General features: G+C 72.2%; 52 protein-coding genes, 1 tRNA gene, 2 pseudogenes and 1 riboswitch (1 of these 56 only partly in view). Of the genes and pseudogenes, 40 read left to right on the top strand and 15 right to left on the bottom strand.

The features are described from left to right. The 4 genes from idi to galE form a co-directional block, all read right to left on the bottom strand. Positions 1–351, bottom strand: the 5' portion of a protein-coding gene (gene idi, locus ACFU5F_RS27055) for an isopentenyl-diphosphate Delta-isomerase (RefSeq protein WP_383892296.1). 243 nt of this gene lie to the left of the window's left edge; the window shows 351 of its 594 coding nt (coding positions 1–351); its start codon is at positions 349–351; the stop codon falls past the left edge of the window. A 125-nt stretch (positions 352–476) separates the two neighbouring features. Continuing rightward, positions 477–1,004 (bottom strand): GNAT family N-acetyltransferase, encoded by a 528-nt coding sequence (locus ACFU5F_RS27050; RefSeq protein ID WP_383892293.1) that lies wholly within the window; start codon positions 1,002–1,004, stop codon positions 477–479. Further along, positions 995–1,933, bottom strand: coding sequence for a cation diffusion facilitator family transporter (locus ACFU5F_RS27045; RefSeq protein WP_383892290.1), 939 nt, complete (start codon positions 1,931–1,933; stop codon positions 995–997). The genes ACFU5F_RS27050 and ACFU5F_RS27045 overlap by 10 nt, the downstream gene beginning before the upstream one ends. Before the next feature lie 168 nt (positions 1,934–2,101). Then, positions 2,102–3,070, bottom strand: a complete 969-nt coding sequence (galE, locus tag ACFU5F_RS27040; protein ID WP_383892287.1) for a UDP-glucose 4-epimerase GalE — start codon at positions 3,068–3,070, stop codon at positions 2,102–2,104. Between the two features lie 388 nt (positions 3,071–3,458). Here galE and ACFU5F_RS27035 point away from each other — a divergent pair, with 388 nt between their 5' ends. The 20 genes from ACFU5F_RS27035 (at position 3,459) to ACFU5F_RS26940 (ending at position 24,719) form a co-directional block, all read left to right on the top strand. Next, positions 3,459–5,264, top strand: a complete 1,806-nt coding sequence (locus tag ACFU5F_RS27035; protein ID WP_383892324.1) for a DUF5941 domain-containing protein — start codon at positions 3,459–3,461, stop codon at positions 5,262–5,264. Beyond that, on the top strand, positions 5,261–6,013 hold the full coding sequence (locus ACFU5F_RS27030; protein ID WP_012999194.1) for a sugar phosphate nucleotidyltransferase: 753 nt from the start codon (positions 5,261–5,263) through the stop codon (positions 6,011–6,013). Before ACFU5F_RS27035 ends, ACFU5F_RS27030 begins: the two co-directional genes overlap by 4 nt. After that, positions 6,001–7,065, top strand: coding sequence for an iron-containing alcohol dehydrogenase family protein (locus ACFU5F_RS27025; protein ID WP_383892284.1), 1,065 nt, complete (start codon positions 6,001–6,003; stop codon positions 7,063–7,065). Before ACFU5F_RS27030 ends, ACFU5F_RS27025 begins: the two co-directional genes overlap by 13 nt. A gap of 28 nt (positions 7,066–7,093) precedes the next feature. Next, positions 7,094–7,822, top strand: a complete 729-nt coding sequence (locus ACFU5F_RS27020) for a CDP-alcohol phosphatidyltransferase family protein (RefSeq protein ID WP_383892282.1) — start codon at positions 7,094–7,096, stop codon at positions 7,820–7,822. Between the two features lie 8 nt (positions 7,823–7,830). Then, complete coding sequence (locus ACFU5F_RS27015) at positions 7,831–8,703, top strand: glycosyltransferase family 2 protein (RefSeq protein ID WP_383892320.1); 873 nt, start codon at positions 7,831–7,833, stop codon at positions 8,701–8,703. Positions 8,704–8,798: 95 nt separating this feature from the next. Then, a complete protein-coding gene (locus tag ACFU5F_RS27010) occupies positions 8,799–9,728 on the top strand; it encodes an ABC transporter permease (protein WP_383892279.1) in 930 nt (309 codons plus the stop codon). After that, a complete protein-coding gene (locus ACFU5F_RS27005) occupies positions 9,721–10,497 on the top strand; it encodes an ABC transporter ATP-binding protein (protein WP_383892276.1) in 777 nt (258 codons plus the stop codon). The genes ACFU5F_RS27010 and ACFU5F_RS27005 overlap by 8 nt, the downstream gene beginning before the upstream one ends. Before the next feature lie 417 nt (positions 10,498–10,914). Continuing rightward, a complete protein-coding gene (gene hpnC, locus ACFU5F_RS27000; protein ID WP_383892273.1) occupies positions 10,915–11,817 on the top strand; it encodes a squalene synthase HpnC in 903 nt (300 codons plus the stop codon). After that, on the top strand, positions 11,814–12,764 hold the full coding sequence (gene hpnD / locus ACFU5F_RS26995; protein ID WP_383892271.1) for a presqualene diphosphate synthase HpnD: 951 nt from the start codon (positions 11,814–11,816) through the stop codon (positions 12,762–12,764). The genes hpnC and hpnD overlap by 4 nt, the downstream gene beginning before the upstream one ends. Beyond that, positions 12,764–12,904 carry a DUF6380 family protein gene (locus ACFU5F_RS26990; protein WP_383892268.1) on the top strand — a complete coding sequence of 47 codons (141 nt, stop codon included), beginning with the start codon at positions 12,764–12,766 and terminating at the stop codon, positions 12,902–12,904. Before hpnD ends, ACFU5F_RS26990 begins: the two co-directional genes overlap by 1 nt. Further along, the gene (gene hpnE, locus ACFU5F_RS26985) at positions 12,901–14,328 is read left to right on the top strand and encodes a hydroxysqualene dehydroxylase HpnE (protein ID WP_383892265.1); all 1,428 of its coding nucleotides are present in this window, start codon (positions 12,901–12,903) and stop codon (positions 14,326–14,328) included. The genes ACFU5F_RS26990 and hpnE overlap by 4 nt, the downstream gene beginning before the upstream one ends. 68 nt (positions 14,329–14,396) lie before the next feature. Beyond that, positions 14,397–15,470: a polyprenyl synthetase family protein gene (locus tag ACFU5F_RS26980; RefSeq protein ID WP_383892263.1), complete on the top strand. Its 1,074-nt coding sequence runs from the start codon at positions 14,397–14,399 to the stop codon at positions 15,468–15,470. A 137-nt stretch (positions 15,471–15,607) separates the two neighbouring features. Beyond that, positions 15,608–17,602: a squalene--hopene cyclase gene (gene shc / locus ACFU5F_RS26975; RefSeq protein ID WP_383892260.1), complete on the top strand. Its 1,995-nt coding sequence runs from the start codon at positions 15,608–15,610 to the stop codon at positions 17,600–17,602. Further along, positions 17,602–18,246 carry a 1-hydroxy-2-methyl-2-butenyl 4-diphosphate reductase gene (locus ACFU5F_RS26970; RefSeq protein WP_383892257.1) on the top strand — a complete coding sequence of 215 codons (645 nt, stop codon included), beginning with the start codon at positions 17,602–17,604 and terminating at the stop codon, positions 18,244–18,246. Before shc ends, ACFU5F_RS26970 begins: the two co-directional genes overlap by 1 nt. A 5-nt stretch (positions 18,247–18,251) precedes the next feature. After that, positions 18,252–19,283 (top strand): adenosyl-hopene transferase HpnH, encoded by a 1,032-nt coding sequence (gene hpnH / locus ACFU5F_RS26965; RefSeq protein ID WP_383892255.1) that lies wholly within the window; start codon positions 18,252–18,254, stop codon positions 19,281–19,283. Between the two features lie 4 nt (positions 19,284–19,287). Beyond that, complete coding sequence (gene ispG, locus ACFU5F_RS26960; RefSeq protein WP_383892252.1) at positions 19,288–20,445, top strand: flavodoxin-dependent (E)-4-hydroxy-3-methylbut-2-enyl-diphosphate synthase; 1,158 nt, start codon at positions 19,288–19,290, stop codon at positions 20,443–20,445. 41 nt (positions 20,446–20,486) lie between these two features. Beyond that, complete coding sequence (gene dxs / locus ACFU5F_RS26955) at positions 20,487–22,466, top strand: 1-deoxy-D-xylulose-5-phosphate synthase (RefSeq protein ID WP_383892249.1); 1,980 nt, start codon at positions 20,487–20,489, stop codon at positions 22,464–22,466. Further along, positions 22,463–23,869 (top strand): aspartate aminotransferase family protein, encoded by a 1,407-nt coding sequence (locus ACFU5F_RS26950; protein ID WP_383892246.1) that lies wholly within the window; start codon positions 22,463–22,465, stop codon positions 23,867–23,869. The genes dxs and ACFU5F_RS26950 overlap by 4 nt, the downstream gene beginning before the upstream one ends. A 98-nt stretch (positions 23,870–23,967) precedes the next feature. Next, positions 23,968–24,600, top strand: a complete 633-nt coding sequence (locus ACFU5F_RS26945; RefSeq protein WP_383892243.1) for a helix-turn-helix domain-containing protein — start codon at positions 23,968–23,970, stop codon at positions 24,598–24,600. After that, positions 24,597–24,719, top strand: a complete 123-nt coding sequence (locus ACFU5F_RS26940) for a DUF6126 family protein (RefSeq protein ID WP_059080090.1) — start codon at positions 24,597–24,599, stop codon at positions 24,717–24,719. Before ACFU5F_RS26945 ends, ACFU5F_RS26940 begins: the two co-directional genes overlap by 4 nt. Before the next feature lie 18 nt (positions 24,720–24,737). Here the strand turns inward: ACFU5F_RS26940 and ACFU5F_RS26935 are convergent, their stop codons facing one another. Continuing rightward, positions 24,738–25,535: a tyrosine-protein phosphatase gene (locus tag ACFU5F_RS26935; protein ID WP_383892240.1), complete on the bottom strand. Its 798-nt coding sequence runs from the start codon at positions 25,533–25,535 to the stop codon at positions 24,738–24,740. Between the two features lie 222 nt (positions 25,536–25,757). Here ACFU5F_RS26935 and ACFU5F_RS26930 point away from each other — a divergent pair, with 222 nt between their 5' ends. From ACFU5F_RS26930 to ACFU5F_RS26915, 4 genes are all read left to right on the top strand, one after another. Beyond that, entirely contained in the window at positions 25,758–27,833 is a 2,076-nt protein-coding gene (locus tag ACFU5F_RS26930) for an alpha-galactosidase (RefSeq protein ID WP_383892237.1), read from the top strand. Between the two features lie 302 nt (positions 27,834–28,135). Beyond that, positions 28,136–28,294: riboswitch (cyclic di-AMP (ydaO/yuaA leader) on the top strand. 4 nt (positions 28,295–28,298) lie between these two features. Beyond that, a complete protein-coding gene (locus ACFU5F_RS26925) occupies positions 28,299–29,306 on the top strand; it encodes a peptidoglycan DD-metalloendopeptidase family protein (protein ID WP_383892234.1) in 1,008 nt (335 codons plus the stop codon). 246 nt (positions 29,307–29,552) lie between these two features. Further along, positions 29,553–30,263 (top strand): DUF6250 domain-containing protein, encoded by a 711-nt coding sequence (locus tag ACFU5F_RS26920; RefSeq protein ID WP_383892232.1) that lies wholly within the window; start codon positions 29,553–29,555, stop codon positions 30,261–30,263. A 190-nt stretch (positions 30,264–30,453) separates the two neighbouring features. After that, positions 30,454–31,239, top strand: coding sequence for an SGNH/GDSL hydrolase family protein (locus ACFU5F_RS26915; RefSeq protein WP_383892229.1), 786 nt, complete (start codon positions 30,454–30,456; stop codon positions 31,237–31,239). Between the two features lie 222 nt (positions 31,240–31,461). Here the strand turns inward: ACFU5F_RS26915 and ACFU5F_RS26910 are convergent, their stop codons facing one another. Continuing rightward, the gene (locus ACFU5F_RS26910) at positions 31,462–32,082 is read right to left on the bottom strand and encodes a TetR/AcrR family transcriptional regulator (protein ID WP_383892226.1); all 621 of its coding nucleotides are present in this window, start codon (positions 32,080–32,082) and stop codon (positions 31,462–31,464) included. Between the two features lie 41 nt (positions 32,083–32,123). Further along, positions 32,124–33,305: a Glu/Leu/Phe/Val dehydrogenase dimerization domain-containing protein gene (locus tag ACFU5F_RS26905; protein WP_383892223.1), complete on the bottom strand. Its 1,182-nt coding sequence runs from the start codon at positions 33,303–33,305 to the stop codon at positions 32,124–32,126. A gap of 180 nt (positions 33,306–33,485) precedes the next feature. Between ACFU5F_RS26905 and ACFU5F_RS26900 the strand changes: the two genes are divergently transcribed. The 12 genes from ACFU5F_RS26900 (at position 33,486) to ACFU5F_RS26845 (ending at position 45,363) form a co-directional block, all read left to right on the top strand. Then, entirely contained in the window at positions 33,486–34,664 is a 1,179-nt protein-coding gene (locus tag ACFU5F_RS26900; RefSeq protein ID WP_383892221.1) for an MBL fold metallo-hydrolase, read from the top strand. A gap of 399 nt (positions 34,665–35,063) precedes the next feature. After that, the gene (locus ACFU5F_RS26895) at positions 35,064–37,313 is read left to right on the top strand and encodes an ATP-binding protein (protein ID WP_383892217.1); all 2,250 of its coding nucleotides are present in this window, start codon (positions 35,064–35,066) and stop codon (positions 37,311–37,313) included. Between the two features lie 71 nt (positions 37,314–37,384). Continuing rightward, positions 37,385–37,816 carry a roadblock/LC7 domain-containing protein gene (locus ACFU5F_RS26890; RefSeq protein WP_275455118.1) on the top strand — a complete coding sequence of 144 codons (432 nt, stop codon included), beginning with the start codon at positions 37,385–37,387 and terminating at the stop codon, positions 37,814–37,816. Between the two features lie 2 nt (positions 37,817–37,818). Then, a complete protein-coding gene (locus ACFU5F_RS26885) occupies positions 37,819–38,190 on the top strand; it encodes a DUF742 domain-containing protein (RefSeq protein WP_012999161.1) in 372 nt (123 codons plus the stop codon). Continuing rightward, positions 38,168–38,767, top strand: coding sequence for an ATP/GTP-binding protein (locus ACFU5F_RS26880; protein WP_037725418.1), 600 nt, complete (start codon positions 38,168–38,170; stop codon positions 38,765–38,767). The genes ACFU5F_RS26885 and ACFU5F_RS26880 overlap by 23 nt, the downstream gene beginning before the upstream one ends. Further along, the gene (locus ACFU5F_RS26875; protein ID WP_383892212.1) at positions 38,764–39,321 is read left to right on the top strand and encodes a GAF domain-containing protein; all 558 of its coding nucleotides are present in this window, start codon (positions 38,764–38,766) and stop codon (positions 39,319–39,321) included. Before ACFU5F_RS26880 ends, ACFU5F_RS26875 begins: the two co-directional genes overlap by 4 nt. Positions 39,322–39,519: 198 nt before the next feature. Beyond that, a complete protein-coding gene (gene tdh / locus ACFU5F_RS26870) occupies positions 39,520–40,548 on the top strand; it encodes an L-threonine 3-dehydrogenase (RefSeq protein ID WP_383892209.1) in 1,029 nt (342 codons plus the stop codon). A gap of 29 nt (positions 40,549–40,577) precedes the next feature. Continuing rightward, entirely contained in the window at positions 40,578–41,777 is a 1,200-nt protein-coding gene (locus ACFU5F_RS26865) for a glycine C-acetyltransferase (protein WP_383892206.1), read from the top strand. Between the two features lie 72 nt (positions 41,778–41,849). After that, positions 41,850–42,749, top strand: a complete 900-nt coding sequence (locus tag ACFU5F_RS26860) for a LysR family transcriptional regulator (protein ID WP_383892203.1) — start codon at positions 41,850–41,852, stop codon at positions 42,747–42,749. A 121-nt stretch (positions 42,750–42,870) separates the two neighbouring features. Further along, positions 42,871–43,230, top strand: a complete 360-nt coding sequence (locus tag ACFU5F_RS26855) for an MmcQ/YjbR family DNA-binding protein (RefSeq protein WP_383892200.1) — start codon at positions 42,871–42,873, stop codon at positions 43,228–43,230. A 174-nt stretch (positions 43,231–43,404) separates the two neighbouring features. Then, positions 43,405–43,478, top strand: a tRNA-Pro gene (locus ACFU5F_RS26850). Positions 43,479–43,902: 424 nt separating this feature from the next. Then, positions 43,903–45,363, top strand: coding sequence for a tetratricopeptide repeat protein (locus tag ACFU5F_RS26845; RefSeq protein ID WP_383892198.1), 1,461 nt, complete (start codon positions 43,903–43,905; stop codon positions 45,361–45,363). A gap of 13 nt (positions 45,364–45,376) precedes the next feature. Here the strand turns inward: ACFU5F_RS26845 and ACFU5F_RS26840 are convergent, their stop codons facing one another. From ACFU5F_RS26840 to ACFU5F_RS26805, 8 genes are all read right to left on the bottom strand, one after another. Further along, a complete protein-coding gene (locus tag ACFU5F_RS26840) occupies positions 45,377–45,904 on the bottom strand; it encodes an NUDIX hydrolase family protein (RefSeq protein WP_041668920.1) in 528 nt (175 codons plus the stop codon). Positions 45,905–46,013: 109 nt separating this feature from the next. Continuing rightward, positions 46,014–46,718, bottom strand: coding sequence for a GntR family transcriptional regulator (locus ACFU5F_RS26835; protein ID WP_383892316.1), 705 nt, complete (start codon positions 46,716–46,718; stop codon positions 46,014–46,016). Positions 46,719–46,761: 43 nt separating this feature from the next. Beyond that, positions 46,762–47,763: a proline racemase family protein gene (locus ACFU5F_RS26830; RefSeq protein WP_383892195.1), complete on the bottom strand. Its 1,002-nt coding sequence runs from the start codon at positions 47,761–47,763 to the stop codon at positions 46,762–46,764. 24 nt (positions 47,764–47,787) lie between these two features. Continuing rightward, the gene (locus tag ACFU5F_RS26825; protein ID WP_383892192.1) at positions 47,788–48,684 is read right to left on the bottom strand and encodes a dihydrodipicolinate synthase family protein; all 897 of its coding nucleotides are present in this window, start codon (positions 48,682–48,684) and stop codon (positions 47,788–47,790) included. A gap of 49 nt (positions 48,685–48,733) precedes the next feature. Then, on the bottom strand, positions 48,734–50,182 hold the full coding sequence (locus ACFU5F_RS26820; protein WP_383892189.1) for an FAD-dependent oxidoreductase: 1,449 nt from the start codon (positions 50,180–50,182) through the stop codon (positions 48,734–48,736). Then, complete coding sequence (locus tag ACFU5F_RS26815) at positions 50,172–50,471, bottom strand: (2Fe-2S)-binding protein (protein ID WP_383892186.1); 300 nt, start codon at positions 50,469–50,471, stop codon at positions 50,172–50,174. Before ACFU5F_RS26815 ends, ACFU5F_RS26820 begins: the two co-directional genes overlap by 11 nt. Continuing rightward, the gene (locus ACFU5F_RS26810) at positions 50,468–51,634 is read right to left on the bottom strand and encodes an NAD(P)/FAD-dependent oxidoreductase (RefSeq protein ID WP_383892183.1); all 1,167 of its coding nucleotides are present in this window, start codon (positions 51,632–51,634) and stop codon (positions 50,468–50,470) included. The genes ACFU5F_RS26815 and ACFU5F_RS26810 overlap by 4 nt, the downstream gene beginning before the upstream one ends. Positions 51,635–51,719: 85 nt before the next feature. After that, the gene (locus ACFU5F_RS26805) at positions 51,720–52,055 is read right to left on the bottom strand and encodes a hypothetical protein (protein WP_383892180.1); all 336 of its coding nucleotides are present in this window, start codon (positions 52,053–52,055) and stop codon (positions 51,720–51,722) included. A 342-nt stretch (positions 52,056–52,397) separates the two neighbouring features. On the opposite strand from ACFU5F_RS26805, the gene ACFU5F_RS26800 reads away from it, so the two are divergent. From ACFU5F_RS26800 to ACFU5F_RS26785, 4 genes and pseudogenes are all read left to right on the top strand, one after another. After that, positions 52,398–54,266 (top strand): glycoside hydrolase family 15 protein, encoded by a 1,869-nt coding sequence (locus tag ACFU5F_RS26800; protein ID WP_383892178.1) that lies wholly within the window; start codon positions 52,398–52,400, stop codon positions 54,264–54,266. 2 nt (positions 54,267–54,268) lie between these two features. Then, positions 54,269–54,469 (top strand): annotated as a pseudogene (locus tag ACFU5F_RS26795) (voltage-gated potassium channel); the annotation flags it as partial. Then, positions 54,469–55,017: pseudogene (locus ACFU5F_RS26790) on the top strand (F420-dependent methylene-tetrahydromethanopterin reductase); the annotation flags it as partial. The pseudogenes ACFU5F_RS26795 and ACFU5F_RS26790, both read left to right, overlap by 1 nt. A gap of 170 nt (positions 55,018–55,187) precedes the next feature. Continuing rightward, entirely contained in the window at positions 55,188–56,549 is a 1,362-nt protein-coding gene (locus ACFU5F_RS26785) for an amidohydrolase family protein (RefSeq protein ID WP_383892176.1), read from the top strand. Positions 56,550–56,601 lie beyond the last annotated feature (52 nt).

The following is a 56,601-nucleotide window of genomic DNA, read 5'->3' as shown; positions in this document are numbered from 1 at the left end:
GACCGTGCCCGCCTCGCCGAGCAGCGCCGGGGAGACCCCCAGCTCCTCGTGCGTCCGCCGCGCGGCCGCCGCGAAGGGGGACTCGCCCGGGTAGGGGTGCCCGCAGCAGGTGTTCGACCAGACGCCGGGGGAGTGGTACTTGCCGAGGGCCCGCTGCTGGAGCAGCAGCCGTCCGCGCTCGTCGAAGAGGAACACGGAGAAGGCCCGGTGCAGCTGACCGGGCGGTTGATGAGCGGCCAGCTTCTCCGCGGTGCCGATCGTGGTGCCGTCCTCGTCGACCAGCTCCAGCAGGATCGCTTCCGTGGTCCCGTACTGCGAACTCTGCACCGCGGTGGCAGGTGTGATCGGCATGCCCATCCTTAGCCTCGTTCTTCGAGCCTCAAGTCTGCCGCACGAAACCGTTCCTCCCGGCACTTCGCGCGAACCCGCATGTCCTACCCGCCCGTCCCGCCCCGCAGACACCCGCGCCCCGCGCGTCAGACCCCGAAGGCGGCCGGATACCGGATGACGCCGGGTGACACCGGCGCGGAACCGTCCAGCACCAGGGCCATCATCGCGTCGTCCGGCACCTCGAAACCCGGCCGGATGCCGTACTCGGACGCCCGTACGAAGCCGAAGCGCGGGTAGTACTCCGGATGCCCCAGGACGAGGACCAGCCCCTCCCGGCGCGCGCGTGCCGCCTCCAGCACCGCGCGGACGACGGCCGCACCCGCGCCCCGCCGCTGCACGTCAGGCAGCACGGCGACCGGGGCCAGCGCCAGCGCGGGGGCCTCGTCCACATGACACCGCGTGATCAGCGCGTACGCCGCGATCGTGCCGTCCGGCGCCTCGGCGACGTACGACAGCTCCGGCAGCCACGCCCCGGGGTCCTCGCGGAGCGCGTCGACGAGCCTGGCCTCCGCGTCGGTCCCGAAGGCGGCGGCGTTGACGGCGTACACCCCCTCCCGGTCGGTGGACCGCTCCGGTCGCGTCGTCCAGTGGGCGGGCCCGGTGGTCAGTGACACAGCTTCGCCTCGTGTTCCGCGTGGCCGCCCGGCTCCAGCTGGAAGGTGCAGTGCTCGACATCGAAGTGGTCGCCGATGCAGCCCTGGAGTTCGTGCAGCATCTTCTCGTGGCCGATGGAGTCCAGCGTGTCGGAACCGACCACCACATGGGCGGAGAGCACCGGCATACCGGACGTGATCGTCCAGGCGTGCAGGTCGTGGACGTCCTCCACGCCGGGCAGTGCCAGTATGTGGGCGCGTACCTCGGCCATGTCGACGTTTTTCGGCGCCGCCTCCAGCAGCACGTCGAGGGTCTCGCGCAGCAGCTTCACCGTCCGCGGGACGATCATCAGACCGATGACCAGCGAGGCGATCGGGTCGGCGGCCTGCCATCCGGTGAGCAGGACGACCGTCGCGGAGATGATGACCGCCACCGACCCGAGCGCGTCCGCGGCCACCTCAAGGAAGGCACCCCGTACGTTCAGGCTCTCCTTCTGGCCGCGCATCAGCAGGGTCAGCGAGATCATGTTGGCGACCAGGCCGACCGCGCCGAACACGACGGTCAGTCCGCCCTCGGTACCGACCGGCGTGATGAACCGCTGGACCGCCTCGTACAGGACGTAACCGCCGACACCGAGCAGCAGGAGGCAGTTGGCGAGCGCCGCGAGTATCTCGGCGCGGGCGTAGCCGAAGGTGCGGTTGCCGCTCGGCGGGCGGTTGGCGAAGTGGATCGCGAGGAGCGCCATCCCGAGACCGACCGCGTCCGTCGCCATGTGGGCCGCGTCCGCGATGAGCGCGAGCGAATCGGCGAGCACACCGCCGACGATCTCGACCACCATGACGGTGAGCGTGATCGACAGCGCGATCCGCAGCCGTCCGCGGTACGCCGCTGCCGCCGTACCGGTGGTCGGCGCGTGGTGCGCGTGTCCGTGATCGTGCCCAGCCCCCATCGGGTGCCCGCCTCTCGCATGCGTCCGTGTGTTCGGCTCCGGATCACAGTGAACTACGGGTGGGGGGTATCCGGCAACGCGGCACTGAACACCGTTGTCATGTGCTCTGACCTGCGGAAACGATGCGCAGGTCAGAGCGTTGCCATGATCGCTGCGGGTCTTCGACGGTCAGAGGCCGCGGTGCAGCCGCCAGCCCTCCCAGGCCGACTCGACCATCTCGCGCACGTCCCGCCGGGCCGTCCAGCCGAGTTCCCGTTCGGCCCGCGCGGCCGAGGCCACCGCGCGCGGCGCGTCGCCGGGCCGGCGCGCCTCGACGAGCGCGGGTCGCCGGTCGCCGGTCACCTCACCCACGAGATCGATGAGTTCGCGGACCGAAACGCCCTGGCCGCGGCCGATGTTCACGGTCAGGTCGCCCGTGGCGCCCCCGGTCAGGCGCCGGGCCGCCGCGAGGTGCGCGTCGGCGAGATCGGCGACGTGGATGTAGTCCCGGACGCAGGTGCCGTCCGGCGTCGGGTAGTCGTCGCCGAAGATCCGCGGGGCCTCGGCGCGGGTGAGGCGGTCGAAGACCATCGGGATGACGTTGAAGACGCCCGTGTCGGCCAGGGCCGGCTCGGCGGCCCCGGCCACGTTGAAGTAGCGCAGGCAGACGGTCGCCATGCCGTGCGCCCGGCCCGCCGCCCGGACCAGCCACTCACCGGCGAGCTTGGTCTCGCCGTAGGGGCTCATCGGGGCGCACGGGGTGTCCTCGGTGATGAGGTCCACGTCCGGGTTGCCGTAGACGGCAGCGGAGGAGGAGAAGACGAAGCGCTCGACCCCGGCCCCGGCGGCCGCCTCCAGCAGGCCGGCGAGACCGCCGACGTTCTCCTGGTAGTAACGGGTGGGCTGCGCGACGGACTCGCCGACCTGTTTGCGGGCGGCGAGGTGGACCACGCCGGTCACGGAGTGCTCGGCCAGCACGCGCTTGAGCAGGTCGCCGTCGAGGGCGGAGCCGTGGACCAGCGGGATGTGCCCGGGGAGGCGGCCGCGGACCCCCGCCGACAGGTCGTCCAGGGCGACGACCCGTTCGCCGGCCTCGGTCATGACCTTCGCCACGTGTGCGCCGATGTATCCCGCTCCGCCTGTGATCAGCCATGTCATGGGGTCACCTTATGCGGGGGGCGTGTTGTGTCCGTTCGTCGTGGAAGGTGTGCAGGATCGGCGGGCGGGTCGTCGTCGGTGGCGGCCCGTGCCGCCCGAAGGGCGCGGGACGAGGCCTCTCTCACGCGACGACGCCGCCCCTTTGTTCCTTATCTGCCGGTATCCGCACCGGAGTTTGTGGCGCACCCCCCACATCCCCGATGATGATCGCGGCGGAGGGGCGACGGCCTGAGCAGGCGCGATCGATCGGGCCGTGAACGGGCGGTGAACGCCCGCCTCTCTTCATCCGATAGCCTCTGCCGACACGCTGCCGGCCCCCAGGGCCTGGGCGCCTTCCACCTCGTACATGTCCGGCGCGGTCGCGTCGGCACCCAGGGAGTGAGTTCCTCTGTCGACCGCCATCCTCACCGGTCAGCCGGTGCCCGGATCGTCGCTGGAGGGCGATCTGCGGTCGCTCGGCTTCGACGTACGGGTCGCCTCGGACGCCGGTGACGCCGCGAGGCTCCTGGCGACGGTGCCCGCGGACCAGCGGGTCGCGATCGTCGACGCCCGGTTCGTCGGCCACACCCACGCCCTGCGCCTCGGACTCACCGACCCCCGCTTCGACGCCGCCGCCCTCCCCGGTGCCGTGACCGTGCGGCCCGCAGCCCGACAGGCACTGACCCGGGTGCTGACCGACGAGAGTCCCAGCGCGAGCGGCGGAACCGCCGTCGCCGTCGACAGCGTCGCCGACCGGATCGTCACCGGCCTCGACGCGGACGGCGTCAGCCTCCACCGCCCCGAGCTGGGCACCCTGGTCGCCGTCGTCCCCGACGGTCCGCAGGCCCGTGACGAGGCCCGGCGGGCCGTCGACGCCGTCGACGACGAGGCCGTACGGCTGCGCACGGCGGTGAAGTCCCGCGACGGTTTCTTCACCACGTACTGCATCAGCCCGTACTCCCGCTACCTCGCCCGCTGGTGCGCCCGCCGGGGCCTGACCCCGAACCAGGTCACCACGGCCTCGCTGATCACCGCCCTGATCGCGGCCGGCTGCGCGGCCACCGGCACCCGCGGCGGCTATGTCGCCGCCGGCCTGCTGCTGATCCTCTCCTTCGTCCTCGACTGCACCGACGGCCAGCTGGCCCGCTACTCCCTGCAGTACTCCACGCTCGGCGCCTGGCTCGACGCCACCTTCGACCGCGCCAAGGAGTACGCCTACTACGCGGGCCTCGCCCTCGGCGCCGCCCGGGGCGGCGACGACGTCTGGGCCCTCGCCCTCGCCGCGATGGTCCTGCAGACCTGCCGGCACGTCGTCGACTTCTCCTTCAACGAGGCGAACCACGACGCCACCGGCAACACCAGCCCCACCGCCGCCCTCTCCGGCAAGCTCGACAGCGTCGGCTGGACGGTCTGGGTCCGCCGCATGATCGTCCTGCCGATCGGTGAGCGCTGGGCGATGATCGCCGTCCTCACGGCCCTCACCACGCCCCGCATCACCTTCTACGCGCTGCTCGTCGGCTGCGCCTTCGCCGCGACGTACACCACGGCGGGCCGCGTCCTGCGCTCGCTGACGCGCAAGGCACAGCGGACGGACCGTGCCGCACGGGCGCTGGCCGACCTCGCGGACAGCGGACCCCTGGCCGAGCTGCTCGGGCGGGTCCTGCCCGGCGGACCACGCGCCCTGGCACCCGTGTTCGCCTTCGCCGGCGCCGTCGTCGTGGTGCTCGCGGCCTGGATCGACGGACCCGGCCGGTCGGTCGTCATCTGCGCCGCCGTCTACGTCCTGGTGTCCTCCGAGGCCGTCGCGCGCCCCCTCAAGGGCCCCCTCGACTGGCTGATCCCCCCGCTCTTCCGCGCCGCCGAATACGGCACCGTCCTGATCCTCGCGGCCAAAGCCGAGGTGAACGGCGCCCTTCCCGCGGCTTTCGGGCTCGTGGCGGCCGTCGCCTACCATCACTACGACACGGTGTACCGCATCCGCGGTGACGCCGGCGCGCCGCCCCGGTGGCTGGTGCGGGCGATCGGCGGTCACGACGGCAGGACCCTGCTGGTCGCCGTCCTCGCCGCGCTGCTCGCGCCCACAGAGTTCAAGGCCGCGCTCACGGCTCTCGCCGTGGCCGTGGCGCTGCTGGTGCTCATCGAGAGCATCCGCTTCTGGGTGACCGCCCATAAGACAGGCGCACCCGCCGTACACGATGAAGGAGAACCCGCATGATCGGCCTCGTGCTGGCGGCCGGCGCCGGACGGCGTCTTCGCCCCTACACCGACACCCTTCCCAAGGCTCTGGTGCCGGTGGGCCCCGAGGGCGCCGAGGACAGCCTGACCGTTCTCGACCTCACCCTCGGCAACTTCGCCGAGATCGGCCTGACCGAGGTCGCGATCATCGTCGGGTACCGCAAGGAGGCCGTCTACGAGCGCCGCGAGGCGCTGGAGCAGAAGTACGGCGTCAAGATCACCCTGATCGACAACGACAAGGCCGAGGAGTGGAACAACGCCTACTCCCTGTGGTGCGGCCGTGACGCCATCAAGCACTCGGTGATCCTCGCCAACGGCGACACCGTGCACCCGGTCTCCGTCGAGAAGACCCTGCTCGCCGCCCGCGGCGACGGCAAGAAGATCATCCTCGCCCTCGACACGGTGAAGTCCCTCGCCGACGAGGAGATGAAGGTCGTCGTGGGCCCCGAGGGCGGCATGACCAAGATCACCAAGCTGATGGACCCCGCCGAGGCGACCGGTGAGTACATCGGCGTCACCCTCATCGAGGGCGAGGCCGCCGACGAGCTGGCCGACGCCCTGAAGACGGTCTTCGAGACGGACCCGCAGCAGTTCTACGAGCACGGCTACCAGGAGCTCGTGAACCGCGGCTTCCGGATCGACGTCGCGCCCATCGGTGACGTCAAGTGGGTCGAGATCGACAACCACGACGACCTCGCCAAGGGACGTGAGATCGCGTGCCAGTACTGACGAGGCTCATCCCCTCGCCGATCGTCGTGGACATCCGTCCCGGCGCGCTCGATGACCTGGCGACGATCCTGTCGGACCAGCGCATCGCGCCGTCGGGCCGGCTGGCCTTCGCGATCAGCTCGCGCTCCGGCGCGGCCCTGCGCGACCGGTTCGCCCCGGCGCTGCCGGAGGCCGACTGGTTCAGCGACGCCGACGGCACCATCGACGGAGCGGTACGGCTCGCCGACTCGATCAAGAAGGGCGGTCACTACGACGCCGTGGTCGGGCTCGGCGGCGGCAAGGTCATCGACTGCGCCAAGTACGCGGCCGCCCGGGTGGGCCTGCCGTTGGTCGCGGTCGCCACCAACCTCGCCAACGACGGCCTCTGCTCCCCGGTCGCCACCCTCGACAACGACGCGGGCCGCGGCTCCTACGGTGTGCCGAACCCGATCGGCATCGTCATCGACCTCGACGTCATCCGTGAGGCCCCGGTGCGCTTCGTGCGGGCCGGTATCGGCGACGTGATCTGCAAGATCTCCGCCGTGGCCGACTGGGAGCTGTCCAGCCGGGAGACCGGCGAGAAGGTCGACGGACTGGCCGCCGCCATGGCCCGCCAGGCCGCCGAGGCCGTGCTGCGCCACCCCGGCGGGGTCGGCGACGACGACTTCCTGACCACGCTCTCCGAGTCCCTCGTGCTCTGCGGGATCTCCATGTCCGTGGCCGGTGACAGCCGTCCCGCCTCGGGTGCCTGCCACGAGATCAGCCACGCGTTCGACCTCAGCTTCCCCAAGCGCAACGCCCTGCACGGCGAACAGTGCGGTCTCGGCGGCGCGTTCGCCACGTTCCTGCGGGGCAACCACGAGGTCGCCGGCCAGATGGTCGAGGTCCTGCGCCACCACGGGCTGCCCGTCCTCCCGGACGAGATCGGCTTCACCGTGGACGAGTTCGTCCAGGTCGTGGAGTTCGCCCCGCAGACCCGGCCGGGCCGCTACACCATCCTGGAACACCTCGAACTGAGCACCGAACAGATCAAGGACGCCTACGCCGACTATGCCAAAGCCATCAGTAGCTGAGCTGCGCCCGGTCGTTCACCCCCCGGGTGTGAAGGACCGGCGCAGCGGTGAGCACTGGGCCGGCCGGCTCTACATGCGCGAGATCTCGCTGCGCATCGACCGGCACCTGGTGAACACCCGGGTCACGCCCAACCAGCTGACCTACCTGATGACCGTCTTCGGCGTCCTCGCCGCCCCGGCCCTGCTGGTGCCGGGCATCCCGGGCGCCGTCCTCGGTGTGCTGATGGTCCAGCTGTACCTGCTGTTCGACTGCGTCGACGGAGAGATCGCCCGCTGGCGCAAGCAGTACTCGATGACCGGCGTCTACGTCGACCGGGTCGGCGCCTACCTGTGCGACGCGGCCGTGCTGGTCGGCTTCGGTCTGCGCGCGGCCGACCTGTGGGGCACCGGCCGGATCGACTGGCTGTGGGCCTTCCTCGGCACGCTCGCCGCGCTCGGCGCCATCCTGATCAAGGCCGAGACGGACCTCGTCGGGGTCGCCCGGCACCAGACGGGCAAGCCGCCGGTCCAGGAGTCGGCCGCCGAGCCGCGCTCCTCCGGCATGGCGCTGGCCCGCAAGGCCGCCGCCGCCCTGAAGTTCCACCGGCTCATCCTCGGTGTCGAGGCCTCCCTGCTGATCCTGGTCTTCGCGGTCCTGGACCAGATGCGGGGCGACCTCTTCTTCTCCCGGCTCGGCGTCGCCGTGCTCGCCGGCATCGCGCTCCTCCAGACCCTGCTGCACCTGGTGTCCATCCTGGCCTCCAGCAGGCTGAAGTGAGCGGCGGCATGAAGGTCGGCGCGGTGATCATCACCATGGGCAACCGCCCCGACGAACTCCGCGCCCTCCTCGACTCCGTCGCCAAGCAGGAGGGCGACCGGGTCGAGGTGGTCGTCGTCGGCAACGGCTCGCCCGTCCCGGACGTCCCCGAGGGCGTACGGACGGTCGAGCTGCCCGAGAACCTCGGCATACCCGGCGGCCGTAACGTAGGCATAGAGGCGTTCGGGCCCGGCGGCCGGGACGTCGACGTCCTGCTCTTCCTCGACGACGACGGCCTGCTCGCCCACCACGACACCGCCGAACTCTGCCGCCGGGCCTTCGACGCCGACCCCGAGCTCGGCATCGTCAGCTTCCGGATCGCCGACCCGGAGAACGGGCAGACCCAGCGGCGCCATGTGCCCCGGCTGCGGGCCGCCGACCCGATGCGCTCCTCCCGGGTCACCACCTTCCTCGGCGGCGCCAACGCCGTACGCACCCAGGTCTTCGCCGAAGTCGGCGGGCTCCCGGACGAGTTCTTCTACGCGCACGAGGAGACCGACCTGGCCTGGCGGGCCCTCGACGCGGGCTGGATGATCGACTACCGGTCCGACATGGTGCTGTACCACCCCACGACCGCCCCCTCCCGGCACGCGGTCTACCACCGCATGGTCGCGCGCAACCGCGTCTGGCTCGCGCGCCGCAACCTCCCCGCGCCGCTCGTCCCGGTCTACCTGGGCGTCTGGCTGCTGCTGACGCTGCTGCGCAAGCCCTCCGGGCCGGCGCTGAAGGCATGGTTCGGCGGTTTCAAGGAGGGCTGGACGAGTCACTGCGGCCCCCGCCGGCCCATGAAGTGGCGTACGGTATGGCGGCTGACCCGACTGGGCCGACCGCCCGTCATCTGACACGCTCGAAATCTGAGAGCATTCGGCCGTACCCGGCCCAGGTTTCCGCCTCGGCCCGACCAGGCCACGCACTTTGAGGACGAAAGTTTCCATTTGTGAGTGAGACAACGCATGACGGCAGGGTTGTGGTGAGCGACCGACCGTCGCCCGACGACGGGCTCTCCGCCACGGAACTGGCCGCCAAGTACGGGCTCGCCGTGAGCGGCGCCCGACCCGGACTCGTGGAGTACGTCCGCCAGATGTGGGGGCGGCGTCACTTCATCCTGGCCTTCTCCCAGGCGAAGCTCACCGCGCAGTACAGCCAGGCCAAGCTCGGCCAGCTGTGGCAGGTGGCCACTCCGCTGCTCAACGCGCTGGTGTACTTCCTGATCTTCGGCCTCATCCTGGGCGCCGACCGGGGCATGCCCCGCGAGGTGTACATCCCGTTCCTGGTCACGGGTGTGTTCGTGTTCACCTTCACCCAGAGTTCGGTGATGGCGGGTGTCCGCGCGATCTCCGGCAACCTCGGCCTGGTACGCGCCCTGCACTTCCCGCGCGCCTCGCTGCCGATCTCCTTCGCGCTCCAGCAGCTCCAGCAGCTGCTGTTCTCGATGATCGTGCTGTTCTGCGTGGCGGTCGGCTTCGGCAGCTATCCGTCGCTGTCCTGGCTGCTGATCGTCCCCGTGCTGGCGCTGCAGTTCCTGTTCAACACCGGCCTCGCGCTGATCATGGCCCGCATGGGTTCCAAGACACCGGACCTCGCGCAGCTGATGCCGTTCGTGATGCGGACCTGGATGTACGCCTCCGGCGTCATGTTCTCCATCCCGGTGATGCTGGAGGACCACCCCCAGTGGATCGCCGACGTCCTGCAGTGGAACCCGGCCGCGATCTACATGGACCTGATGCGCTTCGCGCTGATCGACGGCTACGGCTCGGAGAACCTGCCCCCGCACGTGTGGGCGGTCGCCGGCGGCTGGGCGGCGCTGATCGCGCTCGGCGGTTTCGTGTACTTCTGGAAGGCGGAGGAGAGGTACGGCCGTGGCTGAGTCACTGATCCCCACCGTCATCGCTGACGAACTGCACATCGTCTACCGCGTCAACGGCGCCAGGACCGGCAAGGGCAGCGCGACCGCCGCCCTCAGCCGCATCCTCAAGCGCGGCTCCGACGACGCCAAGCGCGGTGTCCGCAAGGTGCACGCCGTCAAGGGCGTCTCCTTCATCGCCTACCGCGGCGAGGCCATCGGCCTGATCGGCTCCAACGGCTCCGGCAAGTCCACCCTGCTGCGCGCCATCGCGGGCCTGCTCCCCGCGGAGAAGGGCAAGGTCTACACCGACGGCCAGCCCTCGCTGCTCGGCGTCAACGCCGCCCTGATGAACGACCTCACGGGCGAACGGAACGTCATATTGGGCGGCCTCGCGATGGGCATGTCCCGCGAGCAGATCAGGGAGCGCTACCAGGGCATCGTCGACTTCTCCGGCATCAACGAGAAGGGCGACTTCATCACCCTCCCCATGCGTACCTACTCCTCCGGTATGGCGGCCCGGCTGCGGTTCTCCATCGCGGCGGCCAAGGACCACGACGTCCTGATGATCGACGAGGCCCTCGCCACCGGCGACCGCGCGTTCCAGAAGCGGTCCGAGGCCCGCATCCGCGAGCTGCGCAAGGAGGCCGGCACGGTCTTCCTGGTCAGCCACAACAACAAGTCCATCCGCGACACCTGCGACCGAGTGCTGTGGCTGGAACGCGGCGAGCTGCGCATGGACGGCCCGACGGACGAGGTCCTGAAGGAATACGAGAAGTTCACGGGCAAGTAGGGCGCCACGGCCCGACACGACCCGGGCCCCACCGGAACTGTTCCGGTGGGGCCCGGCGTCTGCAAGGGATACCGGGGAACGGCGTCGCGCAAGGGAAACGCCAACTTCGGCAAGGACCGTGTCAACTCCGGCCACCTATAGGAATCTTGGGGGCAATCGGTGCGTTCTTGTGATGTGCAGGACACCCCGACGGAGCATGGTGCGTTGTACAACGTAAGCTGTAACGGTGCCCAATCGCGGCAAGTGGGTCCATAATGCGCGACACCCGGCATCCGCCGCAGACACCGCCCACTGGGCGGCGTGTCCGAAATAGTGCGTATTGGGTCGGCAGTGTAGAACGGGAGATGTGACGGCCATGGCTCTGAAGACTCCCCAGCTCAACCACGCTTCTGCCGTGCCCGCGCCGGGTGACGAGCGGTGACCGAAACCGGGACGGCGCGCACCGGTGACCCCGAGCGCGACACCCTCGACAAGGCCCGGGCCGAGAACTTTCCCGTCGCCCCGTTCTTCCTGCCCCGGGCCTGGCGCGAGGACCTCATGGCCGTCTACGGCTTCGCCCGCCTCGTCGACGACATCGGCGACGGCGACCTCGCCCCCGGCGGCGCCGACGCCCGTCTCCTCGGCGTCGGCCCGCAGGACGCCGGCGACCGGCTCCTCCTCCTCGACGCCTTCGAGGCCGACCTGGCCAAGGTCTTCGACGGCACCCCGGGCCACCCGCTGCTGCGCCGCCTCCAGCGCACGGTCCGCGGCCGCCGTCTCGCCCCCGAGCCGTTCCTCGCCCTGATCGCCGCCAACCGCCAGGACCAACTGGTCAAGCGGTACGAGACCTACGACGACCTGGTCGCCTACTGCGCGCTGTCCGCGAACCCCGTCGGCCGGCTGGTCCTCGCCGTCACCGGCACCACCACCCCCGAGCGGGTCCGGTACGCCGACGCGGTCTGCACCGCGCTGCAGATCGTCGAACACCTCCAGGACGTCGCCGAGGACCTGGGCCGGGACCGCATCTACCTCCCGGCCGCCGACATGAAGCGCTTCCACGTCCAGGAGGCCGATCTCGCCGCACCCACCGCGGGCGCCTCGGTGCGCGCCCTCATCGCGTACGAGGCGGAACGCGCCCGGCGCCTCCTGGACGACGGTACCCCGCTCGTGCGGAGCGTCCACGGCAGGCTGAGGCTGCTCCTCGCGGGGTTCGTGGCGGGCGGAAGGGCGGCGGTCCACGCGATCGCCGCCGCCGAGTTCGACGTACTTCCCGGCTCGCCCAGACCCGGCAGGCTCCGGCTGCTGCGCGAGGCGGGCGCGACCTTGCGAGGAGAGAGGTGATCCGGACCGTGGAGTCGCAACCACGCACGTCCGCGCCGGTACTCGCCGCCTACAGCTACTGCGAGGCCGTCACCGGACAGCAGGCCCGTAACTTCGCCTACGGCATCAGGCTGCTGCCGACGGCCAAGCGCCGCGCGATGTCCGCGCTGTACGCCTTCTCCCGGCGCGTCGACGACATCGGCGACGGCGCGCTCGCGGTCGAGGTCAAGGCGGCCCGGCTGGAGGACACCAGGGCGCTGCTCACCCGGGTCAGGGACGGCTCGGTCGACGAGGACGACACGGATCCCGTCGCGGTCGCCCTCGCCCACGCCGGGGCCGCCTTCCCGGTCCCGCTCGGCGCCCTCGACGAACTCATCGACGGCGTGCTCATGGACGTGCGCGGTGAGCACTACGAGACCTGGGACGACCTGAAGGTCTACTGCCGCTGTGTGGCGGGCTCCATCGGCCGGCTCTCGCTCGGCGTCTTCGGCACCGAACCGGGTGCGCGCGGCGCGGAACGCGCGCCGGAGTACGCCGACACCCTCGGGCTCGCGCTGCAACTGACCAACATCCTCAGGGACGTTCGCGAGGACGCGGAGGGCGGCCGCACCTACCTGCCCACCGACGACCTCGCGAAGTTCGGCTGCTCGGCCGGGTTCGCCGGACCGCTGCCGCCGGCCGACTCCGACTTCGCGGGGCTGGTGCATTTCGAAGTGCGCCGGGCCCGCGCCCTGTTCGCCGAGGGCTACCGGCTCCTACCGATGCTCGACCGCCGCAGCGGAGCCTGCGTCGCGGCCATGGCCGGCATCTACCGCCGGCTGCTGGACCGCATCGAGCGCGAGCCGGAGGCCGTCCTGCGCGGCCGGGTCTCGCTGCCCGGCCGGGAGAAGGCGTACGTCGCCGTCCGCGGCCTCTCCGGTCTCGACACCCGCCACGTGTCGCGCCGTACCGTCAGGAGGCGCGTCTGATGGACAATTCACTCAGGTGTGAATCCATCGGGGAAAAGTGGTACGCAACCCTCCGCAACGCCGTGGCGTCCCTGACTGCGACGGCCCGCCCCGGCGGGATTCGACACCCCGGCGGACCGGCAGGGGAGGGTGCACGATGACCGACGGCGCACAGCCCGGGGGACCACCCGACGGGCACCGTACGGGCCGGACCCCCGCCACGGCCGTGGTGGTCGGCGGGGGGCTGGCCGGTGTCACCGCCGCGCTCTCGCTCGCCGACGCCGGAGTCCGGGTCACCCTCCTGGAGGGCCGGCCCCGCCTCGGCGGACTCGCCTTCTCCTTCCGGCGCGGCGACCTGACCGTCGACAACGGACAGCATGTGTACATGCGGTGCTGCACCGCCTACCGCTGGTTCCTCGACCGCGTCGACGCGACCGCGCTCGCGCCCCTGCAGGATCGTCTCGACGTGCCGGTTCTCGACGCCGGGGGCCGGGTCGGGCGACGGCTCGGCAGGCTGCGGCGCGACGCGCTGCCCGTCCCCCTGCACCTGGGCCGCAGCCTCGCCACGTACCCCCACCTCTCGCTCGCCGACCGCGCGCGGGTGGGGCGGGCCGCACTGGCCCTCAAGGCGCTCGACCCCGCCGATCCCGCCCTGGACGCCCAGGACTTCGCCGGCTGGCTGGCCGCGCACGGCCAGTCGGCGCGGGCCGTCGAGGCGCTGTGGGACCTCGTGGGCGTCGCCACCCTCAACGCGGTCGCCCAGGACGCCTCCCTCGGGCTCGCCGCGATGGTGTTCAGGACGGGCCTGCTGTCCGACCCCGGCGCGGCCGACCTCGGCTGGGCCCATGTCCCGCTGGGCGAACTGCACGACGTGCGAGCCCGCAAGGCGCTCGACTCGGCGGGCGTGCGCACCGAACTCCGTACCCGCGTCACGTCCGTCGCCCCCGGCGAGCACGGGAGCTGGCGGGTCGGGACGCCCGGCGAGAGCCTCGACGCCGACACGGTCGTCCTCGCCGTACCGCAGCGCGAGACGCACGACCTGCTGCCCCCGGGCGCGCTGGACGAGCCCGGACGGCTGCTGGAGATCGGCACCGCGCCGATCCTCAACATCCATGTCGTGTACGACCGTACGGTGCTGAGCCGGCCGTTCTTCGCGGCGCTCGGCTCGCCCGTGCAGTGGGTCTTCGACCGGACCGGGGCGTCCGGGCTGCGTGAGGGCCAGTACCTGGCGCTGTCCCAGTCGGCCGCCCAGGACGAGATCGACACACCCGTGGCCGCGCTGCGCGAGCACTATCTGCCCGAGCTGGAACGGCTGTTGCCGACCGCGCGCGCCGCGCGGGTGCGGGACTTCTTCGTGACCCGGGAGCGCACGGCGACGTTCGCTCCCACCCCCGGCGTCGGACGGCTCAGGCCCGGCGCCCGCACCAAGGCACCCGGCCTGTACCTGGCCGGAGCGTGGACCGCCACCGGGTGGCCCGCGACCATGGAGAGCGCGGTCCGCAGCGGCATCGGCGCGGCGGACGCCGCCCTCGCCGCGCTGGGCCGGCCCCGGGACCACCTCTTCGACTTCGAGGAGGCCGCGTGACGCTCGAAGCGCACCGGGGCGGTTCCCGCGCTCTCGGTACCACGAACACACCGACATCTGGAGAGACTGTGCCCACTGTGCCCCCGGCCGTGACGGCCGCTGCGAGGACCGCGGTGGACGTGACCGCGCTCCTGGAGCGCGGGCGGACCCTGGCCACCCCCGTGCTGCGGGCGGCCGTCGATCGCCTGGCACCCCCCATGGACACCGTCGCCGCCTACCACTTCGGCTGGATCGACGCCCACGGCAACCCGGCGGACGGCGACGGCGGCAAGGCCGTGCGTCCCGCCCTCGCCGTCATGTCCGCCGAGGTCACCGGCGCCGCACCCGAGGCCGGCATCCCCGGCGCGGTCGCGGTGGAACTGGTGCACAACTTCTCGCTGCTGCACGACGACCTGATGGACGGAGACGAACAGCGCCGCCACCGCGACACCGTCTGGAAGGTGCACGGCCCCGCCCAGGCCATCCTCGTGGGTGACGCGCTGATGGTCCTCGCCAACGAGATCCTCCTCGAACTGGGCACCGCCGAGGCAGCCCGCGCCACCCGCCGCGTCACCACGGCGACCCGGGCGCTCATCGACGGCCAGGCCCAGGACATCTCCTACGAGCACCGCGAGCGGGTCACCGTCGAGGAGTGCCTGGAGATGGAGGGCAACAAGACCGGCGCCCTCCTCGCCTGCGCCTGTTCCATCGGCGCCGTCCTCGGCGGCGCCGACGACCACACCGCCGACACCCTGGAGAAGTACGGCTACCACCTCGGGCTCGCCTTCCAGGCCGTCGACGACCTGCTGGGCATCTGGGGCGACCCGGTCTCCACCGGTAAGCAGACCTGGAGCGACCTGCGCCAGCGCAAGAAGTCCCTGCCGGTCGTCGCCGCCCTCGCGGCCGGCGGACCGGCCTCGGAGCGGCTCGGCGAGCTCCTGGCCGCGGACGCCAAGGCCAGCGACTTCGAGAACTTCTCCGAGGAGGAGTTCGCCGCCCGCGCCGCCCTCATCGAGGAGGCCGGCGGCCGGGAGTGGGCCGTCCAGGAAGCCCGCCGCCAGCACACGATCGCCATCGAGGCGCTGGACTCGATCCGGATGCCCGAGCGCGTCCGGGACGAGTTCGCGGCCCTCGCCGACTTCGTCGTCGTACGGAAGAGATGACCGCCCTCACCCAGGAGTCGACCCTCATCGGTCGAATAGCCCTCGCGTAGTCGCCGGCCGGTGCCCGTCACCGGAGACGCACCGGCCGACGGCTGACCCACCGCAGAGAGATCCGTCCACTGCACGAAGGGGAAGCCATGACAGCGACGACCGACGGAAGCACCGGGGCCCTGCCGCCCCGCGCCCCCTCGGCCAGCGACACCGACCAGGGCACTCCTGTGACGGCGGGGGTCCAGGAGGCGGCGGTGCACGCCGTGGGGCGGGCCGCCGACTTCCTGCTCTCCCGGCAGGACGCCCAGGGCTGGTGGAAGGGCGACCTGGAGACCAACGTCACCATGGACGCCGAGGACCTGCTGCTCCGCCAGTTCCTGGGCATCCGCGACGAGGCGACCACACGGGCCGCCGCCCTCTTCATCCGGGGCGAACAGCGCCCGGACGGCACCTGGGCCACCTTCTACGGCGGCCCCTCCGACCTCTCGGCCACCGTCGAGGCGTACGTCGCGCTGCGGCTGGCGGGGGACGACCCGGCCCAGCCGCACATGGCGAAGGCGTCCGCCTGGATCCGGGGGCGGGGCGGGATCGCGGCCGCCCGGGTCTTCACCCGCATCTGGCTGGCGCTGTTCGGCTGGTGGAAGTGGGACGACCTGCCGGAGATGCCGCCGGAGATCGTGTACTTCCCCACCTGGATGCCGCTGAACATCTACGACTTCGGCTGCTGGGCCCGCCAGACGATCGTGCCGCTGACCGTGGTGTCGGCGAAGCGCCCGGTGCGGCCCGCGCCGTTCCCGCTCGACGAACTGCACACCGATCCGGGGCGGCCGAACCCGCCCAGACCCCTGGACCGGCTGGGCAGTTGGGAAGGAGCCTTCCAACGGCTCGACAGGGCCCTGCACGGCTACCACAAGGTGGCACTGAAGCGGCTGCGCCGGGCGGCCATGAACAGGGCGGCCCGCTGGATCGTCGAGCGCCAGGAGAACGACGGCTGCTGGGGCGGCATCCAGCCCCCCGCCGTCTACTCGATCATCGCGCTGCACCTGCTCGGCTACGACCTGCGGCACCCCGTGATGCGGGCCGGGCTGGAGTCCCTCGACCGGTTCGCCGTGTGGCGCGAGGACGGGGCCAGGATGATCGAGGCCTGCCAGTCCCCGGTGTGGGACACCTGCCTCGCCACCATCGCCCTCGCCGACGCCGGCCTGCCCGCCGACCACCCCCAACTGGTCAGGGCCGCCGACTGGATGCTCGGCGAGGAGATCGTCCGCCCCGGCGACTGGTCGGTGAAGCGGCCCCAACTCGCGCCCGGAGGCTGGGCGTTCGAGTTCCACAACGACAACTACCCCGACATCGACGACACCGCCGAGGTCGTTCTCGCACTGCGCCGAGTGCGGCACCACGACCCCGAGCGCGTGGAGAGGGCCGTCCGGCGCGGGGTGCGCTGGACCCTGGGCATGCAGTCCGGGAACGGGGCGTGGGGCGCGTTCGACGCCGACAACACCAGCCCGTTCCCCAACCGGCTGCCGTTCTGCGACTTCGGGGAGGTCATCGACCCGCCGTCCGCCGACGTCACCGCGCACGTGGTGGAGATGCTCGCGGCGGAGGGCCTGGCCCACGACCCGCGCACCCGGCGCGGCATCGAGTGGCTGCTCGCCGAACAGGAGCCCAGCGGAGCCTGGTTCGGCCGCTGGGGCGTCAACTACGTCTACGGCACCGGGTCGGTGGTCCCCGCCCTGGTGACCGCGGGGTTGCCCGCCGCACACCCCGCGATCCGCCGTGCCGTGGCCTGGCTGGAGACCGTGCAGAACGACGACGGCGGCTGGGGCGAGGACCTGCGCTCCTACCCCGACCCCGCCGAATGGGGCGGCAAGGGCGCCTCCACCGCCTCCCAGACCGCGTGGGCGCTGCTCGCGCTGCTGGCGGCGGGGGAGCGGGACACCAAGGCCACCGAGCGCGGCGTCGAGTGGCTGGCCCGGACCCAGCGGGAGGACGGGTCCTGGGACGAGCCGCACTTCACCGGCACCGGCTTCCCCTGGGACTTCTCCATCAACTACCACCTCTACCGACAGGTCTTCCCGCTCACCGCGCTCGGCCGGTACGTCCACGGCGAACCGGCCGTCCTGAAGCCCGGGAAACGCTGATGAACGCGCCCGCCGCCCCGGCCCCGCTGCTGATCGCCTGCGCCCTCGGCATCGAACGGCTCGCCCTGCGCAGCGGGGACCGGGGCGGCGCCGGGGGCCCGGTCACCGTCCTGCGCACCGGCATGGGGCCGAGGGCCGCCGAGCGGTCCGTCACCCGGCTGCTCGCCGACCCCGGGCTGCGCGACGCGGCCGTGCTGGCCACCGGGTTCTGCGCCGGACTCGCGCCGGGCATGCGGCCCGGCGACCTGGTCGTCGCCGAGGAGACCTGGGGCCCCGGCGACGCCGTCACCCGCTGCGTCTCCTCCCGGCGCCTGGTGGAGGCGCTGGAGCGCGTCGTGCCCGGACGCCTGGTCCACACCGGCCCGCTCACCGGATCCGACCACGTCGTACGCGGTCAGGAACGGTCCGACCTCCACGCGACCGGCGCACTCGCGGTCGACATGGAGTCCGCCGTCACGCTCCACTGCGCCGTGAGATCGGGCGCACGCCCGGTTGCGGCCGTCCGGGTGGTCGTGGACGCTCCAGAACATGAACTGGTCCGGATCGGCACGGTACGCGGTGGAATATCGGCTTTCCGCGTCCTTCGTGCCGTCCTTCCCGCTTACTACGAATGGCACCGTTCCTTGCTGCTCCCCAGGAGGTGAGCCAGATGGCCATGCCGCTCCGCCAGTCCATCAAGGTGGCGACGTATCTCGCTGAACAGAAGCTCCGCAAGCGGGACAAGTTCCCGCTGATCGTCGAGCTGGAACCGCTCTACGCCTGCAACCTGAAGTGCGAGGGCTGCGGGAAGATCCAGCACCCTGCGGGCGTGCTCAAGCAGCGCATGCCGGTGGCGCAGGCCGTGGGCGCCGTCCTGGAGTCCGGTGCGCCGATGGTGTCCATCGCCGGCGGCGAGCCCCTGATGCACCCTCAGATCGACGAGATCGTCCGGCAGTTGGTGGCGAGGAGGAAGTACGTCTTCCTGTGCACCAACGCCCTGCTGATGCGCAAGAAGATGGAGAAGTTCAAGCCTTCGCCGTACTTCGCGTTCGCCGTGCACATCGACGGGCTGCGGGAGCGGCACGACGAGTCGGTCGCCAAGGAAGGGGTGTTCGACGAGGCCGTCGCCGCCATCAAGGAGGCCAAGCGGCGCGGCTTCCGGGTGACCACCAACTCGACCTTCTTCAACACCGACACCCCGCAGACCATCATCGAGGTCCTCAACTACCTCAACGACGACCTCCAGGTCGACGAGATGATGATCTCCCCCGCGTACGCCTATGAGAAGGCCCCCGACCAGGAGCACTTCCTCGGCGTCGAGCAGACCCGCGAACTGTTCAAGAAGGCGTTCGCCGGCGGCAACCGCCGTCGCTGGCGGCTCAACCACTCGCCCCTGTTCCTCGACTTCCTGGAGGGCAAGGTCGACTTCCCGTGCACGGCGTGGGCGATCCCCAACTACTCCCTCTTCGGCTGGCAGAAGCCCTGCTACCTGATGAGCGACGGGTACGTCACCACCTACCGGGAGCTGATCGAGGACACCGACTGGGACGCCTACGGCCGGGGCAAGGACCCGCGGTGCGCCAACTGCATGGCGCACTGCGGCTACGAGCCGACCGCCGTCCTCGCCACCATGGGCTCGCTGAAGGAGTCCCTGCGCGCCCTGCGCGAGACGGTCTCCGGGACCCACGGGAACCAGGGGTGACGCGATGACCGCCGTAGCGCTCGGCGTTCCCGAGGTACCGGTGCGGCCGATCGCCGAGCGGCGTGTCTCGCGGGGCATCCGGGTCGGATCGGTGGCGGTCGGTGGCGGGGCCCCCGTCTCCGTGCAGTCGATGACGACGACCCGTACGTCGGACGTCGGCGCCACCCTGCAGCAGATCGCCGAACTCACCGCGGCCGGCTGCCAGATCGTCCGCGTCGCCTGCCCCACGCAGGACGACGCGGACGCCCTGCCCGCCATCGCCGGCAAGTCGCAGATCCCGGTGATCGCGGACATCCACTTCCAGCCGAAGTACGTGTTCGCGGCGATCGAGGCCGGCTGCGCCGCCGTCCGCGTCAACCCCGGAAACATCAAGCAGTTCGACGACAAGGTCAAGGAGATCGCGCGGGCGGCGAAGGACCACGACACGCCGATCCGGATCGGGGTCAACGCCGGCTCGCTCGACCGGCGGCTGCTCCAGAAGTACGGGAAGGCGACGCCCGAGGCGCTGGTGGAGTCCGCGCTGTGGGAGGCGTCGCTTTTCGAGGAGCACGACTTCCGGGACATCAAGATCTCGGTCAAGCACAACGACCCGGTCGTGATGATCGAGGCGTACCGGCAGCTGGCCGCGCGCTGCGACTACCCGCTGCACCTCGGGGTGACCGAGGCCGGTCCCGCCTTCCAGGGGACCATCAAGTCGGCCGTCGCCTTCGGGGCTCTGCTCGCCGAGGGGATCGGCGACACGATCCGGGTGTCGCTGAGCGCTCCGCCGGTCGAGGAGATCAAGGTCGGCATCCAGATCCTTCAGTCGCTGAACCTGCGGCAGCGGCGGCTGGAGATCGTCTCGTGCCCCTCGTGCGGACGGGCGCAGGTCGATGTGTACCGGCTGGCGGACGAGGTGTCCGCCGGGCTGGAGGGCATGGAGGTCCCGTTGCGGGTCGCGGTCATGGGCTGCGTCGTCAACGGACCCGGCGAGGCACGGGAGGCGGACCTGGGGGTCGCCTCCGGCAACGGCAAGGGGCAGATCTTCGTGAAGGGTGAGGTCATCAGGACCGTGCCCGAGTCGAAGATCGTGGAGACCCTCATCGACGAGGCGATGAAGATCGCTGAACGGATGGAACGGGACGGCGTCGCGTCGGGGGAGCCGGCGGTCACCGTGAGCTGACAACACGGACTGAGAGAGCACGGATCGAGAGGGGGCCCGACGTGACGATTCTGGAGAGCATCCGGCAACCGCGCGACCTGAAGGCGCTGACCGAGGCGGAACTCGGGGAACTGGCCGAAGAAATCCGCGAGTTCCTGGTGCACGCGGTCGCCAGGACCGGTGGTCACCTGGGGCCCAACCTGGGGGTGGTGGAGCTCACCGTCGCGCTCCACCGGGTCTTCGAGTCGCCCGCCGACCGCATCGTCTGGGACACCGGTCACCAGAGCTATGTGCACAAGCTGCTGACCGGTCGTCAGGACTTCTCCAAGCTGCGCGGCAAGGGCGGCCTGTCCGGCTATCCCTCGCGCGAGGAGTCCGAGCACGACATCGTCGAGAACAGTCACGCCTCCACCGCCCTCGGCTGGGCGGACGGCCTCGCCAAGGCCCGCCAGGTGCTGGGGGAGCGGGGCCATGTGGTCGCGGTCGTCGGTGACGGCGCGCTCACCGGAGGCATGGCCTGGGAGGCGCTCAACAACATCGCGGCCGCCAAGGACCGGCCGCTGATCATCGTCGTCAACGACAACGAGCGCTCGTACTCCCCGACCATCGGCGGCCTCGCCAACCACCTCGCGACCCTGCGCACCACCGACGGCTACGAGCAGTTCCTCGCCTGGGGCAAGGAGCTGCTGCTGCGCACCCCGGTCGTCGGCAAGGAGGTCTACGAGGCGCTGCACGGCGCGAAGAAGGGCTTCAAGGACGCGTTCGCGCCGCAGGGCATGTTCGAGGACCTGGGCCTGAAGTACGTCGGCCCGATCGACGGGCACGACATCGGCGCCGTCGAGTCGGCGCTGCGCCGCGCCAAGCGCTTCCACGGCCCGGTCCTGGTGCACTGTCTGACGCAGAAGGGCCGGGGGTACGAGCCCGCGCTCGCCGACGAGGAGGACCACTTCCATACGGTCGGCGTGATGGACCCCCTGACCTGCGAGCCGCTCGCGTCTGCCGGCGGACCGTCCTGGACCTCGGTCTTCGGTGACGAGATCGTCCGGATCGGCGACGAGCGCGAGGACGTCGTGGCCGTCACGGCGGCCATGCTGCACCCGGTGGGACTCGGCAGGTTCGCGGAGAGGTTCCCCGACCGGGTGTGGGACGTCGGGATCGCCGAGCAGCACGCCACCGTGTCGGCGGCCGGCCTCGCCACCGGCGGGCTGCACCCCGTCGTGGCCGTCTACGCGACCTTCCTCAACCGGGCCTTCGATCAGCTGCTGATGGACGTGGCACTGCACCGGTGCGGGGTCACCTTCGTCCTGGACCGCGCCGGTGTGACCGGGGTCGACGGCGCGTCGCACAACGGCATGTGGGACATGTCCGTCCTCCAGGTCGTCCCCGGGCTGCGGATCGCCGCGCCGCGCGACGCGGAGCAACTGCGGGCCCAGCTGCGGGAAGCCGTCGCGGTGGACGACGCCCCCACGCTGATCCGGTTTCCGAAGGAGTCGGTGGGGCCGCGGATCCCGTCCCTGGAGCGGGTGGGCGGCATGGACGTCCTGCACCGCTCCGACGCGCCGGAGGACCCGGCGGTCCTGCTGGTCGCCGTCGGTGTGATGGCGTCGGTCTGTCTGCGGGCCGCCGAACTGCTCCAGGCACGGGGCATCGGCTGCACGGTCGTCGACCCGCGCTGGGTCAAGCCCGTCGACCCGGCGCTGCCGGGGCTCGCCGGCGTCCACCGCCTGGTGGCCGTCGTGGAGGACAACAGCCGGGCCGCCGGGGTCGGTTCGGCGGTCGCGCTCGCCCTGGGGGACGCCGAGGTCGACGTGCCCGTACGGCGGTTCGGGATTCCGGAGCAGTTCCTCCCGCACGCCAAGCGCGGGGAGGTGCTGGCGGACATAGGGCTGACGCCGGTCGAGATCGCCGGCCGGATCAGCGCCTCGCTGGCCGCCGGGGGCGAGGCGGCGAAGGGGGACCTGTCCGTGGCCCAGCCGTCCGAGGCCCAGCCCTCCCTGGCCGGGGCGCGCGTGGCCGGGCCGTCCGAGGAGAAACCACGATGACCATCCTGGAACCCGCCGCCACCGAGGAGTTCGACCTCGGCCGACTCCTGGCCGAACGCGGCGCCGAGCGCTACGAGCTGCATGCCCGGCACCTCAACCACCAGCTGCCGCGCATGCTGCACACCATCGGCTTCGACAAGGTCTACGAGCGGGCCGAGGGCGCCTACTTCTGGGACGCGGACGGCAACGACTACCTGGACATGCTCGCCGGGTTCGGGGTGATGGGGCTCGGCCGCCACCATCCCGTGGTCCGCAAGGCGCTGCACGACGTGCTCGACGCCCAGCTCGCCGACCTGACCCGCTTCGACTGCCAGCCGCTGCCCGGTCTGCTGGCCGAGAAGCTGCTCGCCCACAGTCCCCACCTGGACCGGGTGTTCTTCGGCAACAGCGGCACGGAGGCCGTCGAGACCGCGCTGAAGTTCGCCCGGTACGCCACCGGCCGGCCGCGGGTCCTCTACTGCGACCACGCCTTCCACGGGCTCACCACCGGCTCGCTCTCCGTCAACGGCGAGGACGGCTTCCGGGACGGCTTCGCACCGCTGCTCCCCGACACGGCCGTGCCGCTCGGCGATCTCGACGCGCTGGCGAGGGAGGTGCGCAAGGGCGACGTCGCCGCCCTCGTCGTCGAGCCCGTCCAGGGCAAGGGCGTGCGCGAGGCGCCGCCCGGCTATCTGCGCGCCGCCCAGGAACTGCTCCACGGGCACGGGGCGCTGCTGATCCTCGACGAGGTGCAGACCGGGCTCGGGCGGACCGGGGAGTTCTACGCCTACCAGCACGAGGACGGGGTCGAGCCCGATCTGGTGTGTGTGGCGAAGGCACTCTCCGGCGGCTATGTGCCGGTCGGCGCCACTCTCGGCAAGGAGTGGATCTTCAAGAAGGTCTACTCGTCCATGGACCGCGTTCTCGTGCACTCGGCGAGCTTCGGCTCCAACGCCCAGGCCATGGCGGCCGGGCTCGCCGTCCTCTCCGTCATGGACAACGAGCGGATCGTGGCGAACGCCCGGGCCACGGGCGAGCTGCTCAAAGCCCGGCTCTCGGCACTCGTCGACAAGTACGAGCTCCTCAGCGACGTACGCGGCCGGGGGCTGATGATCGGCATCGAGTTCGGCAGGCCCAGGTCGCTGAAGCTGCGCAGCCGCTGGACGATGCTCCAGGCGGCCCGCAAGGGGCTGTTCGCCCAGATGGTCGTCGTACCGCTGCTGCGACGGCACCGCATCCTCACCCAGGTCTCCGGCGACCATCTGGAGGTGATCAAGCTGATCCCGCCCCTGATCGTCGGGGAGCGGGAGGTGGACCGTTTCGTCGAGGCGTTCACCGCGGTCATGGACGACGCGCACAGCGGGGGCGGACTCATGTGGGACTTCGGCAGGACGCTGGTGAAACAGGCGGTGGCCAACCGCTAGTGGGGGCCGGTGGACGTGCTGCCAGGCCTCGGCCGCGCGGCTTTTGCCTCTGAGGCAAGGAATTTGCCGCTGAGGCAATACTGCGGCTGAATGGAGCCATGAGCCCCTCCGAGGGTACGCACCCTCCCGAGAACCCGGCGGACGAGGCCCTGCCCGCCGTCGCCCCGCAGCTGCGGGCCCTGCGCCGCCGGGCCTCCCTCACCCTGGAGACCGCGGCCCGCGCCGCCGGCCTCTCGCCCGCGCACCTCTCCCGGCTGGAGACCGGGCAGCGCCAGCCCTCGCTGCCGATGCTGCTCACCCTGGCCCGCGTCTACGGTACGACGGTCTCGGAGCTGCTCGGTGAGACCGTCGCCGAGCGGGACGCCGTGCTGCGCGCCCCCGACGCAGAGCCCACCCGGGCGGGCGGCTGGACCTACTGGCAGGCCGGCGCGTCCGGGCGCGGGATGCAGGCCCTGCGTGTCCACGTACCGTACGGCTCACAGGGCGACATCGTGCGGGTCCATCCCGGCGAGGAGTGGCTCTACGTCCTGACCGGGCGGCTGCGGCTGCGCCTCGGGGACACCGCGCATCTGCTCGCGCCCGGTGACAGCGCCCACTTCGACTCGCTGACCCCGCACCGCATCACCGCCGCCGACCAGGACGGCGCCGACCTCCTGTTCGTCCACACCCTGCTGCAGAGCCCGGCCGCCGCGCTGTGCCTCGGGCCGATCACTCCCGGAGAGACACCATGACCGACCTGGAAGAGAAGTTCCCCCGTGCCCTGTGGGTGCGGCTGATCATCTACATCGCGGTCGGCCATGTCTTCGCGGCCTTCATCTACCTGCTGTTCGAACTGGGCGCCCGGCAGTAGTCACCCGCCCGGTCCGTCCTAGTCGAGCAGGCGCTCGCGCAGCCGTTCCCGGGTCAGGGGGGTCATCCTCAGCCCCTGCGCCAGATACGTGTCGACATCGCCCCAGGTCTCCTCCAGGGTGTCGAGGGCGGCCTGGAGGTACTCCGCGCGGGCGTCGAAGAGGGGGCTCAGCAGCTCCATGATCTCCGGGGACCAAGCGCTCGCGGAGGTGCTGCTGCGGTGCACCTTGTAGCGGCGGTGCTTGGCGTTGGACTTCAGGTAGTCGGCGAGGACGGCCTCGCGCTCGACGCCGAGGGCGAGCAGCGTGACGGCGACGGAGAGTCCCGCGCGGTCCTTGCCCGCCGCGCAGTGCATCAGCGCGGGCACACTGTCCTCGGCCAGGGCGTGCAGCACGCGGGAGTGCTCGGCCGTACGATCCTTGATCATCTTCCGGTAGGAGGCGGTCATCCGCCCGGCCGCCCGCCCGTCGCCCAACAGCGCGCGCAGCTGGTCCAGGTCGCCGTCCCGGACCATCTTCCAGAACTCGGCACCGTCCGCCGGATCGCTCAGCGGCAGGTTCACGTTGAGCACCCCGGGCAGCGGGACGTCCGGCCCCTCCAGCTTCTGGTCGGCCGCGTTACGGAAGTCGAAGACGGTGTGCAGGCCCAGGGAGGCGAGGAACGTCACGTCCTCGTCGGTGGCGTGCGCGAGGTGCCCGCTGCGGAACAGGACCCCGTGACGCACTCGGCGGCCGTCCACCGTCGGCAGGCCCCCCACATCCCGGAAGTTGCGCACTCCGGTCAGCTCGGGCTCGGTCGACGGGATCTGCTGCGTCACTGGGGCTCCCTCCCATCCGGCCGTCGGCGGCATCGCCGGCGGGCACGCACTCGGCGCTGAGGCGCGCCCTCGACGATACGACATGGGTGCGTACCCCAATGAGTTGTCCACAGGGGGCACGGCGCGCTGTTCCGCGGTTGTCCACAGGCCCCGTCGGGCACGCGGACCGACCTGCGATGATGTTGCCGCCTGATCGCACCTGATCGAATCTGTGGGGGCTTGATGTTGGAAATCGGCACAGACGGCCGGACCTGGATTCTCACCGGGCCCAGGAGCAGTTACGCCCTGCGGCTCACCGAGGACGGCGAGCTGCTGCACCTGCACTGGGGTCCCCGGATCGCGCTCGCGGACGCCGAGGAGCTGGCCGGCCGGCAGCGGTTGCCGTACTGGCCGTTCGAGGCCCCGGTCGACGGACACGAGGAGTACCCCGTCGAGGGCGGTCCCCGTTTCACCCGGCCCGCCCTGTCCGTGCGCACGGACGAGCGGCGCGGCACCGAGTGGACCTTCCGGGAGTACGAGGCCGACGGCGACGAGCTGCGGCTGCGGTTCACCGACGGCGGGCTCGGGATCACGCTGCACTACCGGCTGCGGGACGACGTGATCGAGCGCTGGGTGACCCTGGTCAACGACGGTCCGGCGGTGGAGCTGCTGCGGGCCGACTCGGCGACCTGGACGCTGCCGAGGCGCACGGAGGAGACCTGGCGCCTGTCCCAGCTGCACGGACGGTGGGCGGCCGAGTCCCGGCTCGTCCGCGGCGACCTCACCTACGGGGAGAAGGTCATCGGCAGCCGGCGCGGCCACACCGGTCACCAGCACCTGCCCTGGGTCGCCCTGGACACCGACGCCACCGAGGAGCACGGCGAGGTCTACGGCTGCGCCCTCGGCTGGTCGGGGTCCTGGCGGATCGCGGTCGCCCAACTGCCGGACGCGCGGGTGCAGATCACCGGCGGCGCCGGGTACGACGAGTCGGGTCTGCTGCGGCTGGAGACGGGGGAGACGTTCACCACGCCCGTCTTCGCCGGACTGTGGAGCGACGGCGGCCACGGCGGGGCGAGCCGCGCCTGGCACGCGTACCAGCGCAGGTACGTCATCCCGGACGCGGACCAGGACCGGCCGGTCCTCTTCAACTCCTGGGAGGCCACCGAGTTCGACATCTCCGAGGAACAGCAGCAGGCGCTCGCGCGGCGGGCGGCGGCCATCGGGGTCGAGCTGTTCGTCGTGGACGACGGCTGGTTCGGGGCCAGGACGAGCGACCGGGCCGGCCTCGGCGACTGGACGCCCAATCCGGACCGCTTCCCGAAGGGGCTCAAGCCCCTCGCCGACTCCGTGCACGCCCTCGGTATGCAGTTCGGTATCTGGGTCGAGCCCGAGATGGTCAACCCGGACAGCGAGCTGTACCGGGCTCATCCCGAATGGGCCCAGTTCCAACCGGGACGAAAGAGGACGGAGCTGCGCAATCAGCTCGTCCTCAACCTCGCGCGCGAGGACGTCCAGGAGTACCTCTGGGAAAAACTGGACGCGCTGTTGTCCAGTGCGCCGATCGACTACGTGAAGTGGGACTTCAACCGCTGCTTCACGGATGCCGGCTGGCCCGGCGAGCCGTACCCGCAGAAGCTGTGGGTCGAGCACGTGCACGCCTTCTACGCCCTGCTGGACCGGCTGCGCGCCGCGCACCCGGGGGTGGCCTTCGAGTCGTGCTCCGGCGGTGGCGGCCGTATCGACCTCGGGGTGATGGCCCGGACGGACCAGGTCTGGACGTCGGACAACACCGACCCGCTCGACCGGCTCGCCATCCAGCACGGCTTCAGCCAGATCCACCCGGCCCGGACCATGGCCGCGTGGGTCACCGACAGTCCGAACAACCAGCTCAACGGTCGCGTCAGCACGCTGCGGTTCCGCTTCGTCAGTGCCATGGCGGGCGTGCTCGGGGTCGGCGGCGACCTCACCGAATGGACCAAGGAGGAGCTCGCCGAGGCGGGGGAGTGGGTCGAGCTGTACAAGCGGATCCGGCCCGTCGTGCAGCGCGGTGATCTTCACCGGCTGCGGCCGCCGACGGGCGGGCTGAGCGCCGTGCAGTACATCCACGGTGACGAGGTCGTGGTCCTGGCCTGGCTCCAGGCGCAGCACTACGGTGAGCCGCCCGCCCCGGTCCGGCTGCGTGGACTGGATTCGGCAGAAACGTATGAATGCCGTGAAACGGGCGAAGTGCACCGAGGGGCCGTGCTGTTGCATCACGGGCTGTCGACGGGCCTGCGTGGTGACTTCGATGCGACGGTTATCCACCTGCGTCGCACTTGAGCGATCTGTCCGAATTGCAGTCGTAATTCCAACAAGACCTGGAATAAAGCCTACTGGCACGTAGGGGCGTGAGCAGCGTCATATTCGTGACGTTCCGCTGTCGCCATGTGCACGTAATTCGGGCAGGTTTCCAGGGCGGTTGGGAAATGGGCGGGACCGGTCTTTTACGGAGCGTGAGGGTGGATTGATGTAAGGATCAGGTAGGAAGACACACAGGAAGTCCCAATGGTTGTCTCTATGGGCACAAGTCGCTTACGTTCGGCGTCAATCCGGACGGACGCCCAATCCTGCCGCCGACCGGAGCCGCACACCGACCCGATCCACGGCAGGAGCGGGGGACCCACAGGAATCACCGCCTGTTCCGGTTCCCGGAACGGCTAGGGGTAAAGCCGTGCGCGAGCACGGCCGGACATCTCCAGTCCGCACCCGACAGCTCACCTCGCAGGCGCCGGAGAGGAATTCGTCATGCCCGCGAAGGGTAAGCACCGCCGCCCCAAGTCCCAGCGTTTCACCCGTTCGATCGCCGCCGCCGGGACCGGTGGCGCGGCGCTCGCGCTGCCGCTGATCGGGGCCGCCGGCGCCCAGGCCGCCACCCCGGCGGCCACGGTCTCGGGTGTGTCCGAGAAGACGGCAACGATCACCACCGAGCAGGCCGTGGCCGAGGCCGGTGCACGGATCGAGCAGGCGGAGAAGGCCGCTCAGGCGGAAAGGACCGCCACCAAGAAGACGGCCAGGACCTACTCGGTGAAGGTCGGCGACTACCTCGCGAAGATCGCGGACGAGCAGGACGTCGAGGGGGGCTGGAAGCGCCTCTACTCGGACAACCGCGCGGCGATCGGCTCCGACCCGTCGCTGATCCACCCGGGTCTGAAGCTGTCGATCGGCGGGCAGGCCGCGGGCGGTTCCTCGCAGTCGTCGAAGCCGCAGCTGTCGCAGTCGTCGAAGGCCGCCGAGTCGTCCGGGACGTCGCAGTCGTCGAAGCCCTCCGGTTCCTCGAAGCAGGAGTCGAAGGACACCCAGGCGTCGGCCTCCACCTCGAACGGCCAGTCCTCGTCGGCCAACGGCTCCGGCTTCAGCGTGCCCATCCAGGGCGCCGCCGTCGGCACCGCCTACAAGACCGCCGGCAGCATGTGGTCCAGCGGTTACCACACGGGCGTCGACTTCGTGGCCCCGACCGGCACCGCCCTCAAGGCCGTGGGCGCGGGCACCGTCGTCTCCGCCGGCTGGGGCGGCGCGTACGGCAACCAGGTCGTCATCAAGCTGGCCGACGGCTACTACGCCCAGTACGCCCACCTCTCCTCGATCTCCGTCTCCGCGGGTCAGTCCGTGAGCGGCGGTCAGCAGATCGGTCTCTCGGGTGCGACCGGCAACGTCACCGGGCCGCACCTGCACTTCGAGATCCGCACCACCCCCTCCTACGGCTCGGACCTCGACCCGCTGGCCTACCTCCGCTCCAAGGGCGTCAGCGTCTGAGGCCCCGCTCCTCGACCGCCGCGAAGGCCGGCCCCGCTCAGTCGGGGCCGGCCTTCGCGGTTCCCTGGCACGGTCCCGGGGCGCGCGCTCGTGTTGCGGTCCCGTGGCATGGCCGACCTGGGCCTCGACAGGGGGTGCGCGGGAGGACACAGTGATCTCCGCAAGCGCTTTCTGCGCGGGGTGGCCCTGTGGGGGCTCCGTGTGGGGAGTCCATGCCCGTGACGCGTCGCCGACGACAGGAGTGTCATGACCACCCGTAGAGCTTTCGGGGTTCTCGCGGCCGGCGCCGCCCTCGCGGCGCTCGGCCCGGCCGGGACGGCGACCGCGCACGCGCCCCGGCGCCGGCTGATCGCCGCCGACGACTTCCGGCACGGACTCGGGTGCTGGGCGGTGGAGTTGGAGCGGGGCGGGGAGGTCACCGCCTCGCGGGGGGTGCTGGAGGTCGACGTGCCGGCCGGAGCCACGGTCTGGTTCAGGCGGCGGCTGGACGGGCCGTACGCCGTCGAGTACACGGCCACGCCGGTCTCGGCGGGCGGGGCCAACGACCGGGTCTCCGACCTCAACAACTTCTGGAACGCCGTCGACGTGCGCTCGCCCGATGATCTGTTCGCCACCCCCCGCGCGGGCGCGCTCGCCGAGTACGACCACCTGAAGGCGTACTACGTGGGGTACGGCGCCAACACGAACACGACGACACGCCTGCGCCGGTACGTCGGTGAGCCGGGCGTGCGGCCGCTGATCCACGACTACACCGAACCGCTGCTCGTCGCGAACGCGCCGCACCGTGTGCGGATCGTGTCGGACGGGTCGAAGGTCCAGTGGTGGAACAACGGCCGGCTGGTCTTCGACCATGTGGACCACGCGCCGTACACGCGTGGGCATTTCGCTTTCCGCACCACTTGGAGCCATTTCCGGATCGAGGACTTCCGAGTGTGGAGATTGCGGGGTCACCACTGAGCCGCGGCGGGGGCGAGCGGGCTGGGGGATGGTGGGGTTCCGCCATCCCGGCCTGCGGTATTCCGGGTTGACCAACACTTGACGCGTGGTCTATCTCACCGTCCGTCAAGCCCTTATTACGGTCGCGTAGGTCACATGCGAAGGTGAATCATGGGCCGATGTGGCAGACGATTCGAATGACAGCAGAACGATGATCGGGTCGTACGTGGCGCTGGGGGACAGCTTCACCGAGGGCGTCGGCGATCCCGGGCCCGACGGGCGGTTCGTCGGCTGGGCCGACCGGTTCGCGGTGCTCCTCGCGGACCGGGTGCCCGAGGGCGACTTCGACTACTCCAACCTGGCCGTGCGGGGAAAGCTCCTCGACCAGATCGTGGCGGACCAGGTGCCGAGGGCGCTGGAGCTCGCGCCGGATCTCATCTCCTTCTGCGCGGGCGGCAACGACATCATCCGTCCGGGCACCGATCCCGACGAGGTCGCCGAGCGGTTCGAGCGGGCGGTGTCCAGGCTCACCTCGGCGGTCGGCACGGTCATGGTGACCACCGGGTTCGACACCCGTGACGTACCCGTGCTGAAGCATCTGCGGGGCAAGATCGCCACGTACAACCTGCATGTGCGGGCCATCGCCGACCGGTACGGGTGTCCCGTGCTGGACCTGTGGTCCCTGAAGACGGTGCAGGACCGGCGGGCCTGGGACCTCGACCGGCTCCACCTGTCCCCGGAGGGGCACACCCGGGTCGCCCTGCGGGCCGGGCAGGTGCTGGGCGTCGACATCCCCGCCGACCCGGACCAGCCGTGGCCCCCGCTGCCGCCGCGCGGCACGTTGGAGATGCGGCGGGACAACATCCAGTGGGCCCGGGAGTACCTGGTGCCGTGGATCGGGCGGCGGCTGCGGGGGGAGTCGTCCGGGGACCACGTCTCGGCGAAGGGGCACCTGTCGCCGGACGACATCAGGGAGCGGATCGGCGTGGTGGCCTGAGCGGGGGTGCCTCCGGCGGTTGGCCGAATCTGATGCGGGCCCGTAGCCGGGGGCGCTGGGGTGAGGCGCGTGGGGTCGTGGGGGTGCGGGTCGGCGGGCGGGGTTCTGGCCGTCGGGGTTGCTCGCGCAGTTCCTCGCGCCCCTGAGGGGGCGGGCTGGTCGCGGCCGGGGTTTGGGTGTCGTGGTTGCTCGCGCCCCTGGCGGGGCGGTTGTGCGAGGGGGTCAGCGGGTAGCAGCTGTCAGAACTTCGCGGGTCAGGCCCAGCTCGTGGGCCAGGGCCTCGTCGGCCCACTGCTGGGCCCGGGTGCGGGAGACGGTGCCGCCGTAGGACGTCAGCTGGACGGCCAGACCGTCCAGGAGGGCGGTGAGGCGCAGGGCCGTCGCCGAGGGGTCCGGGCAGTGGAACTCCCCGGCCGCCACGCCCGCCCCGATGACCTCGGTCAGGGCGGCCTTCCACCGGGCGTCCAGTTCGCGGGTGACCTCGCGCAGGGCCGGATCCCGCAGGGCGGCCGACCAGCCCTCGATCCACAGCCGCCAGCCCTTGGCCGGGCCGGTCGGCGCGTACCAGCGGACGGCCGCACGGAGCCGGCGCAGTGCCGTGGTGCGACGGCCCAGCAGCTTGCGGAGATGGGCGAGGTCGTCCTCGGCGGCGTACCGGAAGGCCTCGGCCACCAGTCTTTCCTTGGTCGAGAAGTGGTACAGCACCAGGGCGTTGCTCACCCCGAGGACGGCGGCGACGTCCGCGATCCGCACCGCCGCGACGCCCCGCTCCTCGATCTGCTCGACGGCGGCCCGGAGCAGCTCCGCGCGCCGCTCGGCCACACTCAACCGCACCCTGCCCACGCGGCAACCCTACCCAGGCCCGCGTACCGCCGCGGCGTCGCTCAGCGGTGCCGACCGAATCTCTCCGTGATGGCCGGTACCCGGTCGGCGGCGAGGGCGTGGGCGGCGGCCCGGGGAGTCGTGCCGTCGGTCCCGGCCCGGGTCAGCATCAGGTCGACGAGGGCGCGCATGGAGCGGCGGACGTGGGTGAACGCCTCGTCGGCGGTGGGGCCGATGTCGCCGAAGAGGGTCCACCACCACCAGGCGTTCGTCCCGGAGTTGACCACGACATCGGGCAGGACGGTGACCCCCCGGCCGGCGAGCGCCTCCTCGGCCGCCGGCAGGACGGGCATGTTGGCCGCCTCGACGATCAGCCGGGCGGTGACGCGGTGCTCGTTGGTGGAGTCGATCGCGTAGGAGACGGCGGCGGGGACCAGCACGTCGGCCTCCGCGGCCAGCCAGGCGTCGGCCGGCGCCTCCCGGTCCGCGGGGCGCAGCGCCGAGCGGTCGACCGTGCCGTGCGGGTCGCGGGCGGCGAGCAGCGCCTCGACGTCCAGGCCCGCCGGGTTCGTGATGGTGCCCTTGATGTCGGCCACGGCGACGATCGTGAGCCCGGCGCGGGCGAGGAAGCGGGCGGTGGCCCCGCCCATGGTGCCCAGGCCCTGTACGGCGACCCGCGTCCCGGCGTACGGTGCGGCGGCCCGGTCCAGGACCGTGAGCACGGACTCGGCGACACCGCAGCCGCCGACCAGCTCGTCGAGACCGATGCCGTCCACCCGGACCGCGAACGCGTCCGCGAGGCGCCGCCGGGCGGACGCCTCGTCGTCGAGGAGGGGGTACACCGCCTGGATCGTCGACACGAGGCCCGCCTCCACCGCCGCGCGGTCCATCAGGTCCTGGGTGAGTCCGAGATCCTCACCGGTGGTCCAGAAGTGCTCGATGTACGGGCGCACCGCGCGCAGATAGCGGACGAGGACGCCGTACGCCCCCGGATCCCGGGGGTCGAAGTCGATGCCGCCCTTGGCGCCGCCGAGCGGCACGTAGCGGCTCTCCGGGTCGTAGTGCAGCGCCTCTTTCATGGTCATGCCACGAGCGAGCCCGGCGACCTCGTCGAGGGTGCAGCCCGGCCGCATCCGCAGACCTCCGCTGGAGACCCCGCGCACCAGCCGGTCCACCACGAGAAAGCCCTGTCGGCCCGTGACGTGGTCGGTCCAGGTCAGGGACACGAACGGGGGCGTGGTCATGGGACTCCTCGGGTCGGCCCGGCGGGCGGGCAAAAAGGGAGCGAAGAATGCGGACGGCGGGAACAAGGAGACCTACTGAATAGTTGGTCAGTATTGCACCGCGCGGCGCCGGGTCGGACCGGGCGCCGCCACAGGGGCGGCCCATAATGGGATGCCTGAGCGAATTCACCAGGAGGTGCCGTGTCCGGTTCCGGATCCCGTTCTCTCAGCTCGGGGCTGCGTGCAGCGCGGCCCGCCGCCTTCGGCGCGGACCCGAGCGGTGCCCGAATGGAGCGGATCCGCAGATCCCCGCACTTCGCGAACGGGGTCTTCGTGAATCCCGAGGGCGCCCAGGTCCGTCCCTCCGGCGGCGCCGCCGTGGAGATGGCCAAGGGCTGGTTCCGCAAGGACGAGCGGGTCAGGCGGGCCCCCGCGGGGCTGATCCCCGTGCACGCCACGACCCTCGCCGACCTGGCCTCGCCCCCGGCGAGCGGGCTGCGGATCACATGGATGGGCCATTCGAGCGTGCTCGCCGAGATCGACGGGCACCGGGTGCTCTTCGACCCCGTCTGGGGCGAGCGCTGCTCCCCGTTCGCCTTCGCCGGGCCCCGGCGGCTGCACCCCGTGCCGCTGCCGCTGGCCGCGCTCGGCCCGGTCGACGTCGTGGTCATCTCGCACGACCACTACGACCACCTGGACATGCCCTCGATCAAGGAGCTGGCGGGTACGGACACCGTCTTCGCCGTCCCGCTCGGTGTGGGCGCCCATCTGGAGCACTGGGGCGTCTCCGCGGACCGGATCCGTGAGCTGGACTGGCAGGAGGCGACGAAGGTCGGCGGTCTCACCCTGACCGCGACCCCCGCCCGGCACTTCTGCGGCCGGGGCCTGCGCAACACCCAGCACACGCTGTGGGCCTCCTGGGTCGTCGCCGGTGACGAGCACCGGATCTACCACAGCGGCGACACCGGCTACTTCGGCGGCTTCGCGGACATCGGCGCCGAGCACGGCCCGTTCGACATCACGATGATCCAGGTCGGTGCCTATTCCGAGTTCTGGCCCGACATCCACATGACCCCCGAAGAGGGGCTGCAGACCCATCTCGACCTGCAGGGCGGCGAGCCCGGCGGGGTGATGATGCCGATCCACTGGGCGACGTTCAACCTGGCGATGCACGCCTGGGCCGAGCCGGGCGAGCGGATGATGTGGGCCACGCACGGCGCGGGGGTCACGATGGCCGCCCCGCACCCGGGCCGGCCGTTCGAGCCGCGGAGCACACCGCCGGTGGACCCGTGGTGGCGTGCCGTGTCCCAGCAGCCGACCGGCGGCTGGGCGGCCTGGCCGCCCGTGGGGGACCGGCTGGACCTGGTGGCCGAGAGCTGAGAAAACCCCTCGGGAATTCTCCCGACAGGGTGATTTTTCGATCGATCTGGAGGGCCGGGGAGCAATGCGCTCCCCGGCCCTCGACGTTTCTTGACGACCTGTTCTGAACGGCTCTGATCGAAATTCGGGCGCGAAAGGAAGGTGAGAGGAAAGGGAGAGGAACAGGCGTCCGAAAAATAATCGGACTGTCGCACGAGCCCTCATACCAGAGCGGGACGCATTGCGAGGGTCTTTGTCAACTGCGCTCCGCACATGACGCGTTGGCGACTACTGTGAGTTGCCGTCGGACGACGCCGGGTCGAATTCCTCGACTCTCGCGACCGACACGCGATGGCGCACGCCCAAGTCGCCCAGACGCGGCAACCCCCCCACGCTCGACGGACCAGTACGAGGACGCTGATGTCTCACCTTCGCGCACCGGCCGCCCGCGCAGACCGCCGTGAAGGCGGGCGGCACGGGCGACCGGCCACCCGCGCCGTCCCCTCGCTGCCCGAGATCCACATACGGCCACAGCTGATGCGCCTCGCGGTGCTGCCCCCCACCGCGGTCGCCCTCAGCGCCTGCGCCGCCGTCCTCTTCACCTTCCGCGCCGGCGGCGCCCGCCCCAGCCTCACCCTGTGGGCGGTCCTCGCCGGAACGGCCGCGGTGGCCCTCGCCGGCATCGCGATCGGCGCCGTCGCCGCCGACCGCACCGCCCGGTCCGTCCGGGGCCGCCTCGGCGCCCTGCGGCAGGTCAGCGGCCGGAGCGAGGACGACCTGCGCGCCCTCGTAGACGCCCTGCGGCGCGGTGACCAGCCGCCCGCGCGCGGGCCGCACGCCAAGCCCGCCGCGAACGCCGACGACTTCGAACTGCTCGCCGCCGATCTCACCCGGGCCCACGACAGCGCCGTCACCGCCGTCGTCCAGGCCGCCCAGCTCTCCAGCCACGCGGGCAGCGAACAGAAGCTCGAAGTCTTCGTGAACCTGGCCCGCAGGCTGCAGTCCCTCGTCCAGCGCGAGATCACCATCCTGGACGACCTGGAGAACGAGATCGAGGACCCGGACCTCCTCAAGGGCCTCTTCCACGTCGACCACCTCGCCACCCGCATCCGCCGGCACGCCGAGAACCTCGCCGTCCTCGGCGGCGCCGTATCCCGCCGCCAGTGGAGCAACCCCGTCTCCATGACCGAGGTGCTGCGCTCCGCCATCGCCGAGGTCGAGCAGTACTCCCGGGTCAAGCTGGTGCCCCCGGTCGACGGCACCCTGCGCGGGCACGCGGTGGCCGACGTCATCCACCTCCTCGCCGAACTCGTCGAGAACGCCACCGTGTTCTCCGCCCCGCACACCCAGGTCCTGCTCCGCGCCAACCTCGTCACCTCCGGACTGGCCGTCGAGGTCGAGGACCGGGGGCTCGGCATGCCCGTCGACGAGCAGAACAAGATGAACGCCCTGCTCGCCGACCCCGACCAGGTCAATGTCGCCAGCCTCCTCCAGGACGGCCGCATCGGTCTCTTCGTGGTCTCCCAGCTGGCCCGCCGCCACGGCATCCAGGTCCGCCTGCAGAGCAACATCTACGGCGGCGTCCAGGCCGCGTTCGTCGTTCCGCAGGGGCTCCTCGGCAGCGAGCCCGGAGACCTGCCGCACCCCCGGCCCCAGACGCAGCCCCAGCCGCCCCACACCGGGCAGAACACCGCCGTACGGCACCCCGACAAGCCCCGCCACGTCCAGACCGCCCCTCCGCAGCGGTCGTCCGGGTCCGGCCCGGCGGACCGCCCCGCGGCCGACCGGCCGGACCGCACCACCACCGGCCGGCCCGCGCCCGCACAGCCCGGCCGTCCGGCCGGCGCCCGCCCCGAGCCCGGTCACCGCTCCGCCCCGAGCCCGACGCGTGCCTCCGTGCCCCGGCAGCAGGGTCCGGGCCGGGCCGGCGGCCAGCAGGGGTCCGGCCGAGGCGGCCCGGCCCCCCTGCCCGTGCGGGGTGCCCGGGACGAGCGGCCGACCCCCGCCGAGGCCGTGCCCGGCATCCGCTCCGACGACCGGCGGGCCGTGGACGAGAACGCCGGGGCACCCCCCACCCCCCGTGTCGGCGGCGCCGTACGCGGCACCATGGGCAAGCCCCGGCTGCCCCGCCGCCGGGCCCAGCAGCACATCGTGCCGCAGCTCCGCGGCGGCCCCGCGCCCACGCCCTCGCGGGACCCCGATCACTACGTCGGCCACGACCCCGGGCTGATGGCCGCCTTCCAACGCGGCATCGGGCTCGCCGAGGCCCGGCAGACGGAGAACTCCGACTGGGACACCTCCACGCTGGACACGACCGCCGCGGACCTCGCACCCCCCGCCCCCGACGCCGCCTCCCGCATCGACACGGGACAACTCACGACGGGACGGCCGACGACGGGCCGGCTCACGACGGGACAGCCCACCGCGGGGCAGCCGTCCACCGGGCACCTGCACACGGGCCCGGCCGCCGGCCCGCCGGCCCACGGAGGCCCGGGCGGCGCGGACGCGCCGCACCGGGAGCCGGCCCCCAGGGATGTCCTCCACCGGGACACCGCCCGGCCCCTGGGCGGACACCCCGGGGGCGCCGCCCCCATAGCCGTACCGCCGTCGACCCTCGACGCGCCGCACGACCGCACCTCCCGGCAGGACGGGAGCACACCGGCCGGATGACCACCCCCCTCACCACGGTCCCCACCCCCTGCGCTCCCGCAGACCAACGCACCCCAAGGAGTCGATCCACCATGGCGAGCGATGCGCCGACCGGCCAGGTATCCGATCTCGACTGGCTGATGAGCGGCCTCGTCCAGCGCGTGCCGCACACCAGGAGCGCGGTGCTGCTCTCCTGCGACGGGCTCGTGAAGTCGGTCCACGGCCTCGATCCGGACAGCGCCGACCACATGGCCGCCCTGGCCTCCGGCCTGTACTCCCTCGGCCGCAGCGCGGGTGTCCGCTTCGGCGACGGCGGCGACGTCCGCCAGGTCGTCGTCGAACTGGACTCGACCCTGCTGTTCGTCTCCACCGCGGGCTCCGGCACCTGCCTCGCCGTGCTCGCCGGACGCGAGACCGACGCCGCCGTCCTCGGCTACGAGATGGCGATGCTCGTCAAGAGCGTCCGCCCGTACCTGGTCACCCATCCGCGTCAGGCCGTCCAACCCACCGCGATGAGGCCTTGAACGTGTCCGAGTCCGGCGACGGACCTCTGTACGACGACGCCGCCGGGCGTCTGGTACGCCCCTTCACCGTCATCAACGGCCGGACCCGGCCGACCACCGCGCTCGATCTCCTCTCCCAGGTGATGGCCACCGGGGCGACCCCCCTCGGCTATCTGGGCCCCGAGCACGCGACCGCACTCGATCTGTGCCGGGCACCCGTCTCGGTCGCCGAGGTCGCCGCTCACCTCAAGCTGCCGGCGGCGGTCACCAAGGTGCTGCTGTCCGACCTCGTCGACTGCGGGGCCCTCACCACCAAGCCCCCGGTTTTCCACCACAACCCGACAGACCGGTCTCTTCTGGAGGCAGTGCTCGATGGACTACGACGACAGCTCTGACCCCTTTCCCACCGCACTGAAGATCTTGGTGGCGGGAGGGTTCGGGGTCGGCAAGACGACCTTCGTCGGCGCGGTGAGCGAGATCGCGCCGCTGAGCACGGAGGAACTGCTCACCACGGTGAGCGCCGCCACCGACAATCTCGACGGCATCGAGAACAAGGTCGAGACGACCGTCGCGATGGACTTCGGCCGCATCACCCTCGATCCGCGGCATGTGCTCTATCTCTTCGGCACTCCCGGTCAGCAGCGGTTCTGGTTCATGTGGGACGAGCTCTCCGAGGGCGCCCTCGGCGCGGTCATCCTCGCCGACACCCGCCGCCTGGAGGACTGCTTCGCCGCCGTCGACTTCTTCGAGCAGCGCGGCCTCGGCTTCATCGTCGCCATCAACGAGTTCGACGGCTCGTACCGCTACGACGCCGAGGAGGTGCGCGCCGCCCTCGACCTCGACCCGGAGATCCCCGTCGTCTGCTGCGACGCGCGCATCTCCAGCTCGGGCGTCCAGACCCTGCTCACCCTCGTCCGGCACCTCCTCGCCCACACGCCGACGCAGCTCCCGAGCCACGGAGCCCACACGTGACGTACGACCCGCCGCGTCCGGTCGGCCGGCTGCTGCTCACCCCGGAGGACCCCGACGCCCCCGAGCGCGTGCGGCGGCTGCGGGACCTGGGGCTCGGCGCGCGCGCCGAACCGGCCTTCGACGCCTTCGCGGACCGGCTCGCCGAGGTCGCCGCGGTGCCCTACGCGATGGTCAACTTCATCGACGAGGACCGGCAGTTCTTCGCCGGCCTGCATGTGTCGGCGCGGCCCACGGCGGGCACCTCCGTGTTCGGGGTGGACCGGCGCCCGGCCCGTGACCACGGCTTCTGCCCCCATGTGGTGGTCCGCCGCAAAGGGCTCGTCCTCGAGGACGTGGCGGAGTACCCGAGGTTCGCCGGAAACCCCGTCGTCGACGACCACGGCATCCGCTCCTACCTCGGCGCCCCGCTGCTCGACCGCTCGGGCATCGCCCTCGGCACGGTGTGCGTCCTCGACGTCCAGCCGCGGCCGTGGGGAAGGGCCGGACTGGAGACCATCAAGTCGATGGCCGCGGAACTGGCCGGCCGGATCGAGGAACGGGAGGCCTATCCGTGACCGGGGAGGCGGACGGCACTTCATGGCGGATGACGTGGCCCGGCGGGGTGTGAAGGAAAGCTGCGGCGGTGGTTAAGAAAACCTCGATGGACCCGGGACACCGGGGTACGGCAGATTGATCGGCGATCCCACCCCTCTCCCCGGTACGGGCCTGCTCGTCATGGCCGGCGCCGGGGGCGCACCCCCAGGAGCCGTGGCGTGAAGGCGCTGGTCAAGGAGAAGGCGGAGCCCGGTCTGTGGCTCGTCGACGTCCCCGAGCCCGAGATCGGCCCCGGCGACGTACTGATCAAGGTCCTGCGGACCGGTATCTGCGGCACCGACCTGCACATCCGGGCCTGGGACGGCTGGGCCCGGCAGACCATCCGCACACCGCTCGTGGCCGGCCACGAGTTCGTCGGCGAGGTCGTGGACACCGGCCGTGCCGTCACCGAGGTCCAGGTCGGCGACCGGGTCAGCGGCGAGGGCCACCTGGTGTGCGGCAAGTGCCGGAACTGTCTCGCCGGCCGCCGTCACCTGTGCCGCGCCACCGTCGGCCTCGGGGTGGGCCGCGACGGCGCCTTCGCCGAGTACGTGGCGCTGCCCGCGGGCAACGTCTGGGTGCACCGCGTCCCCGTCGACCTGGACGTCGCGGCCGTCTTCGACCCGTTCGGCAACGCCGTGCACACCGCGCTGTCCTTCCCGCTGGTCGGCGAGGACGTCCTGATCACCGGCGCCGGGCCCATCGGCCTGATGGCGGCGGCGGTGGCCCGCCACGCGGGCGCCCGGAACGTCGTGATCACCGACGTCAGCGAGGAACGTCTGGAACTGGCCCGCAAGATGGGCGTCAGCCTGGCGCTGAACGTGTCCGAGGCCCGGATCGCCGACGGACAGCGGGAGCTGGGGCTGCGCGAGGGCTTCGACGTCGGGCTGGAGATGTCCGGACGCCCCGAGGCCATGCGCGACATGATCGCCAACATGACGCACGGCGGAAAGATCGCCGTGCTGGGCCTGCCGACCGAGGAGTTCGCGGTCGACTGGGCCCGGATCGTCACCTCGATGATCACGATCAAGGGCATCTACGGCCGGGAGATGTTCGAGACCTGGTACGCGATGTCGGTCCTCCTGGAGGGCGGCCTCGACCTCGCTCCCGTGATCACCGGCCGCTACGGCCACCGCGACTTCGAGGCGGCCTTCGCCGACGCGGCGAGCGGCCGGGGCGGCAAGGTCATCCTCGACTGGACCGCGTAAGTCATCCGCCTCCTCTAGGAGTTTTCCCGATGTTCGACTCCGTGCGCGACGACCTGCGCGCCACCCTCGACGAGATCCGCGCCGCCGGCCTGCACAAGCCCGAGCGGGTCATCGGCACCCCGCAGTCCGCGACCGTCGCCGTCACCGCCGGCGGCCGGCCCGGCGAGGTGCTCAACTTCTGCGCGAACAACTACCTCGGTCTCGCCGACCACCCCGAGGTGATCGCCGCCGCCCACGAGGCCCTCGACCGCTGGGGCTACGGCATGGCCTCCGTCCGCTTCATCTGCGGCACCCAGGAGGTGCACAAGGAGCTGGAGGCGCGGCTGTCGGCCTTCCTCGGCCAGGAGGACACGATCCTCTACTCCTCCTGCTTCGACGCCAACGGCGGAGTCTTCGAGACCCTGCTCGGCCCCGAGGACGCGGTGATCTCCGACGCCCTCAACCACGCCTCGATCATCGACGGCATCCGGCTGTCCAAGGCCCGCCGCTTCCGCTACGCCAACCGTGATCTCGCCGACCTGGAACGGCAGTTGAAGGAGGCCGCCGAGGGCGGGGCCCGCCGGAAGCTGATCGTCACCGACGGCGTGTTCTCCATGGACGGCTATGTGGCCCCGCTCCGCGAGATCTGCGACCTCGCCGACCGCCACGACGCCATGGTCATGGTCGACGACTCGCACGCCGTCGGCTTCACCGGCCCCGGCGGCCGCGGCACCCCCGAACTGCACGGCGTCATGGACCGCGTCGACATCATCACCGGCACCCTCGGCAAGGCCCTCGGCGGCGCCTCCGGCGGCTACGTCGCCGCCCGCGCCGAGATCGTCGCCCTGCTGCGCCAGCGCTCCCGCCCGTACCTCTTCTCGAACACGCTCGCCCCGGTGATCGCGGCGGCCTCCCTGAAGGTCCTCGACCTGCTGGAGTCGGCCGACGAGCTGCGCGTCCGCCTCGCGGAGAACACCGCGCTGTTCCGGAGCCGGATGACCACCGAGGGCTTCGACATCCTTCCCGGCGACCACCCCATCGCCCCGGTCATGATCGGGGACGCCTCGAAGGCGGCCCGGCTGGCCGAGCTGCTCCTGGAGCGCGGCGTCTACGTGATCGGCTTCTCCTACCCGGTCGTCCCGCAGGGGCAGGCCCGGATCCGTGTTCAGCTCTCCGCCGCGCACTCGACGGCGGACGTCGACCGCGCGGTCGACGCGTTCGTGGCGGCGCGGGCCGAGCTGGAGGCCTGAGCCGGCGCCCCGGGACGGTGGTCGGGGCGGACCGGTTCAGGGGGAAAGCGCGCATTTGAGAGAATCGGTCTCATGATCGAAGCGCGGCGGCTCCACATCCTTCGTGCGGTGGCCGACCACCGCACGGTGACGGCGGCTGCCGCCGCGCTGTATCTCACCCCGTCCGCCGTCTCCCAGCAGCTGACGGCCCTGGAACAGGAGACGGGCCACCGCCTGGTCGAGCGCGGCGCGAAGGGTGTGCGGCTCACCCCGGCCGGCGAGATCCTGCTCGGCCACACCCACGCGGTCCTGGCCCAGCTGGAACAGGCGGCGGCTGAGCTGGCCGCGTACAGCTCGGGCGCGGCCGGCACCGTCACGGTCGCCGCGTTCGCCACCGGGATCGCCCAGGTCGTGGCCCCCGCGCTGGCCCGCCTCGCGCTGTCCGCACCCGGCATCCGGCTGCGCGTCCAGGACGCCGAGGGCGACGCGAGCCTGCCGATGGTCCTGGACCGGCAGGTCGACATCGCCGTCGCCGTCGAGTACCGGGGCGCCCCGGCCGCCGACGACCCCCGCCTCACCCACGTCCCGCTGTACGCCGAGCCCTTCGACGCGGTCGTGCCGGTCGGCCACCGCCTCGCCGACACCGCCGAGGTGCCGCTCGCCGAACTGGCCAAGGATCCCTGGATCGGCCCCTACCCCGGCAACCCCTGCCATGACGTCGTCGTGCTGGCCTGCGAGAACGCCGGCTTCCAGCCCCGCCTCGAACACTCCTCCGACGACTTCCGTGCCGTCGTCGCCCTCGCCTCCGCCGACGCGGGCGTCGCCCTCGTGCCCCGCTCGGCGCTGCGCGGCACGGACCTCACGGGCGTGGTCGTCCGCCCGGTCGACGGGGTGGCCCCCACGCGCCGTGTCTTCGCCGCCGTACGCCGTGGCGCGGAGGGCCATCCGCTGATCCGGCCGGTGCTGGAGGCGCTGGGGGAGGCGGCGCGGTGAGGCACGTACCCGTCCAGGGGGAGGCCGTCCGGACGCGGGCACCGGGAACCGCGGCCGTGCGAGAGACGGGGCAGCGGATCCCGCCGGGTGAGTGTCAGTGGTGACCGCTACGGTGCGTCTCATGCCGGATGCCGAAGACGTACGCCGTACCGCCCTCTCCCTGCCCGACACCACGGAGAAGGTCGCCTGGAGCATGCCCACCTTCCGGGTGGCGGGGAAGATGTTCGCGACGCTGCCGGAGGACGAGACGTCCATGGCCGTGCGCTGCCCTAAGGAGGAGCGGGACGAACTGGTTCTCGCCGAGCCCGGCAAGTTCTGGATCGCCGACCACGAGGCGGGCTTCGCATGGGTGAGGGTGCGGCTCTCCGCCCTGGAGGACGAGCCGGAGCTGCGCGACATCCTCGCCGACTCCTGGCGCCAGGCGGCACCGGCGGGACTGCTCGACGCCCACCCCGAGTTGGGCCTCCCGGCGGCCGACTGACACGGCCCGGCGATCCCCGAAGGCCCGGCGCCGGCGACACCCGGGCCTGGGCCGCCACGGGTCCGGCGTCACCGACCGTCGCGCCGTGACAAAACGGGTGCGCGACCACCGGGCCGAGTGCGGTATTGTTTGCGTGCGCGTTCAGCCGGGGGAAACCCCAGGTCAGACGGGCAACGGGACGTGGCGCAGCTTGGTAGCGCACTTGACTGGGGGTCAAGGGGTCGCAGGTTCAAATCCTGTCGTCCCGACTCGAAGGAGTCGCAGATCAGGGCCGTTTCGGAGCAATCCGGAGCGGCCCTTTCTCGTGTGCCGCCGATGTCACCGAGGGTGTCGGAGCCGTCGTGGCTCCCAGTCAGGACCCGATCGCGGGCCGGATCGCGGGCCGGATCGAGGCGGAGTGCTCGGCACGTTCCGGGGCGACGACACGAACAACGCCGAGTCCTCCCTGCGCCGCACCGCGACTCCGTTCCGTGGCCCACCACACCCCTGGTGGGCCACGGGCGGGTCCGGGCCCGGCGGCGGGCGCACGGGAGTGACTCGGGAGGTGTCGGGGGTGCTCGGTGGACTGCGGGGAGTGCCGGTCGCTTGGATGGGGGCGCGGGGTGATCCGTGCCGTCACGGGTCGAGGACCGCGCGCCGACGACACCCGACACGCGCCGGAGATGAACTGCCATGGTGACCGACCGGTACGGCAACCGCCTGCACGAGTGCACCGCCGAGGGGGCCGAGCACCTGGACCGGGCCGTGGAGGGGCTGCTGTTCTTCCGGCCCGAGTTCCCGGACGCCGTCAAGGCCGCGGTGGCCGCCTGCCCTGCCTCGCCGCTCGCCCAGGCGTTCGCCGCCTATCTCGGGGTGCTGGGGACCGAGCCCGGTGACGCCGCCCGGGCCCGCGGCCGGTTCGCGGACTTCGGCGCCGGGCTGGACCGCACCTCCCTGCCCCCGCGGGAGCGCATGCACATGGCGGCGGCGCAGGCCTGGCTCGGGGGTGATCTGCTGGGGGCCTCGCAGATCCTGGAGGATCTGGCCGTGGAGTGCCCCCGTGATCCGCTCGCCCTGGCGGTGGGACACCAGCTCGACTTCTTCACCGGCGACGCCACCCGCCTGCGGGACCGGATCGGCGGGGCCCTGCCCGCGTGGGACGAGCAGGACCCCCACCGCGGGCCGCTGCTGGGCATGTACGCGTTCGGCCTGGAGGAGTCGGGGCACTACGCCCGCGCCCAGGAGACGGGTCTGGCCGCCGTCGAACAGAACGCCCACGACATCTGGGCCGTCCACGCCGTCGCCCACGTGCACGAGATGCAGGGGAGGTTCGCCGAGGGGATCGGTTTCCTCGACGCCCGTCTCGACCACTGGGCGAGCGGCAGCCTGCTGACGGTGCACAGCTGGTGGCACTACGCCCTGTACGCGCTGGAGGCGGGCGACACGGCGACGGCCCTGCGGATCTACGACGCCGTGCTGCACCACGAGAACTCGACCGGGTTCGTCATGGAACTCCTCGACGCCGCCTCGCTGTTGTGGCGGCTGTTCCTGGACGGCTCGGAGCAGGAAGCCCGTTGGCGGGCGCTGGCCGACGCGTGGGCCGCCCGCGAGGACCCGCCGTTCTACGCCTTCAACGACGTGCACGCCGTCATGGCCTTCGTGGGAGCGGGGCGGCTGGACACGGCGGACGCGTTCGTCGCCGACCGGGCCCGCTGGCTGCGGGAGCCGCACGACGGCGGGCGTGCCCCCACCAACCGCGTGATGACCGACCGCATCGGCCTGCCCGTGTGCCGGGCGCTGGTGGCGTACGCCCGCGCAGACTACCCGGCGGTGGTGGAACTGCTCTGGCCCGTCCGCCGCCGACTGCACACGTTCGGAGGCAGCCACGCCCAACGGGACGCGGTCCAGCGGACCCTCCTGGAGGCGGCCCTGCGTGCCCGCCGGGACGACCTGGCGCGACTGCTGCTCGGCGAACGCACGGGCTTGAGCCCCCACAGCCCCTACAACTGGCTCGGCCGGGCCCGGCTCGCCGACGCCCTCGGCGAAGCGGGCCGGGCCGCCGTCGCCCGCGACAAGGCGGCCGGGCTGGCGGCCCCCGCCGCGCGGATGCTGAGCGGGAACCCGCACCACGCGTACCTCGGAGCCAGGGCCTGACCGCCCGGCGCGGCTAGGAAAGACAGCCCACGTGGGCCAGGGCCTGCTTCAACAGGACGCCCTGGCCACCGGGCATCTCGTTCTGCACGGACGGCGACGCCGCCTCCTGGGGGCTGAACCACACCAGGTCCAGGGCGTCCTGCCGGGGCCGGCAGTCGCCGGACACCGGGACGATGTAGGCGAGGGAGACCGCGTGCTGACGCGGGTCGTGGAACGGTGTGATGCCCTGCGTCGGGAAGTACTCGGCGACGGTGAAGGGCTGCAGCGCGGACGGGACGCGCGGCAGCGCGACGGGTCCGAGATCCTTCTCCAGGTGCCGCAGGAGCGCGTCGCGCACCCGCTCGTGGTGCATCACGCGGCCGGAGACCAGATTGCGGCTGACCGTCCCGTCCGGGCCGATGCGCAGCAGCAGCCCGATACTGGTGACTTCGCCGCTGTCGTCGACGCGCACGGGCACGGCCTCGACGTACAGGATCGGCATCCGGGCGCGTGCCGATTCGAGCTCGTCGGACGGCAGCCAGCCCGGCGTGGTTTCGGTCATGTCAGACATTGGCCGATCATACTTTCAACGTCAGTCGGTGCGCGCGTCGCTCCGATCACACCTGTCACTGATGCCCGGGTCCGTCCCCGCGCATGCGTGGCCGGACCGATCAGTCGTGGGCGGCCCACATTCCGCGCACATGACCGAGGTGGCGGGTCATCACCGTGTGCACGGCGGCCTCGTCGCGGTCGAGGAGGGCGTCGAGGAGTTCCAGGTGCTCCTGAGCCGAGGAGAGCAGACGGCCGGACTCGGCGAGCACGGTCAGACCGTAGAGGCGGGCGCGTTTACGCAGGTCACCGACCACCTCGACGAGGTGCGCGTTGCCCGCGAGGGCGAGCAGACCGAGGTGGAAGCGGGTGTCGGCCTCGACGTACGCGATGAGGTCCCCGGCGGCCGCGGCGGCGACGATCTCCCGGGCGGCGGGCCGCAGCGCCTCCAGCGAGACCGGGTCGGCCGTCCGGGCCAGGCCGACGGTGGTCGGGATCTCGATGAGCGACCGGACGTGGGTGTACTCGTCGAGCTGCCGCTCCGTGACGGCGGTGACCCTGAACCCCTTGTTGGGCACGGTGTCGACCAAACCCTCCTTGGCCAGATCCAGCATGGCCTCGCGCACCGGCGTCGCCGAGACGCCGAAGCGGGCGGCGAGCGCGGGCGCGGAGTACACCTCGCCCGGCCGCAGCTCACCGGCGATCAGCGCGGCCCGCAGCGCGTCGGCGACCCGCTCGCGGTAGCTGCTTTTCTTCCCGCCGAGCACCGGCAGCGCCGGGGTCGGGGGAGCGGCGGCGGACGGGGCGCCGGCGCGCTGCGGGGCCATGGGGGGCATGCGGTCTCTCCTGGAGTCCTGAAGTCCCGGAATCCTAGAGGACGAATCCGGAGGGGAACGGGTCGGACGGGTCGAGCAGGTACTGGGCCGTGCCGGTGACCCAGGCGCGGCCGGTGAAGCTGGGCAGCACGGCCGGGACACCGGCCACCTCGGTCTCGCCGAGCAGCCGCCCCGTGAACCGGGTGCCGATGAACGACTCGTTCACGAACTCGGTGTGCAGGGGCAGTTCGCCCCGAGCGTGCAGCTGTGCCATGCGCGCGCTGGTGCCCGTACCGCAGGGGGAGCGGTCGAACCAGCCGGGGTGGATGGCCATCGCGTGGCGCGAGTGCCGGGCGGTCGCCCCGGGGGCGTACAGGTGGACGTGGTGGAGACCGCGGATCGACGGGTCCTCCGGATGGACGGGCTCCTCCTCGGCGTTGACGGCGTCCATCAGGGCGAGCCCGGCCCGCAGGATGTCGTCCTTGCGGTCGCGGTCGAACGGCAGGCCGAACCGCTCCAGCGGCAGGATGGCGTAGAAGTTGCCGCCGTACGCGAGGTCGTAGGTCACCGTCCGTCCGTCGGCGAGCGTGATCTCGCGGTCGAGGCCGGCGGAGAACGACGGCACGTTCCGCAGGGTGACCGCCTTCGCCGCGCCGTCCTCCACCGCCACCTCGGCCACGACGAGCCCCGCCGGGGTGTCCAGCCGGATGGTGGTGACCGGCTCGACGACCTCGACCATGCCGGTCTCCACGAGCACGGTCGCCACGCCGATGGTGCCGTGGCCGCACATCGGCAGATAGCCGGAGACCTCGATGTAGACGACGCCGTAGTCGCAGTCCGGGCGGGTCGGCGGCTGCAGGATCGCCCCGCTCATCGCCGCGTGGCCGCGCGGCTCGTTCATCAGCAACTGCTTGACTTCGTCGCGGTGTTCACGGAACCACAGCCGTCGTTCGTTCATGGTCGCGCCGGGGATCGTGCCGATCCCGCCGGTGATGACCCGGGTGGGCATGCCCTCGGTGTGCGAGTCGACGGCGTGCAGGACGAGTCTGCTGCGCATGGCCGGTCCTCCTTTCCGCCGCGGTTACGCGAGGCCCGCCGCGACGGCCTTCTCGGTGGCAGCCCGGATCACGGCCTCCTGCTCCGGCAGCAGCTCCACCCGAGGCGGACGGCAGCGTCCGCCGGGCCGGCCCACGATGTCCATGGACAACTTGATGGCCTGCACGAACTCGACCTTCGAGTCCCAGCGCAGCAACGGGTGCAGCTGCTCGTACAGCCCCTTGGCCGTCGCGAGGTCGCCGTCCACCGCCGCGTGGTACAGCTCGACCGACGCGGCGGGCAGCGCGTTCGGGTACCCGGCGACCCAGCCCTTGGCGCCCGCGAGCGCCAGCTCCAGCAGCACGTCGTCCGCGCCGATCAACAGGTCCAGTTCCGGGGCCAGTTCGGCAAGCTGGTAGGCCCGGCGGACATCACCGGAGAACTCCTTGACGGCCCGGATGCACCCCTCGCCGTGCAGCTTGGCGAGCAGTTCGGGGACGAGGTCGACCTTGGTGTCGATCGGGTTGTTGTACGCCACGACCGGGAGGCCCGCCTTCGCGACCTCCGCGTAGTGCGCCAGCACCGACCGTTCGTCGGCGCGGTACGCGTTCGGCGGCAGCAGCATCACCGACGCGCAGCCCGCGTCCCGCGCCTGCTCGGCCCAGCGCCGGGACTCGGCGGAGCCGTACGCGGCGACCCCCGGCATCACGCGTGCGCCGCCGATCGCGGCGACCGCCGTCTCGACGACCTTGATCCGCTCCTCGGGCGTCAGGACCTGGTACTCGCCGAGCGAACCGTTCGGCACGACGCCGTCACAGCCGTTCTCGACCAGCCAGGCGCAGTGTGCGGCGTAGGCGTCGAGGTCGACGGAGAGGTCGTCGCGCAGGGGGAGCGCGGTGGCGACGAGGACGCCGCGCCAGGGACGGTTCTCGGTGGTGGTCATGCGGTTTCCCTCTCCATGGGGTGTGGCGGGGTACTGGCCGTCGGTGCGGTCACCGCGGCTCCGTCAAGGGGGTGGCGTCTTCCTCGCCGGGGTCTCCCGCCCGTGCCAGCACGCCCAGCGGGACCGGGCGCGCGAGCGGCAGCCGGGTCGCGGCCCCCGGGCAGCCGGCGATCCCCGCCACCGCCGGCCCGCACATCCGGCCCTGGCACCAGCCCATCCCGGCGCGGGTCAGCAGCTTGACCGTTCGCAGGTCCCCGGCACCCAGCTCCCCGACGGCCTCACGGACGGCCCCGGCGGTGACTTCCTCGCAGCGGCAGACGACCGTGGCGTCGGTGACCCGCTCGGTCCAGCGCGTCGGCGGGACGTACACGGTGTCGAGCACCTCGGCGAACGCCCGTAGCCTGGCACGGGACCTGGCGGCCGCCGCCCACGCGCCGGGGTCCGGCGCCCGGCCCAGGAGACGGGCGGCGGCCGACGCTCCCGCGATGTGGCCCTCGGCCAGGGAGAGGGCCGCGCCACCGATCCCGGTGGTCTCGCCCGCCGCCCAGACGCCCGGCACGTCGGTGCGCTGTTCGTCGTCGGCCCACACCCGCGTTCCGTCGGGCTCGACGCGGCAGCCGAGCGTCCCGGCCAGGTCGGTGTGCGCCAGCATGCCGTGCCCGACGGCCAGGGTGTCGCAGCGGACGCGCCGCTCGGTGCCGGGCCGGACCCGCCCCTCGGCGTCGAGTGCGGAGACGGTCACCGCCTCCAGCCGGTCGCCGCCGTGCGCCTCGACGACCGTGTGCCGCAGGAGGGTCCGCACCCGGCGGCGCAGCAACTCCACCGCGTACCCGGCTCCTTCGGCGAGTTTGTCCGCCCGGCCCACCAGCGCTCCGGTCCGCCGTGCGAGGGCCCTCGGGTCCGCCGACTCCACCAGCGCGGCCACCGTGACGCCCGCCGCCGCGAGGCCGGTGGCCACCGGCAGCAGCAGCGGCCCGGTCCCGGCGACGACCGCCGTGCGGCCCGAGACCACGAGAGAGCCCTTCAGCATGGCCTGCGCGCCGCCGGCGGTGACGACGCCGGGCAGCGTCCAGCCGGGGAAGGGCAGCACCTTCTCGTAGCCCCCGGTCGCCAGGAGGACGGCGTCCGCCCGCACCTCGACGGGCCGCTCCTGGGCGGGGCCGAGCAGGGCGTGGACGGTGAAGCGCCGGGTGCCCTCGGGGTGCCGCTCCACGCACCACACGTGGTGGTCCGGGAGAGGGGTGACGCGCCCGGCGGCGACCTGCCGGTCGAGGCCCTCGCGCAGCCGTCGCCAGGTGCGCCACTGGTGGTGCAGGGCCTGCGGACGGCGGGCGCCGAGCCCGGCAGCGGGCTGCCGGTAGAACTGGCCGCCGGGTGCCTCGGCGGCGTCGACCACCGTCACCCGTACGCCCGCTCGGGCCGCCGCCAGGGCCGCGGCGAGCCCCGCGGGGCCGGCGCCGACGATCGCCAGGCGGGGCGGTGCCGGGTCAGAGCTCATGGCCCGTCCCCTCCTGGGTGCTGATCGTGTCGCCCGGGCGGACCGGGACCAGACAGGCCCGTTGGTTGGGGCGGCCGTTCACGGTGACCAGGCAGTCGAAGCACACGCCGATGCCGCAGAAGACGCCCCGGGGCCGGCCCGTGCCCCGGGTGGTGCGCCAGGACGTGATCCCGGCGGCCCAGAGCGCCGCGCCGACCGTCTGGCCGGGCAGCACCTCCAGGGGCCGGCCGTCGAGCGTGACGGTGAAGGCGGGGCCGGGTGCGGCCCGCGCCAGTTCCAGCGGGTTCACGCCGCCTCCCCCACGTACGCGTCGAACCGGTCCGGGCGGAACGGTGTGAGGTCCAGCTCGGGCGGTCCGCCGCCGAGCACCTGGGCGATCAGCCGGCCGGTCCCGGTGGCGAGCCCGATCCCGGCGCCCTCGTGGCCGCACGCGTGGAACAGGCCCGGGGCCCGGGGGTCCGGGCCGATCGCGGGCAGATGGTCCGGCATGTAGGGCCGGAAGCCCATGTACGTCCGCATCGCGCGCACCCCTTCCAGGAACGGGAACAGCCGGGTCGCGCCCGCCGCGAGCGCGCGGACGGCGGGCAGGGAGAACGACCGGTCGAAGCCGACCCGTTCGCGGCTCGCACCGATCAGCACGGGCCCGGCGGCCGTGCCCTCGACGACCGGGGAGGTCTGCAGGGCCGCCGAGTCGCTGGCCACGTCGGCCACGTAGTCGGCGGCGTACACCTTGTGCCGCACCATCGGCGGCAGCGGTTCGGTGACGATCACGAAACCACGCCGCGGCAGCACGGGGAGGGTGACCCCGGCGAGCGCGGCCAGTTCTCCGCCCCAGGTCCCGGCCGCGTTGACGACCGCCGGGGCGTGCAGGTCGCCCCGGTCGGTCCGCACGCCCCGCACGGCACCGTCCGGCGAGCGCAGCACCTCGGTGACGGTCCGGCCGGTGAGCAGCCGGGCGCCGGAGGACCGCAGCAGACGGGCGGCGGCCAGGGTGGGCATGACCTGGGCGTCCTGCGGATAGTGCACACCGCCCGCGAGACCGGGCGCCAGGTACGGCTCCAGCTCGGACAGCCGGTCCGCGGGAACGGGCACCGCCTCCACCCCCGCGGCGCGCTGCCCGGCGGCGAACCGCTCCAGCGCGGCGAGTCCCGCCGGCGCGGAGGCGACGACGAGTCCGCCCTTGGCCTCGTACTCGAACACCGTTCCCAGACCCGGCTCGGCTGCCAGGTCCGCCCACAGACGGTTGGACAGCAGGGCGAGGTCGAGTTCAGGGCCGGGCTCCTTGTCGGAGACCAGGATGTTGCCCTCACCGGCGCCGGTCGTGCCGCCGGCCACCGGGCCGCGGTCCACCACGACGACGTCCAGGCCCGCTCGGGCCGCGTACAGGGCGCAGGCGGCGCCCACCATTCCCGCTCCGACAACCACGACGTCGCAGGTCAGTCGCTCGGTCACATCAGTACTATGTCACATGGCGCACTCGGTCAGGAAGACCGCGACCACCGCGTGTGCCCGCCCGGGCGGTCGGAGCAGGGGAGGGTCAGAGTCCGAGCCCCTGCACCATCGCGTCCACGACGATCCGGCAGCGGGGGAGCGGATGCGGCCGCGGGTGCGAGTCCGTCCGGGCAGGGGCAGGGGCAGGGGCAGGGGCAGGGGCAGGGGCAGGGGTGGGGGTGGGTCCGTCGTCGACGGCCCGGGCCGTGCGGTCCTCCGGCACGGCCACCGGGATCTCCCGCAGCCACCGCTCGACGACCCGCACCGGGAGGCCGTGGCGGCGTGCGGCGTCCCGCACCGTGAGCCTGCCGGAGAGGATGCCCGCCAGGGTGCGGATCCGCTCGGCCGGGGGAATAGCCGGGGGAGTCTCCGGGTCGTTCACGAGCCGGTCCTTTCCGTGAGCCGTGCACCGGGCCGTCGTCCCCGCGCGGGGACGCGCGGGGACGGGCGTGCGCCCAGCAGCTTCGGACCGCGCCGCGGAGCGGTCCCTGCCATGGTGTGGCCGTCGGCCGTCCGGAAGATGAAGAACCGCGCGCACCGACTCTCCCGGACACCACCGGCGGTCACCCGTCCGGCCGAGTACCGGAACGGCTCCCGGACAGTCCTCCCCCGCACGGGTGCGTCGCAGCCGTTGCCCGGCCGCCTCGACGACGAGACCGCCGGGCGGCACCTCGCGCGCCCCGCCCCGCATGCCCCGAACCCGTGGCCCCCCGACACTGACCCCATGCCAGACCCCGCCCCCGGCCCCCGCGTCGACCCCCGCACCGGGCCCAGCCGTATCGAGGACTACGCCCTCATCGGCGACCTCCTCTCCGCCGCCCTCGTCGGCAGGGACGGCAGCGTCGACTGGCTCTGTCTCCCGCGCTTCGACTCACCCGCGTGCTTCGCCGCCCTCCTCGGCGACGAGGACAACGGCCGCTGGCGCATCGCGCCGGCGGAGGAGAGCGGGGCCCAGGCCCACCGCCGCTACCAGGACGACACGCTCGTCCTGGAGACGGAGTGGGAGACGGCCGGTGGCCGAGTCCTGGTGACCGACTTCATGCCGTGTCGCAAGACCGGCGCCCCCAGCGTCGTCCGCATCGTCGAGGGTCTCTCCGGGACCGTCGACATGCGCATGGACCTGCGGCTCCGGTTCGACTACGGCGGGGTCGTGCCCTGGATGCGCCGTCGCGACGGGCATCTGACGGGGACCGCGGGGCCCGAGTCGGTGTGGCTGCGCACGCCCGTCCGGCCGGTGGCCCACGGCACCGCCCACACCGCCGTCTTCCCGGTCGCGGTGGGCGAGAAGATCCCCTTCGTGCTGACCTGGCACCCCTCCCATCTGCCCGCGCCCAGGGAGGTGGACGCGTTCGAGGCACTGCGCAGCACGGAGGCGTACTGGCGCCGCTGGCTGCGCAGGCTGACGTACGACGGGCCGTACCGTGACGCCGTCGCCCGCTCCCTGATCACCCTCAAGGCCCTGACGTACCAGCCGACCGGCGGCATCGTCGCCGCCCCGACCACCTCCCTGCCCGAGGAGATCGGCGGTGTGCGGAACTGGGACTACCGCTTCTGCTGGCTGCGGGACGCGGGGATGACCCTGGAGGCGTTGCTGCGCAGCGGTTTCAAGGCGGAGGCGGACGCCTGGCGGGCCTGGCTGGAGCGGGCGGTGGCCGGGCGGCCCGAGGACGTGCAGATCATGTACGGCATCGCGGGGGAGAGGCGGCTCACCGAATGGGAGGCCGACTGGCTGCCGGGGTACGAGGGCTCGCGCCCCGTGCGGATCGGCAACGCGGCCGCCGGGCAGCGGCAGCTCGACGTGCCCGGCGAGGTGATGGAGGCCATCCATCTGGCCATCGGCTGCGGACTGCGCCCGCGCCAGCACCTGGTCTCCCTCCAGGCCGTGTTCCTGGAACACCTGGAGCAGGCGTGGTCCGAGCCCGACCAGGGGCTGTGGGAGATGCGCGGTGCTCCCCGCCACTACACGCACTCCAAGGTGATGTGCTGGGTCGCCTTCGACCGGGCGGTCCGGCTGGCCGAGGCGCACTCCCGGCCCGGGCCGGTGGAGAGGTGGCGGGCGGTCCGGGACCGTATCCACCGCGAGGTCTGCGAGCAGGCCTTCGACCCGGTACGGGGCACCTTCACCCAGTCGTACGGTTCCCGCGAACTCGACGCCGCGCTGCTGCAGATCCCGCAGACCGGGTTCCTGCCGCCGGACGACCCCCGGGTGATCGGCACCATCGAGGCCGTCCAGCGCGAACTGCTCAGGGACGGGCTGGTGGCACGCTACTCCGCGGGCGCCGCCGGCTCGCCGGACGGCCTCAGCGGCGGGGAGGGCGCCTTCCTGGCCTGTTCCTTCTGGCTCGCGGACGCCCTGCGGCTGATCGGCCGCGGGGACGAGGCCCGCGCCCTGTACGAGCGGCTCCTGGGCCTGCGCAACGACGTCGGGCTGCTCGCCGAGGAGTACGACCCCCGGGCCGGCCGCCAACTGGGCAACTTCCCGCAGGCGTTCACTCATGTCCCGCTGATCCGGGTGGCCTACGAGCTGGACCGGCACGCCCCGCACGCCCGCCGGGAGGATCCGAAGGCGCCCCCCGGCAAGAAGGTGGGATGAGCGTGCTGCCCGGGTTCCTCACGAGGGCCGTGGAACTGCTGCTCGGCCGGGAGGGGGGCCGCCCCCTGCATCCGCGGGCGGCGGGCGGTGCCACCGTCGTGCTCGCGGTGGTGATGCTCCTCGGCTCCTGGGCGGTGACCGTCGCCGAGCACGGCGCCCCCCGCGCCAACCCGACCTCGTACCGGAAGGCCCTGGGGTGGTCCTGCTGATCCTGCCCGCCGCGGGCTTCGTCCTCGGCGACACCGACGCCGAGGCCGCGGAACTCGCCAGGGAGGTACGCCGGCTCCAGGTCAGCGGCGCCACCGCCCTCAAGCACCTGGAGTTCGTCTGGAACCGCGACCTGTCCTCCTGCGACCCGGACGGCCCGCTCCCCGACATCGACCCGGACGTCGGCGACAGCCACATCTCCCAGGGCCGTGCCCAGGTGCGCATGTACCGCGCCCCGCTCGCCACCGCCCGCGCGTGGCGGGAGCCGGCCGCCGCCCACAACTGGTCCATCCGGGACCTGGTCATCGAGACCGGCAACCGCCAGAACTTCGTCGGCTCGCCGGAGACGGTCGCCCGCACCATCGACGACTGCGTCCAGTCCGGCGCCGCCGACGGCTTCGTCCTCGTCCCCCACACCACCCCGACCGGCCTGGACCCCTTCGCCGACAAGGCCGTCCCCCTGCTCCAGGAACGGGGCGTCCTCCGCACGGACTACGAGGGCTCGACCCTCCGCGACCACCTGGGCCTGGACCCTCTGGCCTGACCCGTCGACCGCACCCCCGCCGTACGGGCGCGGGGGGAGCGCGCGCCTGTCGGGAAGCTCCCGTACCGGCCGTCCCCGCCGTCGGCCGGGTCACGCGAAGGGTCGGCGAACCCGCCGCATACTGACGTACCGTCAGTTTGCAAGCGGACCCACCTCTGGGAGGAACGGCGATGACCGAACGGATGCTCCTGCGCGCGGGCCATGTCGTCTCGATGGATCCGGACATCGGCGACCTGCCCCGGGGCGACGTCCTCGTCGAGGACGGCACGATCACGGCGGTCCGGCGCGAGATCGACGCGGACGTGGACGCCGAGGTGCTCGACATGACCGGCCGTATCGTGATCCCCGGCTTCGTCGACACCCACCGCCACACCTGGGAGGCGCCGATCCGCGGCTGCGCCCCCGACGCCACCCTCGACGACTACTTCGTCGACGTCCTCGACACCTTCGCGCCCGTCTACACCCCCGAGGACGTGTACGCCGGCAACCTGGCCGGCACCCTGGAGTGCCTCAACGCGGGCATCACCACCCTCGTGGACTGGTCGCACATCAACAACACGCCCGAGCATCCGGACGCCGCGATCCAGGCGCTGACGGAGACCGGCATCCGCGCCCAGTACGCGTACGGCAGCGCGAACACCTCGCTCGCCGACTACTGGTTCGACAGCGCGATCGCGGTACCCGGCGACGACGTACGGCGGGTCCGCGACCGGTACTTCGCCTCCGGCGGCGGCCTGCTGACGATGGGCCTGGCCACCCGCGGTCCCGGCTTCTGCACCGACGACGTCGTCACCCGGGAGTGGGGTCTCGCCCGCGAGCTGGACCTCCCGATCACCGTGCACGTCGCCATGGGCCGCCTCGCCGGCCGCTTCGGCATGGTCAGGCAGCTCCACGGACTGGGTCTGCTCGGCCCCGACACCACCTACGTCCACTGCTGCCACCTCAGCGAGGAGGAGTGGCGGATGGTGGCCGACAGCGGTGGCACGGTGTCCGTCGCCGCCCAGGTGGAGACCCAGATGGGGCACGGCTGGCCGCCCGTCATGCAGGCCATGGAGCACGGGCTGCGGCCGTCCCTGAGCATCGACGTCGTCACCACCGTGCCCGGCGACATGTTCACCCAGATCCGGGCCGCCTTCGGCGCCGAACGGGGCCGGGTCAACGCCGACTGCTGGCACTCCAACCTGCCCGTTCCGAAGACGATGTTGACGGCACGTCAGATGCTGGAGATGGCCACGCTCAACGGCGCCCACGTGGCCGGCGTGGAGGACCGTACCGGCTCCCTGACCCCCGGCAAGAGGGCCGACATCGTCGCCCTCGACGCCACCGCGCTCAACATGGCGCCGGTGCACGACGCGGTGGCCGCCGTGACCCTCGGCGCGGACGTCTCCAACGTGGAGACGGTCATCGTCGACGGAGTGGTCCACAAGCGCGACGGCAGGCTTCTCGCGGACGTCGGCCGGGCCCGCCGCCTGGTCGAGGAGTCACGCGACCGGCTGCTGGCCGCGGTGGCGGCGAGGAAGCCGGCCGCCTGAGGCCGCTGACACGCCGGGCGGCCCGGGCCCGACACCGTACGGTGTCGGGCCC

Origin of the sequence: Streptomyces sp. NPDC057438, from assembly GCF_042802995.1 — a bacterium.
In the GTDB taxonomy this organism is placed as follows: Bacteria; Actinomycetota; Actinomycetes; order Streptomycetales; family Streptomycetaceae; genus Streptomyces.
The sequence above is the reverse complement of the archived record's forward strand: the minus strand, read 5'-3'. Positions and strand labels throughout refer to the sequence as shown.

Excerpts from the sequence above, each read along its gene's own strand:
- ACFU5F_RS26950 (WP_383892246.1), top strand. The coding sequence starts at position 22,463 with ATGACCATCCTGGAACCCGCCGCCACCGAGGAGTTCGACCTCGGCCGA.
- ACFU5F_RS27015 (WP_383892320.1), top strand. The coding sequence starts at position 7,831 with ATGAAGGTCGGCGCGGTGATCATCACCATGGGCAACCGCCCCGACGAA.
- ACFU5F_RS27030 (WP_012999194.1), top strand. The coding sequence starts at position 5,261 with ATGATCGGCCTCGTGCTGGCGGCCGGCGCCGGACGGCGTCTTCGCCCC.
- ACFU5F_RS26785 (WP_383892176.1), top strand. The coding sequence starts at position 55,188 with ATGACCGAACGGATGCTCCTGCGCGCGGGCCATGTCGTCTCGATGGAT.
- ACFU5F_RS26925 (WP_383892234.1), top strand. The coding sequence starts at position 28,299 with ATGCCCGCGAAGGGTAAGCACCGCCGCCCCAAGTCCCAGCGTTTCACC.
- ACFU5F_RS26890 (WP_275455118.1), top strand. The coding sequence starts at position 37,385 with ATGGCGAGCGATGCGCCGACCGGCCAGGTATCCGATCTCGACTGGCTG.
- ACFU5F_RS26945 (WP_383892243.1), top strand. The coding sequence starts at position 23,968 with ATGAGCCCCTCCGAGGGTACGCACCCTCCCGAGAACCCGGCGGACGAG.
- ACFU5F_RS26855 (WP_383892200.1), top strand. The coding sequence starts at position 42,871 with ATGCCGGATGCCGAAGACGTACGCCGTACCGCCCTCTCCCTGCCCGAC.
- hpnE (WP_383892265.1), top strand. The coding sequence starts at position 12,901 with ATGACCGACGGCGCACAGCCCGGGGGACCACCCGACGGGCACCGTACG.
- ACFU5F_RS26865 (WP_383892206.1), top strand. The coding sequence starts at position 40,578 with ATGTTCGACTCCGTGCGCGACGACCTGCGCGCCACCCTCGACGAGATC.
- ACFU5F_RS26940 (WP_059080090.1), top strand. The coding sequence starts at position 24,597 with ATGACCGACCTGGAAGAGAAGTTCCCCCGTGCCCTGTGGGTGCGGCTG.
- ACFU5F_RS26880 (WP_037725418.1), top strand. The coding sequence starts at position 38,168 with ATGGACTACGACGACAGCTCTGACCCCTTTCCCACCGCACTGAAGATC.
- ACFU5F_RS26895 (WP_383892217.1), top strand. The coding sequence starts at position 35,064 with ATGTCTCACCTTCGCGCACCGGCCGCCCGCGCAGACCGCCGTGAAGGC.
- ACFU5F_RS26990 (WP_383892268.1), top strand. The coding sequence starts at position 12,764 with ATGGACAATTCACTCAGGTGTGAATCCATCGGGGAAAAGTGGTACGCA.
- ACFU5F_RS26920 (WP_383892232.1), top strand. The coding sequence starts at position 29,553 with ATGACCACCCGTAGAGCTTTCGGGGTTCTCGCGGCCGGCGCCGCCCTC.
- galE (WP_383892287.1), bottom strand. The coding sequence starts at position 3,070 with ATGACATGGCTGATCACAGGCGGAGCGGGATACATCGGCGCACACGTG.
- ACFU5F_RS26845 (WP_383892198.1), top strand. The coding sequence starts at position 43,903 with ATGGTGACCGACCGGTACGGCAACCGCCTGCACGAGTGCACCGCCGAG.
- ACFU5F_RS26800 (WP_383892178.1), top strand. The coding sequence starts at position 52,398 with ATGCCAGACCCCGCCCCCGGCCCCCGCGTCGACCCCCGCACCGGGCCC.
- ACFU5F_RS26930 (WP_383892237.1), top strand. The coding sequence starts at position 25,758 with ATGTTGGAAATCGGCACAGACGGCCGGACCTGGATTCTCACCGGGCCC.
- ACFU5F_RS26830 (WP_383892195.1), bottom strand. The coding sequence starts at position 47,763 with ATGCGCAGCAGACTCGTCCTGCACGCCGTCGACTCGCACACCGAGGGC.
- ACFU5F_RS26860 (WP_383892203.1), top strand. The coding sequence starts at position 41,850 with ATGATCGAAGCGCGGCGGCTCCACATCCTTCGTGCGGTGGCCGACCAC.
- ACFU5F_RS26970 (WP_383892257.1), top strand. The coding sequence starts at position 17,602 with ATGAACGCGCCCGCCGCCCCGGCCCCGCTGCTGATCGCCTGCGCCCTC.
- ACFU5F_RS26825 (WP_383892192.1), bottom strand. The coding sequence starts at position 48,684 with ATGACCACCACCGAGAACCGTCCCTGGCGCGGCGTCCTCGTCGCCACC.
- ACFU5F_RS26840 (WP_041668920.1), bottom strand. The coding sequence starts at position 45,904 with ATGACCGAAACCACGCCGGGCTGGCTGCCGTCCGACGAGCTCGAATCG.
- hpnH (WP_383892255.1), top strand. The coding sequence starts at position 18,252 with ATGGCCATGCCGCTCCGCCAGTCCATCAAGGTGGCGACGTATCTCGCT.
- ispG (WP_383892252.1), top strand. The coding sequence starts at position 19,288 with ATGACCGCCGTAGCGCTCGGCGTTCCCGAGGTACCGGTGCGGCCGATC.
- ACFU5F_RS27045 (WP_383892290.1), bottom strand. The coding sequence starts at position 1,933 with ATGGGGGCTGGGCACGATCACGGACACGCGCACCACGCGCCGACCACC.
- shc (WP_383892260.1), top strand. The coding sequence starts at position 15,608 with ATGACAGCGACGACCGACGGAAGCACCGGGGCCCTGCCGCCCCGCGCC.
- ACFU5F_RS26835 (WP_383892316.1), bottom strand. The coding sequence starts at position 46,718 with ATGGCCCCGCAGCGCGCCGGCGCCCCGTCCGCCGCCGCTCCCCCGACC.
- ACFU5F_RS26915 (WP_383892229.1), top strand. The coding sequence starts at position 30,454 with ATGATCGGGTCGTACGTGGCGCTGGGGGACAGCTTCACCGAGGGCGTC.
- ACFU5F_RS26905 (WP_383892223.1), bottom strand. The coding sequence starts at position 33,305 with ATGACCACGCCCCCGTTCGTGTCCCTGACCTGGACCGACCACGTCACG.
- ACFU5F_RS26820 (WP_383892189.1), bottom strand. The coding sequence starts at position 50,182 with ATGAGCTCTGACCCGGCACCGCCCCGCCTGGCGATCGTCGGCGCCGGC.